Origin of the sequence: Latilactobacillus graminis DSM 20719, assembly GCF_001436415.1 — a bacterium.
Lineage (GTDB): Bacteria > Bacillota > Bacilli > Lactobacillales > Lactobacillaceae > Latilactobacillus > Latilactobacillus graminis.
This window is the reverse complement of sequence record NZ_AYZB01000035.1, coordinates 57,672-115,342: the sequence shown is the minus strand read 5'-3', so window position 1 is coordinate 115,342 and position 57,671 is coordinate 57,672. Positions and strand designations below refer to the sequence as shown.

56 protein-coding genes, 1 tRNA gene, 1 riboswitch and 2 other annotated features (2 of these 60 cut by a window edge) are annotated in these 57,671 nt (G+C 40.8%); of the genes, 46 read left to right on the top strand and 11 right to left on the bottom strand.

From position 1 onward, the window contains the following. On the bottom strand, positions 1-550 hold the 5' portion of the coding sequence (locus FC90_RS05615; RefSeq protein ID WP_057908289.1) for a nucleoside hydrolase. It extends 425 nt beyond the left edge of the window; 550 of the gene's 975 nt are visible here — the first part of the coding sequence; its start codon is at positions 548-550; its stop codon lies off the left edge, out of view. Between the two features lie 18 nt (positions 551-568). Next, a riboswitch (PreQ1 riboswitch) is annotated at positions 569-613 on the bottom strand. A 136-nt stretch (positions 614-749) separates the two neighbouring features. Here FC90_RS05615 and FC90_RS05610 point away from each other — a divergent pair. Beyond that, a tRNA-Ser gene (locus tag FC90_RS05610) sits at positions 750-840 on the top strand. Positions 841-911: 71 nt separating this feature from the next. Here the strand turns inward: FC90_RS05610 and FC90_RS05605 are convergent. Continuing rightward, on the bottom strand, positions 912-1,514 hold the full coding sequence (locus FC90_RS05605; RefSeq protein ID WP_057908288.1) for a nitroreductase family protein: 603 nt from the start codon (positions 1,512-1,514) through the stop codon (positions 912-914). Positions 1,515-1,878: 364 nt separating this feature from the next. Between FC90_RS05605 and FC90_RS05600 the strand changes: the two genes are divergently transcribed. Both FC90_RS05600 and FC90_RS05595 read left to right on the top strand, forming a co-directional pair. Beyond that, positions 1,879-2,853 (top strand): DUF2785 domain-containing protein, encoded by a 975-nt coding sequence (locus tag FC90_RS05600; RefSeq protein WP_057908287.1) that lies wholly within the window; start codon positions 1,879-1,881, stop codon positions 2,851-2,853. A gap of 24 nt (positions 2,854-2,877) precedes the next feature. Continuing rightward, positions 2,878-3,528, top strand: coding sequence for an HAD family hydrolase (locus FC90_RS05595; RefSeq protein ID WP_057908286.1), 651 nt, complete (start codon positions 2,878-2,880; stop codon positions 3,526-3,528). Between the two features lie 89 nt (positions 3,529-3,617). Here FC90_RS05595 and FC90_RS05590 read toward each other — a convergent pair whose 3' ends face one another. From FC90_RS05590 to FC90_RS05580, 3 genes are all read right to left on the bottom strand, one after another. Beyond that, positions 3,618-4,106: a universal stress protein gene (locus FC90_RS05590; RefSeq protein WP_057908285.1), complete on the bottom strand. Its 489-nt coding sequence runs from the start codon at positions 4,104-4,106 to the stop codon at positions 3,618-3,620. A 62-nt stretch (positions 4,107-4,168) separates the two neighbouring features. After that, the gene (locus FC90_RS05585) at positions 4,169-4,444 is read right to left on the bottom strand and encodes a hypothetical protein (RefSeq protein WP_057908284.1); all 276 of its coding nucleotides are present in this window, start codon (positions 4,442-4,444) and stop codon (positions 4,169-4,171) included. A gap of 310 nt (positions 4,445-4,754) precedes the next feature. After that, the gene (locus tag FC90_RS05580) at positions 4,755-6,035 is read right to left on the bottom strand and encodes a replication-associated recombination protein A (RefSeq protein ID WP_057908283.1); all 1,281 of its coding nucleotides are present in this window, start codon (positions 6,033-6,035) and stop codon (positions 4,755-4,757) included. Between the two features lie 131 nt (positions 6,036-6,166). Between FC90_RS05580 and gshAB the strand changes: the two genes are divergently transcribed. Beyond that, entirely contained in the window at positions 6,167-8,467 is a 2,301-nt protein-coding gene (gene gshAB, locus FC90_RS05575) for a bifunctional glutamate--cysteine ligase GshA/glutathione synthetase GshB (protein ID WP_057908282.1), read from the top strand. 43 nt (positions 8,468-8,510) lie between these two features. Here gshAB and FC90_RS05570 read toward each other — a convergent pair whose 3' ends face one another. Further along, complete coding sequence (locus tag FC90_RS05570; protein WP_057908281.1) at positions 8,511-8,954, bottom strand: YueI family protein; 444 nt, start codon at positions 8,952-8,954, stop codon at positions 8,511-8,513. A 70-nt stretch (positions 8,955-9,024) separates the two neighbouring features. Here FC90_RS05570 and FC90_RS05565 point away from each other — a divergent pair, with 70 nt between their 5' ends. Next, positions 9,025-9,630, top strand: a complete 606-nt coding sequence (locus tag FC90_RS05565) for a DUF1054 domain-containing protein (RefSeq protein WP_057908280.1) — start codon at positions 9,025-9,027, stop codon at positions 9,628-9,630. 115 nt (positions 9,631-9,745) lie between these two features. Here FC90_RS05565 and rpsD read toward each other — a convergent pair whose 3' ends face one another. Then, on the bottom strand, positions 9,746-10,351 hold the full coding sequence (gene rpsD, locus FC90_RS05560) for a 30S ribosomal protein S4 (protein WP_057908279.1): 606 nt from the start codon (positions 10,349-10,351) through the stop codon (positions 9,746-9,748). A 370-nt stretch (positions 10,352-10,721) separates the two neighbouring features. Between rpsD and ezrA the strand changes: the two genes are divergently transcribed. The 16 genes from ezrA (at position 10,722) to cls (ending at position 28,948) form a co-directional block, all read left to right on the top strand. Then, on the top strand, positions 10,722-12,434 hold the full coding sequence (gene ezrA / locus FC90_RS05555; RefSeq protein WP_057908278.1) for a septation ring formation regulator EzrA: 1,713 nt from the start codon (positions 10,722-10,724) through the stop codon (positions 12,432-12,434). Positions 12,435-12,572: 138 nt separating this feature from the next. Further along, positions 12,573-13,721: a cysteine desulfurase family protein gene (locus FC90_RS05550; protein WP_057908277.1), complete on the top strand. Its 1,149-nt coding sequence runs from the start codon at positions 12,573-12,575 to the stop codon at positions 13,719-13,721. A gap of 24 nt (positions 13,722-13,745) precedes the next feature. Next, the gene (gene thiI, locus FC90_RS05545; RefSeq protein WP_057908276.1) at positions 13,746-14,963 is read left to right on the top strand and encodes a tRNA uracil 4-sulfurtransferase ThiI; all 1,218 of its coding nucleotides are present in this window, start codon (positions 13,746-13,748) and stop codon (positions 14,961-14,963) included. A gap of 62 nt (positions 14,964-15,025) precedes the next feature. Further along, positions 15,026-15,243 (top strand) — a binding site (T-box leader). Between the two features lie 55 nt (positions 15,244-15,298). Further along, entirely contained in the window at positions 15,299-17,947 is a 2,649-nt protein-coding gene (locus FC90_RS05540) for a valine--tRNA ligase (protein ID WP_057908275.1), read from the top strand. A gap of 123 nt (positions 17,948-18,070) precedes the next feature. Continuing rightward, positions 18,071-19,375: a bifunctional folylpolyglutamate synthase/dihydrofolate synthase gene (locus tag FC90_RS05535; protein ID WP_057908274.1), complete on the top strand. Its 1,305-nt coding sequence runs from the start codon at positions 18,071-18,073 to the stop codon at positions 19,373-19,375. Next, positions 19,376-20,026 carry an HAD family hydrolase gene (locus FC90_RS05530; RefSeq protein WP_057908273.1) on the top strand — a complete coding sequence of 217 codons (651 nt, stop codon included), beginning with the start codon at positions 19,376-19,378 and terminating at the stop codon, positions 20,024-20,026. A gap of 72 nt (positions 20,027-20,098) precedes the next feature. Then, positions 20,099-20,773, top strand: a complete 675-nt coding sequence (gene radC, locus FC90_RS05525; RefSeq protein WP_057908272.1) for a RadC family protein — start codon at positions 20,099-20,101, stop codon at positions 20,771-20,773. Positions 20,774-20,937: 164 nt separating this feature from the next. Then, on the top strand, positions 20,938-21,942 hold the full coding sequence (locus tag FC90_RS05520; protein ID WP_057908271.1) for a rod shape-determining protein: 1,005 nt from the start codon (positions 20,938-20,940) through the stop codon (positions 21,940-21,942). 155 nt (positions 21,943-22,097) lie between these two features. Beyond that, entirely contained in the window at positions 22,098-22,958 is an 861-nt protein-coding gene (gene mreC / locus FC90_RS05515) for a rod shape-determining protein MreC (protein ID WP_057908270.1), read from the top strand. Between the two features lie 2 nt (positions 22,959-22,960). Beyond that, on the top strand, positions 22,961-23,491 hold the full coding sequence (gene mreD / locus FC90_RS05510; RefSeq protein ID WP_057908269.1) for a rod shape-determining protein MreD: 531 nt from the start codon (positions 22,961-22,963) through the stop codon (positions 23,489-23,491). Between the two features lie 16 nt (positions 23,492-23,507). Next, entirely contained in the window at positions 23,508-24,179 is a 672-nt protein-coding gene (locus tag FC90_RS05505) for a septum site-determining protein MinC (RefSeq protein WP_057908268.1), read from the top strand. Between the two features lie 2 nt (positions 24,180-24,181). Beyond that, positions 24,182-24,976 (top strand): septum site-determining protein MinD, encoded by a 795-nt coding sequence (gene minD / locus FC90_RS05500; protein WP_057908267.1) that lies wholly within the window; start codon positions 24,182-24,184, stop codon positions 24,974-24,976. Between the two features lie 50 nt (positions 24,977-25,026). Next, positions 25,027-25,244, top strand: a binding site (T-box leader). Between the two features lie 157 nt (positions 25,245-25,401). Then, entirely contained in the window at positions 25,402-26,046 is a 645-nt protein-coding gene (locus tag FC90_RS05495) for an amino acid ABC transporter permease (RefSeq protein ID WP_083482015.1), read from the top strand. Positions 26,047-26,058: 12 nt separating this feature from the next. After that, a complete protein-coding gene (locus FC90_RS05490; protein ID WP_057908266.1) occupies positions 26,059-26,712 on the top strand; it encodes an amino acid ABC transporter ATP-binding protein in 654 nt (217 codons plus the stop codon). After that, entirely contained in the window at positions 26,702-27,505 is an 804-nt protein-coding gene (locus FC90_RS05485) for an amino acid ABC transporter substrate-binding protein (RefSeq protein WP_057908466.1), read from the top strand. Before FC90_RS05490 ends, FC90_RS05485 begins: the two co-directional genes overlap by 11 nt. A gap of 12 nt (positions 27,506-27,517) precedes the next feature. Next, a complete protein-coding gene (cls, locus tag FC90_RS05480; protein WP_057908265.1) occupies positions 27,518-28,948 on the top strand; it encodes a cardiolipin synthase in 1,431 nt (476 codons plus the stop codon). A 47-nt stretch (positions 28,949-28,995) separates the two neighbouring features. On the opposite strand, the gene FC90_RS05475 is transcribed toward cls, so the two are convergent. Further along, complete coding sequence (locus tag FC90_RS05475; RefSeq protein WP_057908264.1) at positions 28,996-30,318, bottom strand: N-acetylmuramoyl-L-alanine amidase family protein; 1,323 nt, start codon at positions 30,316-30,318, stop codon at positions 28,996-28,998. 377 nt (positions 30,319-30,695) lie between these two features. Here FC90_RS05475 and hisS point away from each other — a divergent pair, with 377 nt between their 5' ends. The 6 genes from hisS (at position 30,696) to FC90_RS05445 (ending at position 36,936) form a co-directional block, all read left to right on the top strand. Beyond that, the gene (hisS, locus tag FC90_RS05470) at positions 30,696-31,988 is read left to right on the top strand and encodes a histidine--tRNA ligase (RefSeq protein ID WP_057908263.1); all 1,293 of its coding nucleotides are present in this window, start codon (positions 30,696-30,698) and stop codon (positions 31,986-31,988) included. Between the two features lie 151 nt (positions 31,989-32,139). Then, on the top strand, positions 32,140-32,577 hold the full coding sequence (gene msrB, locus FC90_RS05465) for a peptide-methionine (R)-S-oxide reductase MsrB (RefSeq protein ID WP_057908262.1): 438 nt from the start codon (positions 32,140-32,142) through the stop codon (positions 32,575-32,577). Then, positions 32,577-33,095, top strand: coding sequence for a peptide-methionine (S)-S-oxide reductase MsrA (gene msrA, locus FC90_RS05460; protein ID WP_057908261.1), 519 nt, complete (start codon positions 32,577-32,579; stop codon positions 33,093-33,095). Before msrB ends, msrA begins: the two co-directional genes overlap by 1 nt. A 107-nt stretch (positions 33,096-33,202) precedes the next feature. Next, positions 33,203-34,051 (top strand): YitT family protein, encoded by an 849-nt coding sequence (locus FC90_RS05455; protein ID WP_192937883.1) that lies wholly within the window; start codon positions 33,203-33,205, stop codon positions 34,049-34,051. Between the two features lie 120 nt (positions 34,052-34,171). Further along, entirely contained in the window at positions 34,172-35,074 is a 903-nt protein-coding gene (locus tag FC90_RS05450; RefSeq protein WP_057908259.1) for a deoxyribonuclease IV, read from the top strand. Further along, on the top strand, positions 35,071-36,936 hold the full coding sequence (locus tag FC90_RS05445; protein ID WP_057908258.1) for a DUF2207 domain-containing protein: 1,866 nt from the start codon (positions 35,071-35,073) through the stop codon (positions 36,934-36,936). Before FC90_RS05450 ends, FC90_RS05445 begins: the two co-directional genes overlap by 4 nt. Positions 36,937-37,099: 163 nt before the next feature. Here FC90_RS05445 and FC90_RS05440 read toward each other — a convergent pair whose 3' ends face one another. Further along, the gene (locus FC90_RS05440; RefSeq protein ID WP_057908257.1) at positions 37,100-37,942 is read right to left on the bottom strand and encodes a pyruvate, water dikinase regulatory protein; all 843 of its coding nucleotides are present in this window, start codon (positions 37,940-37,942) and stop codon (positions 37,100-37,102) included. Positions 37,943-38,151: 209 nt separating this feature from the next. Here FC90_RS05440 and rpsU point away from each other — a divergent pair, with 209 nt between their 5' ends. The 15 genes from rpsU to pepT all read left to right on the top strand — a co-directional run bounded on the left by rpsU (position 38,152) and on the right by pepT (position 52,634). Continuing rightward, complete coding sequence (gene rpsU, locus FC90_RS05435; RefSeq protein ID WP_004270806.1) at positions 38,152-38,328, top strand: 30S ribosomal protein S21; 177 nt, start codon at positions 38,152-38,154, stop codon at positions 38,326-38,328. 25 nt (positions 38,329-38,353) lie between these two features. Further along, positions 38,354-38,797, top strand: a complete 444-nt coding sequence (locus FC90_RS05430; protein ID WP_057908256.1) for a GatB/YqeY domain-containing protein — start codon at positions 38,354-38,356, stop codon at positions 38,795-38,797. A 203-nt stretch (positions 38,798-39,000) separates the two neighbouring features. After that, entirely contained in the window at positions 39,001-39,972 is a 972-nt protein-coding gene (locus FC90_RS05425) for a PhoH family protein (protein ID WP_162258681.1), read from the top strand. A gap of 10 nt (positions 39,973-39,982) precedes the next feature. Continuing rightward, positions 39,983-40,459 (top strand): rRNA maturation RNase YbeY, encoded by a 477-nt coding sequence (gene ybeY / locus FC90_RS05420; protein WP_057908255.1) that lies wholly within the window; start codon positions 39,983-39,985, stop codon positions 40,457-40,459. After that, positions 40,437-40,832, top strand: coding sequence for a diacylglycerol kinase family protein (locus FC90_RS05415; protein WP_057908254.1), 396 nt, complete (start codon positions 40,437-40,439; stop codon positions 40,830-40,832). Before ybeY ends, FC90_RS05415 begins: the two co-directional genes overlap by 23 nt. Before the next feature lie 12 nt (positions 40,833-40,844). Then, positions 40,845-41,747, top strand: coding sequence for a GTPase Era (gene era / locus FC90_RS05410; RefSeq protein WP_057908253.1), 903 nt, complete (start codon positions 40,845-40,847; stop codon positions 41,745-41,747). Between the two features lie 9 nt (positions 41,748-41,756). Next, positions 41,757-42,575: a DNA repair protein RecO gene (gene recO, locus FC90_RS05405; RefSeq protein ID WP_057908252.1), complete on the top strand. Its 819-nt coding sequence runs from the start codon at positions 41,757-41,759 to the stop codon at positions 42,573-42,575. A 241-nt stretch (positions 42,576-42,816) separates the two neighbouring features. Beyond that, positions 42,817-43,734, top strand: coding sequence for a glycine--tRNA ligase subunit alpha (glyQ, locus tag FC90_RS05400; RefSeq protein WP_057908251.1), 918 nt, complete (start codon positions 42,817-42,819; stop codon positions 43,732-43,734). Continuing rightward, positions 43,727-45,808, top strand: a complete 2,082-nt coding sequence (glyS, locus tag FC90_RS05395) for a glycine--tRNA ligase subunit beta (protein ID WP_057908250.1) — start codon at positions 43,727-43,729, stop codon at positions 45,806-45,808. Before glyQ ends, glyS begins: the two co-directional genes overlap by 8 nt. Positions 45,809-45,831: 23 nt before the next feature. Continuing rightward, positions 45,832-46,197, top strand: coding sequence for a DUF488 domain-containing protein (locus FC90_RS05390; RefSeq protein WP_057908249.1), 366 nt, complete (start codon positions 45,832-45,834; stop codon positions 46,195-46,197). Between the two features lie 154 nt (positions 46,198-46,351). Further along, the gene (gene dnaG / locus FC90_RS05385) at positions 46,352-48,220 is read left to right on the top strand and encodes a DNA primase (RefSeq protein WP_057908248.1); all 1,869 of its coding nucleotides are present in this window, start codon (positions 46,352-46,354) and stop codon (positions 48,218-48,220) included. Positions 48,221-48,237: 17 nt separating this feature from the next. Next, complete coding sequence (rpoD, locus tag FC90_RS05380; protein ID WP_057908247.1) at positions 48,238-49,347, top strand: RNA polymerase sigma factor RpoD; 1,110 nt, start codon at positions 48,238-48,240, stop codon at positions 49,345-49,347. A 172-nt stretch (positions 49,348-49,519) separates the two neighbouring features. Further along, a complete protein-coding gene (locus tag FC90_RS05375; protein ID WP_057908246.1) occupies positions 49,520-50,227 on the top strand; it encodes a tRNA (adenine(22)-N(1))-methyltransferase in 708 nt (235 codons plus the stop codon). Beyond that, positions 50,215-51,348, top strand: a complete 1,134-nt coding sequence (locus FC90_RS05370; protein ID WP_057908245.1) for a Nif3-like dinuclear metal center hexameric protein — start codon at positions 50,215-50,217, stop codon at positions 51,346-51,348. Before FC90_RS05375 ends, FC90_RS05370 begins: the two co-directional genes overlap by 13 nt. A 44-nt stretch (positions 51,349-51,392) precedes the next feature. Next, positions 51,393-52,634 carry a peptidase T gene (gene pepT, locus FC90_RS05365; RefSeq protein WP_057908244.1) on the top strand — a complete coding sequence of 414 codons (1,242 nt, stop codon included), beginning with the start codon at positions 51,393-51,395 and terminating at the stop codon, positions 52,632-52,634. A gap of 57 nt (positions 52,635-52,691) precedes the next feature. On the opposite strand, the gene aroD is transcribed toward pepT, so the two are convergent. Further along, positions 52,692-53,411: a type I 3-dehydroquinate dehydratase gene (aroD, locus tag FC90_RS05360; RefSeq protein WP_057908243.1), complete on the bottom strand. Its 720-nt coding sequence runs from the start codon at positions 53,409-53,411 to the stop codon at positions 52,692-52,694. Between the two features lie 196 nt (positions 53,412-53,607). Between aroD and aroE the strand changes: the two genes are divergently transcribed. The 3 genes from aroE to FC90_RS05345 all read left to right on the top strand — a co-directional run bounded on the left by aroE (position 53,608) and on the right by FC90_RS05345 (position 55,889). After that, on the top strand, positions 53,608-54,480 hold the full coding sequence (gene aroE, locus FC90_RS05355; RefSeq protein ID WP_057908242.1) for a shikimate dehydrogenase: 873 nt from the start codon (positions 53,608-53,610) through the stop codon (positions 54,478-54,480). 197 nt (positions 54,481-54,677) lie between these two features. Then, positions 54,678-55,205: a shikimate kinase gene (locus tag FC90_RS05350; RefSeq protein ID WP_057908241.1), complete on the top strand. Its 528-nt coding sequence runs from the start codon at positions 54,678-54,680 to the stop codon at positions 55,203-55,205. A gap of 84 nt (positions 55,206-55,289) precedes the next feature. Continuing rightward, a complete protein-coding gene (locus tag FC90_RS05345; RefSeq protein WP_057908240.1) occupies positions 55,290-55,889 on the top strand; it encodes a superoxide dismutase in 600 nt (199 codons plus the stop codon). Between the two features lie 114 nt (positions 55,890-56,003). Here the strand turns inward: FC90_RS05345 and FC90_RS05340 are convergent, their stop codons facing one another. Next, on the bottom strand, positions 56,004-57,440 hold the full coding sequence (locus FC90_RS05340; protein ID WP_057908239.1) for a C69 family dipeptidase: 1,437 nt from the start codon (positions 57,438-57,440) through the stop codon (positions 56,004-56,006). A 109-nt stretch (positions 57,441-57,549) separates the two neighbouring features. Here FC90_RS05340 and FC90_RS05335 point away from each other — a divergent pair, with 109 nt between their 5' ends. Continuing rightward, a protein-coding gene (locus tag FC90_RS05335) for a 2-hydroxymuconate tautomerase (RefSeq protein ID WP_319016963.1) crosses the window boundary here: on the top strand, positions 57,550-57,671 show its 5' portion. The gene runs 91 nt beyond the window's last position; 122 of the gene's 213 nt are visible here — the first part of the coding sequence; it begins with the start codon at positions 57,550-57,552; its stop codon lies off the right edge, out of view.

Genomic DNA, 57,671 nt, shown 5'->3' with positions numbered 1-57,671 from the left:
CGAGTTGCTCATAGACGGCAAGGGCGGCATCTGGATCACTCCAGTAGTTGAATTCAGCGACTGGTGAGCAATTACCGTGGCTCTTGTAAGTGCCACCCATCGAGACAAAACGGGCACAATGGCGGCCTAAGTCCGGATTTTTCTGCAGTGCGCTAGCGATATTGGTTAGCGGGCCGAGTGCAATGATACTGATATCGCTCGGTTGACTAAAAGTGGCTGCTAAAAAATCAGCGGCAGATTGTTGTGCTGGTTGAGTCGTCGATTGGCGGGGAATATGACTGTCACCTAAACCATCCATGCCATGTGTATCTTGCGCACTAACAAAGGGTTTATAGAGCGGTTGATCCGCACCAACGTAAACGGGAATGTCGAGTCGCCCGAGACGTTCAAGACATTTAAAAGCATTGTCCACGCCGATTTGAACCGGAACGTTACCGCAAACAATGGTCAGTGCAACGACTTCTACAGCTGGTGATTGAATGGCCAAGTTCAATGCGAGCGTATCATCGATGCCTGGATCGCAATCGATAATGATTTTGCGAGTTTGCATTTATTTCTAACCTCCTTGAGATCCTTAGTTTTTTATTCTGGGAAGTTTCCGAACCAGTCCAAGTAATTTACTTGAGTTTAAATGCACCATTTCATAATACCAATTTGGTTAGCGAGTGTAAATAGCAGTTATTTTTAAAAATAAGATTGACAGCCACCAGGCAACTTGATATTATAATAAATGTTATCAAATTTGATATGGAGAATTACCCAAGTCTGGCTGAAGGGAACGGTCTTGAAAACCGTCAGGTGGGTTCTGCCCACGCGAGAGTTCGAATCTCTCATTCTCCTTAAATAAAAAAACGGTTCGCATTTGCGAACCGTTTTTTTATGCTTGCTTTAGTGAACACTCATTTTTTTAATTAATTTGTATAAGTTTGGAAGCGATTTGAATCAGGACTGTATTCTTTTTCATCAGCTAGTTGTTCGATTGAACCAAATGGCATTTGACCGCGAAGTTTCCAGCTAGCTGGAATTGCCCATTTAGCAGCAACTGCTGCATCGATTACGGGATTGTAATGTTGCAAGTTGGCACCAATATTTTTTTCTGTAAGTGCTAACCAGGTCGCGTATTGAGCCATTCCAGAAGCTTGTTCAGACCACGTTGGGAAATTTTCAGCATATAAAGGAATATTTTCTTGTAGGTTCTTAATCACCGTTTGATCTTCATAGAAGAGAATTGTGCCAAACCCAGCAGCAAATGAAGCTAATTTAGCTTGGGTATTGGGAAAACTTTCTGCCGGTGTGAGCGGCTTTAAGGCAGTTGCTGTGATATCGTTCCACAATGTTACATGAGCTTGATCGAAGAGAATGATGGCCCGTGAGCCTTGTGCGTTAAATGCTGTCGGCGTTTCTTTAATTGTTTTGAAAATTAGCTCACTGAGTTGGCTTTCGTGCATGGTGATATTTTTACCGAGCGCATAGATTGAGCGGCGTTGTTGTTGTAAATCAAATAATTCTGACATAGGCGTACTCCTTGTGTAATAAATTTATTACTGCATGTGAATAATGTATCATACTTATTAAATGTAAACAACTGAAAACCTAAACCTAAGAATTGGTGGTACTCAATGAATCAAACTAAGACCGCAAATCGTGGGATCACTGGTTAAGACAATTCTTGCTGAACGTTGCCATTTTGTAAATTGTTGATTTAAACTTATTAAGTACAGGCACTAGTTTAATGGTACCAGATGGAAAAGCGGGTTGATTCAAGGTGTGATTTTACGATTTTAAATCGGCGTTTGGGGATTGATAGTTTATGTCTGCGGGTTAATGCATTATAATAGATAGTTATGAGATATTTCTGTAGAAAGTGGGTAACGATTGATGAAAGAAATTCAAGCCGTAATGCAACAATTAGACGCCGTTCGAAATGCCTTAATTAAAGGTGATATCTATCAATCGATTCCGGAAAAAATATTGGTTATCATGGATAGTGTTCAATATAAGCCGCGGCGAACACATATTGTGGTTCCTGATGATCACGAGGCGGTTTTAAAGCGAATTGCAGCAATTGACGCGCGCATTAAGACCGCCGGGAAAAAAGCGACCATTAGTGATGCTGAACTTGATGACTTGTTAGTGCATATTGCCAGTCCAGATCCATTAGTACGAGACAAAGGTGTTTTTTATCTCTTTAATCGATTATTACGACAAACCGTTTTAACCCCAGCACAATTAATTTGGGTGAAAGATCGCTTATTGCAGGATGATTACTTATTTGCCCATATTTTAGAACCTGAAAATGATGCGGTCTTTTTACGCTCATTTAGTGTCATGTTTTTGGCGGGGATTTTATATGCAAACCGGACTTTTTATCATGTTTTCAGTGAAGCAGAGTTACTGGCGATTGAACGCCGGATAATGACGTATGCAATCGTCGAGCTAGATTTGCGCGGATATGTTGATGGGAAGGGGTGGGCGCATGCCATGACGCATATTATTAATGTGTGGTCAGAACTCAATGAAGCTGAGGAAATTCAACGAGCGGATAAGATTCTGATGTTAGCAGTCGTGTTGCAGGCCTATCGTTTTTCAGATAACGCGTTGGCTTATGGTGAAGATAGTCATCTGACGAATGTTCTAATAAGTTTGATGAATAAACATCAATTGTACGTCGACTATTGTTTAGTTATCTTACAAGAGTGGCAACGTGCTTTATTAACAATGTCGCCACAAGACACGATTGCATTTTGGAACCGCTGGTATAATCGCAATCGATTTTTACAATCGTTGTTGGTTCAGCCTGAGTTACCGGAGAAAATTGCAACTTATTTGCGTAAAATTTCAGATTTATTCTAATTAACTAGATAGGATTGAGAGCAAATGGTAATCAAAGGAGTCATTTTTGACGTCGACGGCGTATTGGTCGATAGTGAACCGTATTATTTCGAACAACGGTTAGCATTTTTGAATTCAATTGGAGCCAGACTGACGGCTGAAAAGAGTCGTCAGCAAATTGGATCGAATATGAATGCGGTATTAAAACAGCTCTTTCCGCAACATACGGACGCGGAAAGAAATGTCATTAAAAATGGATACACCGCTTATAAAGCAGCACATCCATTGAGTTTTAAGCGAATTTTAAATCCGGATGCACAACCATTATTGGCAAAACTCACCCCACAATATCAAATTGGGCTTGCTTCAGCAGGTGAGCGCAGCATTATTCAACAGATGCTGTTGGAAACTGATCTACAAGCGTACTTTACAACCATTATTAGCGGAGCCGAGATTGCGCATAATAAGCCTGCTCCAGACGTATATATCGAAGCGCTCCAAAAAATGCGACTAACATCAGCCGAAGCAGTGGCGATTGAAGATTCTGCACTGGGTATTCAGGCCGCAAAAGCCGCCGGATTAACGGTCATTGCTTTAAAACCGCTGGATAAACAGTTTACAATTGATCAATCAGCGGCGGATTATCAAATTGAATCATTAAAAGAAGTGCCTGCTATATTAACCACATTAGCATAAATAACAAGTGCGTTTGAAAAAAAGCGGTTAAGCAGACTTTAATGTATATAAAAAGGCCACGACAATTCTGTCGTGGCCTTTGGTTTATTCTAATGGCCAATATTACTACGTTGTTTAGTTGAGAGATGTTGATTGGCCAAATCGGTGCGAACCACCAAGACGTCACAGACGGCGGTCCGAGTTACATATTCAGTAACAGAACCAATCAAAAGTCGTTCAACGGCATTTAACCCAGTTGCGCCAATCATGATTAAGTCAATCTTTTTCTTTTCTGGGACTTCACGGGCAATCAAACTCTTTGGTGCACCATATTCAATGCTATAATCAATATCCTTTAAACCAAGTTTGTTGGCCGTCGCAATGTATTCATCCATTGTCTTCTTGGCCGTTTCTGTGACTTGTTCAACCATTGCGGAATCAAAGCTTGAAATATTTTGAAACGCGCGTGTATCGATAACATGAATTAAGTGAAGCTGACCATCATTTCGTAGTGCGACTTCAACTGCCTTACGAAAAGCGAGCTCTGCTTCATAGGAACCATCGATTGCAACCAAAATATGTTTGTATTGCTGTAACATCGTCATCACCTCATTTAGTTTTACATCCTTATTGTACGCTATTTCAAGCCTGAAAGTAAATTCTAAAGGCTATTCGCAAAACTCAAACCGACAAAGCCGGTAATTAAGCTAGCAACAACGAGTGTTAATAAGGTCCAGACTAGTGGTAAAAGCCAATAAATTAAGGCACCACCAACAGCTACAACTAGCAGTGTTGTCCCCGAAAAATACATAATGTGACCCAAACGTCGGTTAGTAGTTAAATCAAATAATAAGAATTTTTTGTTTTGGTAATAGCATAAAATGGCGCCTAAGACGGCGATGATAAATAGAAAAATAATGATCACAATTTGAATCAAAGGACAACCTCCTAAAATAATCAAAAAAAGGGCTAACGTTTACGTTAGCCCATTCAAAGTCGTTGGACTTTGGGGAAATCTAGTGGTGCCGTAGATGCTTCCCGATAGTTGAGCCCGCTAGATATGCAGGTGGGTCAGATTATTATTAGCCTTGGTTCCTTCGCGAAAAAGTCTACACTTGCTAATAACTCATCTATCCCATTAACGAATTGTTTGATCGGTCAACATAAGGTGGGAAGACGCGCACACCTTAGAAATCCTATTATTATAGTAGCATGCTTATCGGTTTAGCACAACTTTTTGTAATTAGTCATTTGTTAGCACGCGCTTGTCGTAGGCGGACCAGTTGTTGTTTAAGCACTTGTTCGTATTTACCAGTTGCTTTTGCCTCATAATAGTGACTACCAAGCAGTTTATCTGGGAGGTAGTCTTGGGCGACCCAATCGTTAGGGTAGTCATGAGGGTATTTGTAATTGACACCATGACCGAGTTTATCTGCCCCGACATAATGTGCGTCTCGTAAGTGGTCAGGGACTTCACCTGCTTTACCCGCCCGAATATCTGCTAATGCGTTATCAATCGCCGTAATGGCTGAATTCGATTTAGGTGATAAACATAAATCAATAACAGCAACCGCTAACGGAATCCGTGCTTCTGGGAAGCCTAGTTGCTTAGCAGCGGTGATGGCTTCGACCGTTCGCGCACAAGCTTGCGGATTAGCGAGGCCAATATCTTCATAGGCCATAGTCATCAGGCGCCGACTAATGGTCATCAAATCACCAGCTTCAATTAAACGGCCCATATAATGTAATGCAGCATCAACATCGCTACCACGAACTGATTTTTGAAAGGCGGAGATGACATCGTAATGGGCGTCGCCGTCTTTATCATGAGTTATGGCTTTTTTTTGGACGCATTCTTCAATGACATTGATATCAATTTCGATCATTCCAGTATCGGGATTGGGTGGTGTGGAACGAGCAGCCAGTTCCAAAGCGTTTAAGGCACTGCGCAAATCACCATTCGTAGCCTGGGTTAAATAACGTTCTGCGGTCTCAGCGAGATTAATCGGTAGCTCCCCAAGTCCTTTTTCTGAATCAGTTAAGGCCCGTTCAAGTGCAATGTGAATGTCAGTTTCAGTTAGTGGCTTAACTTCAAAAATCTGCGCACGACTACGAATAGCTGGGTTGATGCTGATATATGGATTTTCAGTTGTTGCACCAATTAAAATAATGCGACCACTTTCTAAATGTGGGAGTAAGAAATCTTGTTTGGTTTTATCGAGCCGATGAATTTCATCGAGCAATAAAATGACAGTACCACTCATTTTGGCTTCTTCAGCAACAATTTGTAAATCCTTTTTGCTATCAGTGGCAGCATTTAACATCCGAAAAGCATATTGGGTACTGCCAGCAATCGCGCTAGCAATACTGGTCTTACCGGTACCAGGGGGACCATAGAGAATCATTGATGAAAGTAATTTAGCGTCGACCATCCGGCGTATGATTTTCTGCGGGCCGACTAAGTGTGTCTGACCAACCACTTCGTCGATATTGGTCGGGCGCATGCGAAATGCGAGCGGTTGTTGCATAGCATTCATCCTTTAATTTTAAGTTATTTTTAGTATAACATGTTGGCTAAATTTACAGTAATTATCGTTTTAAATGGTTTTGGAGATGTGTATAATGGAGATATAAGACTGAATTAAGAAGAGGTTTCAAAGTGTCTAATCAATTATTTGAAAATATTAAAGCATTACACCTAGTACCCTTATTAAATCAGGGGGTTTTTGGGATTGAAAAAGAAGGTCAGCGCGTCACCGAATCTGGCACACTGAGTCAGCAACCGCATCCTCGTCAGTTAGGTTCGCGGACGTTCCATCCGTATATTACGACAGACTTTGCGGAGATGCAAACTGAACTGGTAACTGACACCTTTGACCAGACAAGCGATGTCCACCAACAACTATTAGCGCTTGAGCAAGTTTTACAAGCTAGTATGGAGACTTCTGAATATATTTGGCCACTTAGTATGCCGCCCATCTTACCGGCTGATGAACAAGCCATCCCGATTTCAGCATATTCGGTCGATGTAAAGGATTATCGTGACTACTTGACTCAACGCTATGGCCGCCGGCTTCAGATGGTTTCTGGTGTTCACTATAATTTTAGCTTGTCACCAACACTCTTGGTCCGTTTGTTTGATGAACACTATCATAATGATTTTGTGAATTTAAAGGATTTTAGTGATGCGCTTTACATGCACATCGCCCAGAATTATATTCGTTATCATTATGTATTAACGTATTTATTTGGGGCTAGTCCTATTGCTGAAACTGGTTTTTTGGCAGATATGCAGCAATTACCAGAGCATCCCGTCCGTAGTTTGCGTGCTAGCGAATGGTTTGGGTATCGTAATAAACAGCTATCAATTCAGTTTGATTCAGTGGCACACTACGTTGATTCAATGCATCAAGCGATTACTAAGGGGAGTTTAATTTCAGAGCGTGAATACTATGGTGCAGTTCGGTTGCGAAGTCATTCATTAGACGAGATGCTAAGTACTGGGGTTGATTATTTAGAGTTCCGCGGATTTGATATTAATCCATACACTGAAACCGGAATTGATCAGCAGCAACTCGATTTTCTACACTTATTCTTTACGTACTTATTATCATTGCCGCAACTAGCAGGTGATTTGCCAGCTCAAATTAACACGGGGAATCAATTGAATAATGCAATCGCACTAGAAGATCCGACACAACCGTCGCAATTCCAGGCGCAATTAAAAACATTCATGGCAGATCTAGCTCAATTTATGACAGATTACCAATTAGATGCGCGGTTTAAACAAGCATGGGCGGCAATGAATACACGCGTCCAAGATTATCAACAAACATTGAGTTATCAATTAGTATCAGAGATCAAGGATGGTTCTTTAACCACATTTGCAATGAAACAAGCACGACAATTTAAGCGGCAATTAACAGAAAAACCGTTTCAATTACAAGGCTATACGGATATGGAATTATCAACACAAATGGTAATGTTTGATGCCTTCCAAAAAGGTTTGCATGTAGCTGTCTTGGATCGGAGTGATCAATTTATTGAATTAACCCATCAACAACATCATGAATTGGTTAAAAACGGCAACATGACAAGCCTCGACCGTTTAATTAGCTGGCCGTTAGTGGATAATAAAGTCGTGACTAAGATCGTGTTGGCCAATCAAGGTATCCGTGTACCAGCTGGGGCTGAATATACGGACCTAGCAGTTGCCAAACGCGATTATCAAGCAGCTTTTGGGCAACGAGCCATAGTGATTAAGCCTAAGACTAGTAACATGGGTGCCGGAATTACAACGTTTTTAACACGGCCATCAGAAATAGACTTTGTTACGGCTTTTAAGTTAGCACAACAATATGATCAACAAGTACTGGTTGAGGAGTATATCGCCGGTTCGGAATACCGTTTCTTAGTGATGGATCATCAAGTTCAAGCAGTCTTGGAAAGGGTACCCGCTAATGTTGTCGGGGATGGACATGCAACAATTACCCAATTAGTTGCCAAGAAAAATCGCAATGAATTGCGTGGTGAAGATCATCGGACTCCGTTGCAAAATATCCGTTTAGGCGCCCGTGAACAATTAATTTTAAAACAGCAGGGTTATCAAATCGATGATGTGCCAATGCGTGGTTCACAGGTTTTCTTATTACAAAATTCAAATATTTCTAATGGCGGCGATTCTGTTGATGTGACGGATGAAATCGATCAGAGCTATTTTGCGATTGCCGAAAAAGTAGCGGCGATTCTTAATTTAAGTGTCGCTGGTATTGATATTATTATTCCTAACTTATATCAATCATATGATGTTAAACATCCTGAAATGGCAGTTGTCCTAGAAGCCAACTATAATCCTGCGATGTTGATGCATCTCTTTCCAATGATGGGAAAGCAGCGGCGGGTAACAATCAAAATGTTAGCAATGTTGTTTCCAGAATTAGAGATTGAAACCAATTCATAAACAAAAAATTCCAGACAAATTATTGTCTGGAATTTTTGGAAGGTCAATCAAAGAGTTGTTTTAAGAACCCCTTCTTTTTGGATATTTCGTTTTTATTAGTAGATTGATCAACGGTATATTTAGTCGTAAGGGTAATCTTTTTACAGTTAATTGCGTCTTTGGCGACTACCAAAAGGCCGAACGCGTCTGGCTCAGTCCTGGCAGTTGCATTATTGACCAGAGTGAACGGAATTGCGTGGGTTGATAATGCCGCTAAATAGTTAGTGGCCGCAGGATTCTTCCCGTTTAATAAAACTGAATAGGGTTTAAAGTCAGCAAGGTGCTTTTCAAAAACTCCTTGGGCAGTTGCGAGTTCTTGATTCGTGATGGCTAAAAAAACCCGTTCCCGTAAAGAACCGAGATAGCGCCGCCGTTCATCAGGATTGGTTTGGGGCGCCCCATGGATTGCACTATCTAGATGTTGTTGTAATTGATCATTCTCTGACAAAATGGTCACCTCATTTCTGAATTATGCTATATTAGAATTAACCCTAAGTATATCACGTTGGAGGAAAAAGATGTTTACACGAGCTGATTTTAAAGTTTTTGCTGACCCGACTTTAAAAGGACGTCTGCATAAAATTTATACAGAACTTGATCCTAAGTTTGAAACGCTAGGCGAACAGTTGCAAACTATGTTAGCACAAGAAACTGACCGAGAATGGTCATTACATATTGCCAAACACTTACGGCGCTCCAAAAATCCGCCGATGAATACTTGGTTGGCGTTAAGTGAAAGTTCACGCGGTTATAAGATGTTGCCGCATTTTGAGATTGGTTTTTGGGATGATCGGATCTTCGTTTGGTTTGCATTGATGGCCGAGATGCCAAATAAATTAGATTATGTACCGGTACTGGCAGCTCAATCAGAAAAAATGCTTAAAAAATTTGCCGACTATGATTTGAGTTACGATCATATGACTAAACAAAAATTTCCGCTGTCAGCTGAAAATTTGCAGTTAGTACAAACTAAATTTGCTAAAACAAAAAAAGGAGAGTGGTTGCTCGGTAAAGTGTATTACCAAAATAATCGGTTATTTGATACGCCAAACGCCTTGATGGCTGATATTCAAACCACCTTGCTACAAATGGTACCATTATATACGATCATTCAAGCTAAATAATATTTGTACGCGTACTCGTTTTTAGCGGGTACGCGTTTTTTGGAACAAAAATTGTAAAATGAAACAATAAAAAAAGCCAGACCGCAGTCTGACTTTTTGTTGAACAGATAACAGCTTATCTGTTGTAGAATTCAACGATTAAGGCTTCGTCAATTTCTGGTTCTAATTCTGAACGTTCAGGTAAGCGAACAAGTGAGCCTTTCATTGTATCAGCATCAAAGCTAACGAATGAAGGACGGCCAACAGTACTTTCGATGGCATCCTTAATGATAACAAGGTTCTTTGATTTTTCACGGATTGAAATTTCTTGACCAGGTTTTACTTCGTATGAAGGAATATCAACACGCTTGCCATCAACAGTAACGTGACCATGGTTGACTAATTGACGAGCTTGGGCACGAGTACTTGCTAAGCCTAAACGATAAACAATGTTGTCTAACCGTTGTTCTAGTAAAATCATCAAGTTAACACCATGTTTACCTTCGCGGATTTTACCAGCGCGAGCAAATAAGTTCCGGAATTGGCGTTCTGTTAAACCATACATTAAACGAAGTTTTTGTTTTTCACTTAATTGTAAACCATATTCTGAAATCTTACCGCGACGATCGTTACCGTGTTGGCCTGGGGCGTAAGGACGACGGGCAAGTTCTTTACCTGTACCTGATAATGAAATTCCTAAACGACGTGAAAGTTTCCACTTGGGACCTGTATAACGTGACATAAAAAATCCTCCAATAAATGTTTTGGAGTAAAATAATCCGATGTAAACTTAGTAATCGTTCAGTCCACTTATTGACAATCTTCACCTTCGCAGCCGCAAGGTTACACAATTGAACCAAATTTCTGGGCAAATGAACTGTTGACGGCTTTACCGTTTACTGCTGCATTATTTTACACAAGGGTTAGTATAGCGTATGGCATACAAAAACGTCAAGCAGATTCAAGTTAAAATGACATTATTTCTAAAGTTTATCACGAATAATTGCTGAACCGTTATCTTATTCATGCTATAATCAAACATAGTTTAATGAATTGAAGTGGATGAACGGACTAACAAATCTGATTTAAATCGTAAAAGGGTGTGTCTTTGAATGTTTTACATTCTCATTGGAATCGTAGTCGTTGCACTAATTGGCTACTTAGGTGTTGTTTTTTATCAACGTTATTTTGTCAGACAAATTAAGCAACTAGAAGCGCATAAAGGTGACTTGATGGCGTTACCGATTCCGGAACGCCTGACAAAACTCCGCTCGTTACATTTAACCGGTGAGAGCTTACAAAATTTTGAACGGTGGCAAAAACAATATGAGCAGTTGACCAACCACAATTTCAGTACGATTGAAAGTTATCTGTTTGAAGCGGAAACAGCCAACCATAAATATAATTTTATTCAAGTCGCGCGAATTTTAAAACAATTGCGAGCTTACTTGACTGAAACTGACCAAGACTTACTTGATGTTCAAGACGCGTTGGAAAACTTACTAGCAAATGAAGCCGATACGCGCCAAAAGATTCAGCAATTAAGAGATCAATATCAACAATTACGCAAACGACTACTGACTAAGAGCTTTTCATTTGGACCTGCACTTGATGCGTTGGAGGCAACTTTAGGTCGCTTAGAAATTGATTTTGATCAGGCTAACGCGTTAACGACAGCCGGTGATCATTTGGGCGCCAAAGTGATTTTACAGAAGTTAATTGCTGAAACAACGCAATTAGAAGATCAGATGAAGCGAATACCTAAACGATATAATGAATTAGCAAATGAATTCCCTGAACAACTAGTTGAAATTAATGATACTTATCAACAGATGTTAAATGACGATTATCAATTTGATGATCGTCAGATTGAAGTTAAACAACAACACTTAATGGATCAACTCGATAAGAGTACGGCCTTGTTGAGTGATTTAGACATTGGTTCAGTTGAAGCGAACAACGATGAAATTGCCAATGGAATTGACCGGTTATATGATCAATTGGAAGCCGAAATGACTGCTAAGCAAAATGTTACGACACAGTTGCCAATCATCGCAAAGTTTGTCCAACATGCTGAGGGGCAAAATCATGAGTTATTATTGGAATTAGATCATCTCAATCAGAGCTATGCCTTAACGCATGATGAATTGGCAACGACTAAGCAACTGCAAAAGCAAATTGGTGCAGAAAAGGTTTTAATTGAAGGCCATCAAGCTAAAATTGCTAAACACGAAGCAGTATACACTGCAATTGCCGAAGATTTAGCTGGAATTGAGACCCGGCTGACAGCTGTTGAAAAACAGCAGCAAGCTATTCATGACCAAGTTGCTAACTTACACCAAGGCGAAGTCGTTGCTAACGAAAATTTACATCAGTTTGAACTTGAGCTAAGAAACTTGAAACGTACGGTTGAAAAAGTTAATTTACCTGGCTTACAAAAGAAATATTTAGATTTCTTTTTCGTAGTATCAGATGAAATTCAAAAATTGAACCATGATTTAAATCAAATTAAGATTAATCTAGACGAGATTGCTAAACAATTAATTTTAGTTCAGGAAGATTTAGATGAATTAAGGGCTGAAACTGAGACATTAATTGACAGTGCGATGCTTACGGAACAGTTATTGCAATATGCTAATCGGTATCGCACTGATTTTCCCGCGATTCAAGCGGCATGTGTTTCTGCCCAGACTATTTTCAATCAAGAATATGACTATGCTAAAGCAGTTGACTTATTGGCAACTGCGCTTGAAAAAGTCGATCCCGGTGCTTATACGCAAGTCGAAAAAACTTACTACGAACAAAAATCAGACAGCACTCGTTAGTCTTTTAGATGCTCATCAGTCCGAGACAAGCCGCATTTGTCTCGGATTTGTTTTGTTAAAGGGTAATCAGTTGTCTTTGAAAAGTAATTTGCTATAATATACAAAGTTAAACACTAATTTTTAGTAAGAGGGTTCGATATGATTTATTTTGATAATAGTGCCACCACTAAGATTGCGCCTGGCGCACTCCAAACATACCAAGCAGTTAGTGAACAATTTTTCGGTAATCCATCTAGTCTGCACGTCATCGGAGAAAAAGCCTTTCACATTCTAGAACAATCACGGCAACAAATTGCGGATTTACTGGGTGTTGATCACGATGAAATTTTCTTCACCAGCGGCGGAACAGAGGGCGATAATTGGGTGCTAAAGGGAACAGCCATTGAAAAAAGGGCCTTTGGTAAGCATTTGATTACGACAACTGTCGAACACCCTGCAATCATTAAATCTATGCAACAACTTGAAAAGTTAGGCTTTGAAGTAACTTATTTGCCGGTTGATCAGTTTGGTCGAATTAATCCTGCTGATTTAAAAGCAGCGCTTAGACCGGATACCATTTTAGTTTCAATCATGGCAATCAATAATGAAATTGGTACGTGCCAACCGCTGGAAGCTGTTGCTGAAATCTTGAAAGACTATCCCAATGTTCATTTCCACGTTGATGCGGTTCAAGGAATTGGCAAAGGGATTCAAACTGCGATTTTTAATGAACGTGTTGATTTTGTAACCTTATCCGGACATAAGTTCCATGGCCCACGGGGGACTGGAATTTTATACAAGAAACGAGGCCGTCACTTAGCACCACTTTTAACCGGTGGGGGTCAAGAACATGATTTACGTTCTGGAACTGAGAACGTGCCGGCTATTGCTGCTATGGCTAAAGCGCTACGTCTATTATTGGCAGATGAGCCTGAAAAGGTGAAACGGCAAGCTGCAATTCGTGAACGACTATTCAATTATATTAGTCAATCTGATAAAACAGTAATGTTCTCACAATTGACTCCGGACTTTGCACCACATATCCTGTGTTTTGCAATTAAGGGTGTGCGCGGTGAGACGACGGTGCACGCGTTTGAAGAGCATCAAATCTACATCTCAACAACTAGCGCTTGTTCCTCTAAAAAGGGAACAGAGTCAAGTACATTAAAAGCAATGCACGTCAATGAAAAGATTGCCACGAGTGCGATTCGGGTGTCACTTGATGAATATAATACACTTGAAGAAGCTGATGTATTTATTAAGGCATTTGATCAAATCAACGAGCGATTTAAAAAAATTAATTCGTAAACTACCATTTAAAAGGAGATAGGTATGCAATACACTGAAATTATGGTTCGCTACGGCGAGCTTTCAACAAAGGGGAAAAACCGCAACGATTTTATTGGTCGGTTAAACGGAAACGTCACTAAGGCGCTCCATGAATATCAACAACTTCGAATTCATCCGAAACGTGATCGGATGCATATCGTGTTAAACGGTGACGATGCCCAAGGGGTGATTGCGCGCTTACGCCAAGTATTTGGTATTCAAAACTTTTCACCAAGTATCCAAGTTGATCGCGACTTAGATGCGGTTAAGAAAACTGCCTTGGCAATGATGCAAGAAATCGGGAAACCAGGGATGTCTTTCAAGGTCAATACTCGGCGTTCAGATCATAAATTCTTCCTTGACACGAATGATATGAACCGTGAATTAGGTGGCTACTTATCTGATCAACTGCCGGACTTAGAAGTTCAAATGAAAAATCCGGATATCACATTGCGGGTTGAGGTCCGGCAAGATGCTATTTATTTGACAAATCAAGTCATTCAGGGAGCTGGTGGGTTACCGGTCGGCTCTGCCGGTAAGGGGATGTTGATGCTTTCTGGCGGGATTGATTCACCAGTTGCCGGTTATTTAACCCTTAAACGCGGGGTCGACATTGAAATGGTCCATTTCTTTAGCCCACCATATACAAGCGACAACGCCTTGAACAAGGCTAAGGAATTAACGGCTAAGTTAGTACCGTACGTCGGTAGCATTAAGTTTATCGAAGTCCCATTTACCGAAATTCAAGAAGAAGTGAAGCATTCTGTACCCGAAGGATACTTGATGACAATTCAACGTCGGATGATGTTGCGTTTAACGGATCAAATTCGGGCCAAACGCCAAGGATTAGCTATTTTTAATGGCGAATCAGTTGGTCAAGTGGCTTCACAAACGCTTGAAAGTATGCTAGCTATCAATGATGTGACTGCTACTCCAATCGTACGCCCAGTAGCGACTATGGATAAAAATGAAATCATTGATGTTGCTAAAGCTATCGATACGTATGAATTATCAATTATGCCATTTGAAGATTGCTGTACAATTTTTGCCCCCCCGGCACCTAAAACGCGACCTAATTTGGAAAAGACGCGCTTTTATGAACAACGGATTGATGTTGATGCTTTAATTGCTCGTTCTTTGGCTGGCATTAAAGTTACTGAAATTAAAGCTGGCGAACAATTCTTGAATCAAGATGAAGAAATTATCGCTGAATTACTATAAATTCTTAACGGCTTCGGCCATCAGTTCCTATTGACGTTTACCACTAACTCAGCTAAACTATTAACAACGCGTTGAACAAGAGCGATTAAGAATGGACTAGTTTAGAGAGAAGATGCATGGCTGAGACGTCTTTCAATGACCAATTAATCGGTAGCTTGTGAGCTGTTAACCTGAAATTAAGTAGGGCTAACCGGACAATTTCGTTCGTTAACAAATCATGAGTTGGGGACTAGTCTAGTCCTAATTTAGGTGGTACCGCGAAAAAGCATTCGTCCTATTGTGAGGAATGCTTTTTTGTTTGCCATTAAACGCAATATATTAAAGGAGTGAAGAAGATGACAGATCACAAAGAAATGTCAACCAAATATGATCCCAACCAAGTTGAAGCCGGTCGTTATCAAGACTGGTTAGACGCTGATTTATTCAAGCCGAACGCTAATCCAGATGCTAAACCATATTCAATCGTTATTCCACCACCAAATGTAACGGGGAAACTCCATTTAGGCCATGCCTGGGATACGACCTTACAAGATATGTTAATCCGTCAAAAGCGGATGCAAGGGTATGATGTGCTCTGGTTGCCAGGGATGGATCATGCCGGCATCGCAACCCAAGCTAAAGTGGAAGCAAAATTAGCTGAACAAGGGATTTCACGTTACGATTTAGGCCGTGAAAAATTCATCGAACAAGTCTGGGATTGGAAAGATGAATATGCTGCAACCATTCACGCACAATGGGCTAAGATGGGCTTGTCACTTGATTATTCACGTGAACGATTCACATTGGACGATGGCTTATCAGACGCTGTTCGGAAAGTCTTTGTTACCTTATACAACAAGGGCTTAATCTATCGTGGCGAATACATCATCAACTGGGATCCAAAAGCACGGACTGCTTTATCTGACATCGAAGTATTGCATCAAGATGACGAAGGGGCCTTCTATCATGTCAGCTATCCATTGACGGATGGTTCTGGCAGCATCGAAATTGCCACAACACGTCCGGAAACATTACCTGGTGATACTGCTATTGCTGTGCATCCAGATGATGAACGTTACGCTGACCTTGTTGGCAAGATGGTCACATTACCATTAATGAATCGTGAAATTCCCATTATCGCTGATCACTATGTCGATAAGGATTTCGGTACTGGTGCTTTGAAGATTACACCAGCCCATGACCCTAACGATTTTGAAGTTGGTAATCGGCATGACTTACCACGGATCAATGTGATGAACGAAGATGCCAGCATGAATGAAAATGCCGGCAAGTATAACGGCATGGATCGTTTTGAAGCGCGCAAAGCGATTGTTGCTGACCTAAAAGAACAAGGTTATTTGATCAAAGTTGACCCGATGACGCATAGTGTTGGTCATTCTGAACGGACTGGTGTGCAAGTTGAAGCCCGGCTTTCAACGCAATGGTTTGTTAAGATGAAGCCACTTGCTGAAATGGCTTTGAAAAACCAAGCAACTGATCAAAAGGTGAACTTTGTACCAGAACGATTCGAAAATACCTTTACACAATGGATGGAAAACGTTCATGACTGGGTCATTTCACGTCAATTATGGTGGGGCCACCAAATCCCAGCTTGGTACCATAAACAAACTGGAGAAATGTATGTCGGTGAAGCAGCACCAAAAGATATCGAAAACTGGACGCAAGATGCTGATGTGCTAGACACATGGTTTAGTAGTGCCTTATGGCCATTTTCAACAATGGGTTGGCCAAACACAGAAGCGCCTGACTTCAAGCGCTACTTCCCAACCAATACGTTGGTGACTGGTTACGATATCATCTTCTTCTGGGTCTCACGGATGATTTTCCAAAGTCTCGAATTTACAGAACAACGCCCATTCGAACACGTCCTCATTCACGGTTTAATCCGCGATGAACAAGGCCGTAAGATGAGTAAATCACTTGGCAACGGGATTGACCCAATGGAAGTCATTGAAAAATACGGTGCCGATGCCTTACGTTGGTTCTTAACGAGTGGCTCAACACCGGGCCAAGATGTTCGCTTCAGTTACACGAAGATGGACGCTGCCTGGAACTTCATCAATAAGATTTGGAACGCAAGTCGTTTCGTCATCATGAACCTTGAAGACACACCAGCCCCAACTAAGATGCCAGATGCCGCTAACCTTGATTTAACGGACAAATGGATCTTAAGCCAATTGAACCAAACGGTGGCGGATGTCACACGGCTTTATGCAAGTTTCGAATTTGGTGAAGCGGGCCGGACATTGTATAACTTTATCTGGAACGATTTCTGTGACTGGTATATTGAAATGGCGAAGGAAGTCCTTTACGGCGACGACCAAGCAGCCATTGCCAATAAACGCTATAACTTGGCTTATGTTTTAGACCAAACATTGCGTCTATTACACCCAGTGATGCCATTTGTAACGGAAGAAATCTGGCAAAGTATGCCACATACTGGCGATTCAATTGTCAATGCAGCTTATCCAGAAGTTCACGCTGAATTAGACGATCCAGAAGCAACCACGCAAATGAATGCGTTAATCGATCTGATCAGAAGTGTCCGGAATATTCGTTCCGAAGCCAATGCACCACTAAGCAAGGCAATTGATGTCTTGGTCAACATTCAAGCTGCGCCATTAATGACGATTTTTAAACAGAACCAAGACTTCATCGAACGCTTCGTGCACCCTAAATCACTTGAAATTGCTGAAGGCTTAACAGCACCAGCATTGGCTAAGACAGCCATTATCAGTGGTGCAGAAGTTTATGTGCCATTGGCTGAATTGCTTGACTTAGACGAAGAAATTGCCCGTTTAGAAGGTGAATTGAAACGTTTAGACGGTGAAATCAAACGTGCTCAGGGCAAGTTGTCAAACAAAGGCTTCACAGACCACGCACCAGAAAAAGTGGTCCAAGAAGAACGCGACAAACAAGCTGATTATGAACAACAATCCCAATCAGTTGAAAAACGAATCGCAGATTTAAAAGCATCACGTTAAATAAATAATCAGGGACAGTACTTCTAAAAGTGCTGTTCTTTTTAGATTGGTTTAGTTTTTATCCATCAGGCGACTAGTAAACTATGCTAAAATAAAGACAGCTTTTTTTAAAGGAGATCGACGATGACAGTTACAGATTATAAAACAGCTTTGGCATATATTCACTCACGGCCTAGACTGCATAAAAAGGTAAATCTGAATCGCATCACACAGTTATTGGCAGCACTTGGGAATCCACAAGCTAATCAACAATTTATCCATGTAACTGGGACTAACGGCAAAGGATCTGTTGTTAAAATCGTTAGTTGCTTAATTGAAGAATTAGGGTTAAAAGTCGGGCGCTACACGTCGCCATTTATTATGCGGTTTAATGAGCGAATTGCGATTAACCAAGTCCCGATTAGTGATACTGATTTAGTGATCATAACCCAAAAAATTGAGGCGACTGTGGCACTGTTACAACAAAGCCAGCCTGAGTTCACAGTGACTGAGTTTGAATGTATCACTGCTATGATGTTTCTCTATTTTAAACAACAGGCCGTTGATGTTGCCGTGATTGAAGTTGGTATCGGCGGATTATATGATTCGACCAATGTTTTGACACCGCTCGTTTCAGTTATTACTTCAATTGGTTTAGATCATCAAGCATTATTAGGTCAGACCTTTGCTGAAATCGCGACACAAAAAGCTGGAATCATTAAAGAAGGTCACCCAGTGGTGGTCGGACAGTTACCCGCAGCAGCATTAGCAGTGGTCGAAGATACCGCTCGACGGTTGACCAGTCCATTGCTGATTAGTGGGCGCGATTTTTCGACGTCATCCGTTAAAGCCTTACCATCTTGGGGGCAACAGCTAACTTTTCAAAATGACACTGTCGCGTTGAAGCAACTACAAATACCGCTAATGGGTGACTATCAAATTGAAAATACTGCAGTCGCATTGCAAGTATTCTGTTGCTATTTACAGTTAACGCAACAAACCTTAACGATTCGCGATATTAAACGGGGCTTAAATCGCGTGAGTTGGCCGGGACGGTTTGAAAAAATTAATGATGAACCCTTAATTGTACTAGATGGTGCCCATAATCCGGAAGGCGTTGCACAATTGGTGCAGACTATTCAGCATCATTTTAAAAATCGGGATATCTATCTACTGTTTGGGGCCCTAGGCGATAAAAATTTAGATCAGATGTTGCCACCCTTGAAAAAAATCGCAACTCGCCTGGTTTTAACGGCTGTTCCGGATAACGCCCGTGCCGCGAATGCTAAGCAGTACGCAGTAGTTGATGCCAGCATTCCATTTGAACCAGAATGGCCGCTTGCCTTAACTGACTTATTGGCTGATGTATCAGCCGATGACATTTTAATTGTGACTGGATCACTGTACTTAATTAGTACGATTCGGCAATATTTTAAAGGAGCACAGTAAATGACAACTAAAGGGATTATTTTTGATATGGATGGCTTATTGGTTGATTCAGAAAAAATTTACTATCAAGCCAATGTTCGTGCTGCTAAAGAAATGGGATTTGCCTTTACACCTGCCGATCATCAGGCTATTTTAGGGACGACGGATGCATATTTACGCAATTACTTTAAACAAAAATTGGGATCAGCAGATGCAGCTGCTGAATTTATTGATCGTTCATACCGGAACGTTGCCGCTGTTATTGCTACTGATGGCGTGGCGATTAAGCCGGGACTAGTGACGTTACTTGATTATAGCGATGCCCATGGCATTAATCGGGTGATTGCATCCAGTAATTTTCGCAGTATGGTCGATGATTTTATGCAAAGTACGGGTTTACAAGCACGCTTTGATCAGGTAGTTGCTGGCGATGAAGTGACTCATGGTAAACCACATCCAGAAATTTTTTTAAAAGCTTTAGACAAGCTCGCATTGCCGGCTGCAAATGCTTTAGTGTTAGAAGATTCTCCCAATGGGGTTATGGCCGCTAATCAGGCCGCTATTCCGGTTATTATGATCCCGGATCTAATTGCACCAACAGAAGTCACTCAGCAACAAACGTTGGCGACTGTCGCAGATTTAGCACAAGTGATTCCCTATTTAGAAAAATAATCGGTTAATTGACGTATAGTTAATTAAATCGATTGAGACGCAAAGCGCGTTTTTTATGGGAGGCAAACCGAGATGATGGTCAACAAAGAGCCCTTACAACCAAGAGAACAATTAATGCGTTACGGCGCTGCAAGCCTGACGAATGAGCAATTAGCAATTGTTATTTTACGATCAGGCAATCATCAGTATTCCGTGGCCGAGATCGCACATAAGTTGTTAACTCACTACCCTGATTTTCGCGATTTAGAGCAGGCAAGTTTAACACAACTAGAAACTTTATCAGGTATTGGACCAGTCAAAGCAGTTGAACTGCAGGCTATTTGTGAAATGAGTCGCCGCTTGCAAGCACAACGCACTTTACGTTTTGGAGTGGTTGCTTCCAGTCAGATGGTTGGCTATCGCATGCTTGAAACGCTGGCTGGTGAAACCCAAGAGCAATTGTTGGCGGTTTTTTTAGATGTTAAGAATCAAATTATTCAAACAAAACAAATTTATATTGGCACTTTGAATAGTTCAGTGGCGCATCCGCGAGAAGTATTCAAATTGGCAGTCCAATATTCAGCAGCAAAATTTATTTTGGTCCATAATCATCCGAGTGGTCAGTTGAGCCCGTCGACGCAGGACATTGCATTTACAAAACGGATTATCGCCTGCGGAGAATTTATGGGGATTGCATGCTTAGATCATCTGATTATTGGGAGTCAACAATATCTGAGTTTACGGGAAGAGGGATATTTGGTGGAATGACAATGGATATTCTTTCTTTAAGAATCCATTAATTTTACGTTTGAAGACTAATATTTTCTGAAAATCCGTTAACATAGTAGTTACATTGCGTTTTTTATTACGTAAAATTATGATATAATGCAAATGACTATAAAAACGTTTGGTAACTGAAGGAGAGAAAAATAGTGTTCGGATTAGGGACTAAAAACATCGGTATTGACTTAGGTACCGCAAACACACTCGTATATATGGACGGGAAAGATATTGTCTTAAGAGAACCCTCGGTTGTCGCTAAAAATACACAGACCGGTGAAGTGATTGCTGTTGGCTCAGAAGCCCGTGATATGATTGGCCGGACACCCGGTAGTATTGTGGCGATTCGTCCCATGAAAGATGGCGTGATTGCTGATTACGATACAACGGCTGCCATGCTTAAATATTTTATTGAAAAATCATTAGGTCGCTCAGCAAGTAAACCATTTGTTATGGTTTGTGTCCCAAGTGGTGTGACTGAAGTTGAAAAGCGCGCCGTAATTGATGCAACTAAAGTGGCAGGTGCGCGTGATGCCTATGTCATCGAAGAACCATTTGCTGCTGCCATTGGTGCAGGGCTACCTGTGATGGATCCGACTGGTAGCATGGTCGTTGATATTGGTGGTGGAACAACCGACGTTGCGACGATTTCATTAGGTGGCATCGTTTCAAGTCGTTCAATCCGAATGGCCGGTGATAAGCTTGATGATGCAATTATTTCGTACATCCGACAAAATAATAATTTATTAATTGGTGAAAGAACTGCTGAACAGATCAAATTTCAAATTGCTTCAGCATCGCCAGAACGGGCTAAGGAAATTGAAGCAATGAGCATTCGCGGTCGTGATTTAGTGACTGGTTTACCGAAGACTGTTGATATTCAGGCCACCAATATTGCTGAAGCAATTAAGGAAGTGGTAACGGCCATTATTGAAGCTATCAAAGAAACACTTGAAGAAACATCACCAGAAATTGCAGCTGATGTGATTGATCACGGAATTGTTTTAACCGGTGGTGGCGCATTATTGAAACACCTACCAGAGGTTATTTCAGATGCTACTAAAGTACCCGTCTTTATTGCCCAAGATCCATTAGATTGTGTTGCTATTGGAACTGGCGAATCACTAAAGAATATCGATGTTATGAAGAAAAATTAATCGTTTAGTAGAAATGGGACAAGAAGCGGTCAGCGTTGACGTAGCACCTAAATTAGTGACAGATTCAGGTTGAGAATCAATTGCTAGCTAGGACTACTGATTACCGGTTTTTGTCCCATCTTTACGATATTAAGGATGGATGGTGGCCAAAAACCATGCAAAAGTTTTTTTCAAATAAGAAGTTAATTATGCTATTAATTATACTAATCGTTTGCCTCGGCTTCATTGCGATGTCTGTTGGTTTACGGAATAATAAGAAGAACCCCAGTTTCATCCGCCAATTTGGCAATGATGTTACAGGAATTACGAATCAGGTCATCAGTATTCCTGCTAATGGAATTGGCCATGGCGTGGATGCCCTAACTGATTTGATTAATACGTATCAAGAAAATAAAGAACTTAAAGCGCAACTTGATGATTTAGCGCAAACTAAAGTACAAACACAAACCCTTAAAGAAGAAAATGCAAGTTTGAAAAAAGAAATCGGGTTAAAAGGGACATTAACCGACTATACAACCGTTAACGCATCGGTTTTATCACGTAATCCCGATAATTGGCAAAATGGGTTAGTGATTAATAAAGGAACTCTAGCTGGCCTTAAAAAAGACATGCCAGTGATGTCGGAATCCGGTATCATTGGACGCATTGTTGAAGTCAATAAGACCAATTCAAAAGTTGAATTGGTTTCAAGTACCGATCAAAGCAGTAACGGTTTTGCAGCAGTAGTCAATACCAAAGACGGCAAACAGGTTAACGGAATTATGTCTGGTTACAATGCTGACCGGAAGCAATTAAAACTTGGTCAGATTAAGACTGATGCTGCAATTGCCAAAGGTGATAAAGTCATTACCTCCGGACTGGGGGGCTTGACCCCCAAAGGCCTGTTTCTTGGTAAAGTAGCAGCAGTCAAGAAAGATGATTATGGCTTAGCTTTAACCGTTTATGTGACACCAGCCGCCGATTTAAATAACCTAACTGTCGTGACAGTCATCAAACGAACGATTGAAGGTGAGTAAGAATGAACGCGCCCCAGTTACAACGTCGTTATTTATTACCAGTCTACCTGCTTGTCGCGTTTTATTTAGATGGGACTATCAGTCACTTAGGTGAACAATGGCTATATACACCAGATCATACGTTAATTAGTCGGTTGTTTATGCTTGTTTTAGTCGTAACAGTTTTTATGTTACCTGAGGAACATCAACTAATTTGGTACGCCACTGGAATCGGATTTTTATATGATTTGTATTATACTGGGATGATTGGCATGTATACATTTGCTGTCCCATTGATTATTTATACAATTCGTTATTTGAAGCAGTATTTGCCGGATTCAGTATTTTTTATCGGCTTAATTGACATTTTATGTTTGACATTATTAGAAAGTGCGATTTACATCATGAATCGATTGATCGGTTACGCTACGATAACACCGATCGAATTTATCAGTAATGTTTTAGCACCGACAATTGCATTAAATTTAGTTTTTTTTATCTTTTTGTATTTGCCTTTAAAATATTTATTGCTAAAATTAAAATCAGAACGATAAGGGGTTTGATTTTTTTATGGATGCAGTCACGTTACGAGGACACAAAGAAGGTTTCGAGTTAAAGATTGATGCGGGTGCAGATTTTGACCAAGCGTTGGGGACCTTAGCAGAATTATTACATAAGATTCGCTTAGAGCAACCTCAGTTGGGTAGCGACCAGATTGAATTGGAACTTACAACTGGGAGACGCTTATTAGATGACGCGCAAAAGCAAGCTCTGGGGGCCGTCTTTGAACAATTCCCAGAATTTAATGTGACCAGTATTCAAGCGGAAGTTATGTCTGTTGAGCAAGCTGAAATTGAGCGTCAGAAAAATAGTCTGCATGTTGAGCCAAGTGTTTTACGGAGCGGGCAAGAAATGAATTATGTCGGTGATGTCCTATTTGTCGGTAATTTGCATCAAGGGGCAACATTAAAAGCAACGGGCAGTATTTTCGTCCTGGGAGAGGTTGCCGGGATTGTTCATGCAGGCTTTCCTGACAATACCGAAGCGGTTGTCGTCGGTGACTTGTCACACGCTTTACAGTTACGGATTGCAGATGCCGTCGAAGTTCTCAATCATAAGAAAACGCTATTTACGGCGCAAAGCGTTAGTTTTATTAATGATTTACACGTTATCGACTACGGTGAGTTAACGGATTTGAAACAAATTAATCCAAAATTATATCGTAAAATGAAGGAGCAATAAAAATGGGAACAGCTTTGGTTATTACATCCGGTAAAGGTGGGGTTGGTAAGACAACGTCAAGTGCTAATATTGGGACGGCGCTTGCCCTTTTAGATAAAAAGGTTTGCTTATTAGATTTAGATATTGGTCTCCGAAATTTGGATGTGGTCTTAGGCCTGAGCAATCGCATTATCTATGACATCGTGGATGTCGCCCAAGGTCGAGCTAAATTACATCAAGCTTTGATTAAAGACAAGCGTTTTGATGACTTGCTTTACTTGTTGCCAGCGGCTCAAAATGCGGATAAAGATGCTTTAACTCCAGATGAAGTTGCTGCGATTGTTGCTGAATTAAAGGAAGAATTTGATTTTGTGATTCTCGATTGCCCAGCCGGGATTGAATCCGGCTTTAAAAATGCAATTGCCGGTGCTGATGGAGCGATTGTAATCGCCACGCCAGAAATTTCGTCAGTCAGTGATGCTGATCGGGTTGTTGGTTTATTGGAAGAACAAGAAATGCGTATCGCTCCACGGTTAGTGATTAACCGAATTCGGCGACATATGATGAATGAAGGCGAAACGATGGATGTCGATGAAATTACGAAGCATCTGTCGATTTCATTACTTGGAATTATTTTTGATGATGATGCGGTCATCAAAACATCCAATGCTGGTCAACCAATCGTGTTGGATCCCAAGAATCCAGCTAGTCAAGGTTACCGTAATATTGCACGTCGCTTGTTGGGTGAAACTGTACCATTGATGACTCTCAAGCAACAAAAAATCGGTTTTTGGTCACGACTTTTTGGTAAGAAATAATGATTGAATGTTGACTTTTAGCTAAATTTTCATTAGAATGAGTTACAATATATTAAACGTTGAACGGCCCAAATTAATTCTTAAGGTTCAGAGAGCTGATGCTTGGTGCAAATCAGTCCTTGAGATTAATGGCACAGCCGTGAGTTAGATTATCGAATAAAGATGATCCGTTAGCCCGTTATCGCTGTAGTTTTAGAAACTACATAAGTTTAGGCTGTGTGAGCAGCTTATTAAACTGAGGTGGCACCGCGATAAATTCGTCCTCTTGGAGTAATCCAGAGGTTTTTTTTGTTGGTCTAAAACTAGCTGAGTTGTTTGCTGCGAAGTGAACAAAATTTGAGGTGGTACCGCGAAACATTCGCCCTCTTTGTGTGATTTTAACATAAAGAGGGCTTTTTATTTTGGCAAAATGAGAGGAGTCTAGCATGATTCATTATAGTTTATCAATTTTACCGGCATTACTCAGTGGTGCTCGGATGACATTGGCTGTTTTTGGCCTGACAATTATTGGAGCGATTCCCCTAGGGTTATTATTAAGCTTAGGATTGTTAGCTAAATTTAAACCGCTACATGATGGCTTAAATTTATACGTTTGGTTAATGCGGGGAACACCACTATTATTACAATTAATCTTCGTCTTCTATGGTTTGCCCGTGGTGGGAGTGGTTTTTAATCGGTTTGATGCAGCATTGATCGCATTTATTTTGAATTATGCAGCCTACTTTGCCGAAATATTTCGGGGCGGTTTTCAAGCTGTTGATAACGGTCAGGTAGAAGCGGCTGAAGTATTGGGACTAACGGCGCCGCAGACGATCACAAAAATTATCGTACCGCAAACAATCAAAATTGTTTTACCGTCAGTCGGTAATGAGGTTATTAATTTAATTAAAGATTCATCGTTGGTCTATGTTATCGGAATTGGCGATTTACTACGTGCTGGCAACGTCGCTAGTGCTAGGGATGTTAACTTATTACCATTGCTATTGGTTGGCATTATCTACCTATTGCTTACAGCTATGTGTACTTGGATATTACGGCGTCTTGAACGCTATTATCGTTATTATCGCTAAGGAGGCGCTAACATGTTTCAGTTAGAAAATATTAATCAATCTTTTAAAGGCCGGCCAATTTTGACTGATTTAAATTTATCAGTTGAATCGGGTAGTATCCTAGCGATTGTCGGTCCCAGTGGTGCAGGGAAGTCGACGCTCTTACGCCTAATGAGTGGCCTCGATCATCCGGATAGTGGTCGCTTTCTCATCAATGGTATCCCTTATGAACCGAGTCACCGAAAGCAAGGAGCACGAATCGGTGTTGTTTTTCAAGATTTTCGTTTGTTTCCCCATCTTTCTGTCCTTAAAAACGTAACCTTAGCGCCTATCATGGTAAAAAAACAAACTGCTAAAGCAGCCAAAATAGCCGGCGTAGCATTGTTGCAGCAATTAGGTTTGAGCGGCCAAACTGCAGCCTATCCGTTCCAATTATCAGGGGGGCAACGTCAACGAGTTGCCATTGCGCGCGCATTGGCAATGCAACCGGAAATCCTCTGCTACGATGAACCGACAAGTGCTTTGGATCCGTCGTTAGTAGCTAATGTGGCACAATTAATTTTGGATTTGAAAAACCAAGGTATGACACAAATTGTGGTTACTCATGACATTCAATTTGCCAATCAAATTGCGGATCAAATCTTTGAATTGCAGCCAAAAGAGGTTCAAAAAAATGATGAAGCTTAAAAAAATAGTATTAATCAGTATTTTATATATGGCAGTAATTAGTTTAACCGGTTGTACTCAACATAAGCAACATGCCGATCAATGGGCCACCATCCAAAAACGACATCAAATCGTCGTCGGCATCGATGATAGTTTTGTCCCAATGACGTACCGCAAGAAATCCGGTCAATTAACTGGATTTGATGTCGACTTAGCGCGTGCTATATTTAAAGGACGTGATATTACAGTCGATTTTCAGTCGATTGATTGGGATATGAAAGAAACTGAATTAAACAACCAAACCATTGATCTAATTTGGAGTGGCTACTCTAAGACGATGCAAAGAGCCAAGCGGGTAGCTTTTAGCGTGCCATATTTAAGTAATCGACAAATGCTAGTTTCACTTAAAAAACGGCCAATTAATCAAATAGCTGATTTAAATCAACAAGCCCTTGGGGTACAAACCGGTTCTTCTGGTATGGAGCAGCTTGAAAAGCATCCAAAACGCTTGCAGCAAAGAATTGCTAATCGAGCACCAATCTTATATGATAACTATAATAATGCTTTTATTGATTTACAAGCACACCGTATTAAGGGCTTGTTAATCGATGAAGTTTATGCACAATTTGAGATTAAGACGCGGCCTAACGGAACGAACTTTCAAACCATCGAAAGTCCCTTTGCAGCGGAACAATTTGCAGTTGGAATGCGTCCACAAGATCAACAACTACGTCAATTTATTAATCGTCGCTTCCGTAAACTCAAAAAAAATGGGACAATCGCAAGACTTCAAGCAAAATGGTTTAAAGAATAGGATGAGTTAATAATGACAGTGATCATTGTATGGAGCATGGTATTCATTTGGATTATAAATACAATTGGAGCTGTAATCACAGTGTTTCGACAACAGCGTGATATTGCAGCAACTTGGGCCTGGTTATTAGTATTGATTTTTTTACCAATCATCGGGTTTATTTTGTATGTTTTTTTCGGCAAAAAGCTTCCCGAAGATCATATGACTGATTTAAAAACGCAATCACGGCTTGGCATTGATGCGCTAGTGACAACCCAAAAAGCCGCTTTACGTCAGGCTAAATATCAACGCGCATTATCGCCAGAAATTCAAAATTTAATTAATCTTTTTTTGGTCTCCAATACTGCAGTTTTGACTCAAGAGAATAATGTTACCGTACTGACGGATTTAAAAGCGGCCTACCAACAACTCTTAGCCGATATTAATCAGGCTCAGAATCATATTCACCTTGAGTATTATGCTTTTTATGATAATCAACATGGTCGCCAACTAATCAATTTATTGGCTTCCAAGGCTTTACGGGGAGTGAAAATCCGGGTTATGTATGATGCATTTGGTTCACAACATTTGCCCCATCGTTTTTTTAAACCATTAGAGGTGGCAGGCGGGCAAGTCGTCCCGTTTTTTAGTTCTCGATTTCGTTTTTTCAATTTACGGTTCAATTTTCGTAATCATCGTCAATTTGCGATTATTGATGGTAATATCGCTTATCTTGGAGATTTTAATCAGAATAATCATAATGTTAATCTGCCAGCACGAGATACGCGAATTCGAGTCACAGGCGATGGTGTGTTATCGTTTCAAGCGCGTTTTTTCATGGACTGGAATGCAGCTACGCGGCAAGACAAGATTTATTATAGTTCGCAATATTTTCCTGATTTAGATGAACATGGTAAGACCAGTATGCAACTTGTATCCAGTGGTCCTGACCGCGAACTTGATGAAATTAAGCTTGGCTTTTTGAAGATGATTGCCGCTGCTAAAAAGCGCCTTTGGATTCAAACACCATATTTCATTCCTGATGATTCCGTTTTAGCGGCCTTGATGTTGGCAATAAATTCCGGTGTCACAGTTAAAATCATGATGCCACAACGGGCAAAACATAAATTAATTCACCATGCGAGCCTGTATTATGCCCGACAAATAGTGAAGGTGGGTGGCCAGATTTATTTTTCTGAATCAACTGGTTTTAAATCCCGGGTGATGTTAGTTGATGACCAGTTAGCTGCAGTAGGAACTGCTAATTTAGATATCCGTAGTTTTAAATTGAACTTTGAAACAACCGCTTTTTTGTATGATGCACAATTAGTCCATGAACTTGAAGCATCGTTTAAAGCTGATTTAAAAAATTGTTTACCCTATACAAAACAGCGGATTCAAGAACAAAGTACCCAAGAACGGCTTTCACAGGATTTAGCGCGATTATTTGCACCAATTATGTAACTCAAAAGGCCACCCAAATCATCTGATTTGGGTGGCCTTTTGGTTAGTTATTTAAAGTAGTTGGTTAAACCATTATAGACTGCGTTAGCTACTTTAGTTTGATAGCTAGGGCTGCTAATAAATTTAAAATCTTGATCAGAATTAATATAGCCCAATTCTAGTAAGATCGAAGGACGTTGGTTGTCACGAAGCACTTGATAATTACCATATTCAATACCACGATTGTTGAGTGGTAGTGCCTGTGTTTGGTTATTGATCGCTTTGGCCAAAGCAATATCCTTATTCTTGGAATAGTAATAAGTGGTCGTTCCAGAAGCTTCATTAGCTTCGTTACTTGAGTCAAAATGGATACTAATGAAGGCATCGGCTTTCAGCTGATTGGCAACGGCAGGTCGAGGTGCTAACCCCACGAATGTATCATTTGAACGGGTTAAGACAACATTGGCCCCTGCAGCTTTCAATTTCTTAGCGACTGCCTCAACGGTGGCCAGTGTGTAATTTTTTTCATACTTAGATTGAGTAGAAAGCGCACCGACGTCGCGGCCCCCGTGGCCAGCATCTAATACGATAGTGGCTTCGGAAAGTGATGTGGCATTGGTTTTAACGACTTCATTTTTTTCAGATGGTGTGACGACCCAACTGGCAACATAGCCAGAATTACCATCGGTATCCTTAACCTGGTACCATGACCCACGCTTACTGATGTAGCTCAGTTTTGTGTTAGCTGGATATGTCTGTGTATATTGATAAGCGGTGTTGGGACCAACGCGTAATTTTGTATTATCAAGTTGCGTTGTGACCGACTTGATGGCGACATTTTGCGTGTCGGAATTAGCTTGATTATCCGACGTCTTTTGAACTGTAGTGGGTGCTTGATTAGAAAGATTAATTAAGTCACTTCGGACCCAACCGACAGCTGAGTTATACTTAATTTGACTCCAGCCGTTTTGTTGATACAAGACGGTAATTGCATCACCTTGATTGAGTCGGCCAAGTAATTGACTATCAACAGTGCTACTTTGGCGGACATTTGCAAAACTGTTGGTGACTTTGGCGACCCGGTTGGAAGTAGCACTAACTTCAGTATTATTAACCAACCAACTGGCAACCCAGCCGATTTTATCACCACTTAAGCGAACTTGATACCAATTATTTTTCTGTGCAATGACGTTCATTGTTTCGCCTTTATTAGCCTGACTCATGACATCGTAAGATAAACCAGGACCTTGACGAACGTTGACGACGTTTGCTTTAATTGTAATTTGTTGATAAGCGGCGAGTGCGTGCGTCGCAAATAACCCTACAATAACAAGTAGTCCTAATAAGATAACAACTGGATAATGTTTAAACCAGTGCAAAGGTTTTTGCATTTTTATCAACACCTTTGTTATGTTTTAGTAATTCATAATGTTAATTATAGCAAAAAACTTAAATTTCTAAAATGCTTCAGTGAAAAAGTTACAAAAAAATCAAGATTAATTGACTTTTGATGGGAATAACGGTAATCTTGTTTACAACAAGAATAGCTGTTGATCAATAATAAAGTAAAGGCTAACCCCTTAGACAGAGATGATTTCATAGCTGCAAGAAATCAACGGTACGGCGAAGCTACTTTTGAGATCAGTGTGGGCGCACGCCGTTGGTAACAACGTTATAATTAAGCAAAATTAAGGTGGTACCGTGCGTTTAAGCACCCTTGTTCAACGACAGGGTGTTTTTTATTTGGTATCGATTAGGAGGAACAAACATGGGCTATCAAAAGCCAAAAGGCACTGCGGATATTTTACCTGGTGATTCAAGCCAGTGGCAATTAGTGGAAAAAACGGCGCGTGACGTTTTTGCCCGTTATCAATTCAATGAAATCAGAACCCCATTATTTGAAAGCTACGCTGTTTTTGCACGGAGTTCCGGCGATACATCTGATATTGTCAGCAAAGAAATGTACGATTTCATGGATAAAGGTGATCGGCATATCGCACTGCGTCCTGAAGGAACAGCAGGTGTGGTTCGGGCGTTCGTAGAAAATAAACTCTATGGGCCCGAATATCAAAAGCCTTACAAGGTGTACTACATGGGGCCCATGTTTCGTTATGAACGGCCACAATCAGGGCGTCAGCGACAATTCCACCAAATCGGCGTTGAAGCATTTGGTTCTGAGAGCCCTGCGGCTGATGTTGAAGTTATCAGTATGGCGATGCGTTTATTACGCGAATGTCATATTACGGATTTAAAACTTGCTATCAATACCTTAGGGGATGCAGCAAGTCGCGCAGCTTATCATGAAGCACTTGTGAGCTATCTTGAACCACATTTTGAAGAACTGAGTGATGATTCAAAAGTCCGTTTGCATAAGAATCCCTTACGTGTCTTGGATAGTAAAGATGCTAAGGACCAAGAAATTGTGAAGGATGCACCTGTTATTTTGGATTATTTAACACCAGAAGCAACCGCGCATTTTGAAACAGTTAAGCACTTACTGGAAACGTTACATATCCCATATGAAGTGGATACTGAAATGGTGCGTGGACTTGATTACTATAATCATACTATCTTTGAAATCATGACAAACAATAAGGTGTTGGGCCACGGCTATACAACTGTCTTGGCCGGTGGCCGTTATAATGGCTTAGTTGAACAACTTGGTGGTCCTGACATGCCGGGTGTTGGTTTTGGCTTAGGGGTTGAACGGTTATTGTTATTGATGAATGCCCAAAACGAAGCTTTGGTGCCAGAACCAAAACTCGACGTTTATGTGGTGGGCATCGGGGCTCAAACGAGTGCGACGACACTACAAATTATCGAAAGTATTCGTGATGCCGGGTTAAGTGCAGAGCGTGATTATCTCGATCGTAAACCCAAAGCACAATTTAAGACCGCTAATAAAATGAATGCCCAAATCGTGGTTACGATTGGCGAATCAGAATTGGCTGATCAAACTGCCCACGTTAAGGATATGATGAGTGGTATCGAAATTACGGTGCCGCTTGCACAAGTTTATACGGACTTCAAGGCAGTGCAACAACAATTAAATATGAATTAACAAGTATGAGATGCCACCAAAGTTAATTTGGTGGCATTTTTTATGTTAAGGGACTCGTCAGGGGGGCGGCCTGCATCACCCCACCCCCTTTTTTGAGCATATTGATCGCTATTTGATTGGATCTGCTTATAATGATAAGCACGAAGGAGTGATGGATATGACAGATGATTTAGAACAACGGTTAACGACAGAAGAATATGCAATAACCCAACAAAATGCAACGGAAGCGCCATTTACCGGTAAGTATGATGCTTTTGATGAGCAGGGAATCTACGTGGATGTTGTGAGTCATGAACCGTTGTTTAGTTCGTTAGATAAATATGATGCCGGCTGTGGCTGGCCATCTTTTACTAAGCCAATTGCGCCTTTGACGGAACGTCGGGATCAATCTTATGGAATGGAACGTACTGAAGTCCGTAGTCAAGAAGCTAACTCGCACTTAGGCCATGTCTTTAATGATGGCCCACAAGAAGCTGGTGGATTACGCTATTGTATTAATTCGGCTGCTTTAAAGTTCATTCCAGTTGAACAACTTGAAAACGAAGGTTACGGTCAATATCTAAGCCTATTTGAAGAGGGGACACAATAATGGCAAATGACACAGCAATTTTTGCTGGCGGATGTTTTTGGTGCATGGTGCACCCGTTCGATCAACAACCAGGGATTATCAAGGTTGTTTCTGGTTACACAGGTGGGCATGTCCCTAATCCAACTTATGCGGCAGTTTGTACGCATATGACGGGGCACACTGAAGCGGTTGCGATTACATTTGACCCTGCGATTATTTCTTACGCGGATTTAGTTGAAATTTATTGGCGACAAACGGATCCAACCGATGCGATGGGCCAGTTTCAAGACCGCGGCGATAGTTATCGCCCAGTGATTTTTGTGAATTCACCTGAGCAACGCGCAATTGCGGAAACTTCGAAACAAGCATTAATCAATAGTGGCCGCTTCAATGAACCGATTGTCACACGAATTGAGACCGCCCAACCATTTTATCCAGCCGAAGAATACCATCAAGATTTTTATAAAAAAGAACCGTTCAGAGCTGAATTGGTCGAGCGGACACGCCGCGCTTTTATTCGTGAAAAATGGGCCCATTAATTCCAAGAAAACCTTTAGTATTCACAAATGGTATGCTAGAATGAAAGACATCAAAAGTGAACAGGTGTGATATTCAATTGGATGATTTAGCTCGGAAACATCAAAATATGGCGAAGATTTCGGCAGCCATTTTATACGGAATTTGTGTGTCAATTGCGTTGAACTTTTTCTGGGAAGAAGGTGGCGTTTACGCCTCTGGAATTACTGGATTTGCGCAATTTATTCATACGGTAACGTCTAAATTTATGCCATTTTTACCGTTTCCTTTGTCAACGTCGTTGATGTTATTCGTGTTAAACGTACCGTTATTTATTCTTGCCTGGTTTAAAATTGGTCATCATTTTACCATTTACACCTTTATTGCGGTTGTTTTTTCAAGTATTATGGTGCAAATTATGCCGATTACTCAATTGACGACTAACCCAATCATCTGTGCCATTTTTGGGGCCGTTATTAACGGGTTTGGAACTGGAACAGCTTTGAAAAATGATATCTCGACTGGTGGTTTAGATATTATTGGAATTGTCTTGCGTAAAAAAACCGGCCGTTCGGTTGGTTCGATTAATATCATGTTCAACGTAGCACTGGTTTTTGCAGCTGGCTTTCTGTTTGGATGGGAACATGCACTCTACAGTATCTTGAGCATCTTTATCAATGGGAAAGTCATTGACATGGTTTATACACGGCAACAAAAATTACAAGTTATGATTATTACCGACCAGCCGAAAGTCGTGATTCAGATGATTCAAGATGAAATGCGTCGTGGGATTACAATCGTCCATGACGTTGAAGGGGCCTATAACCGCGAAGAAAAAACAATGTTATTTACCGTTATTTCACGATTTGAAATGCACGATTTGGAAATGGTTATGAAGGCAGCTGACGATCATGCGTTTGTTAGCATGACCGAATCACTTAAAATTCTAGGCCACTTCTATGAGCCAAAGATTAAATAATATCTTATTTTAAAGCTGCTGTTCAGTTGGACAGTGGCTTTTTTGTCGGCTAGATTGCTCCTTGCTTTTTGGCACAGTTTCTGTGACAATCGAGTTAACAAAGTGTTTGGAGGTAACGGGATGATATTAGGAAGTCATGTTAGTATGAAGGGGCAGGGGATGCTTTTAGGATCAGCAGAAAGTGCTGTTAATTTTGGAGCAAATACCTTTATGATTTACACTGGTGCACCACAAAATACCCGGCGAAAACCGATTGCTGAATTGAATATTGAAGCAGCTCGGCCCTATATTGCTGCACACAAATTAGGTCCAATTGTTGTTCATGCGCCATACATTGTTAACTTAGGAAATACGGTGAAGCCAGAAAACTTCAAGTTTGCTATTTCCTTTTTACAAGAAGAGGTCCTCCGAGCAGAAGCACTAGGAGCCACTCAGATTGTCTTGCATCCAGGCGCGCATGTTGGCGCGGGAGCAGATGCTGGCATTCTACAAATTATTAAAGGACTAAACGAAATTTTGCGCTCAGATCAAACAGTCCAAATTGCACTAGAAACAATGGCTGGAAAAGGAACCGAAATAGGGCGTTCATTCGAAGAAATTGCGCGGATAATCGCTGGTGTTACGCATAATGAAAAACTGTCGGTGACCTTTGACACATGTCATACAAGCGATGCAGGTTATAATATCCGTGAAGATTTTGATGGTGTTTTGAACGAATTTGATCATATCATCGGGTTAGACCGTTTGAAGGTCATTCATTTAAATGATTCTAAGAATCTGCAAGGGACACACAAAGATCGCCATGCCAATATTGGCTTTGGCGAGATTGGGTTTGATGCGTTAAATTACGTTTTGCGTCATGAGCAATTGATTAGGATTCCCAAAATTCTTGAAACCCCTTATGTTGGTGAAGATAAGAAACATAATTTTGCACCATATGCGTATGAAATCACAATGCTTAGAGCAGGCCAATTCGACCCCAATCTATTAACCAAGATTGAAGAGAATGAAGGTCAGTTATGAACTTGAAACCAGTAAAGTTTGGCGCTGTTATTTTAATAACCGCCCTTTGCGCAATTATTTTCAGTCGACCTGTCTATGCTACCGATACCTATGACATCAGTCGTTATCTGGTAAACGTTGATATACAAGCTAATGGGAGTGCTCAGGTTGAACAAAAAACGGTGTTTGACATCCAAGATGATATTCATGGGGTTTATCTCAACCAGAATCTCCAGACGAATGTCGGGCTGCCAAAAAAATTGGTCAATCCGCAAGTTGTAGTTAATGACCATCCGCTAAGTCGAAGTAAATCAGGTGTAGAAGATACCTATAGCTTGACTAATGCGCGGCAAAATTACCGATTTAAGCTGTATCAATCTGCCCAAGATGGCGATCAATTAGCAGTAACGTTGAAATATCAGTTACAGAACCTAATTATTAATTATCGTGATACAGCAGAATTAAACTGGAAAGTGATTGGTGATGCATGGAATAGCGATTTGCAAAACGTCCAAGTAGTCATTCAGCTACCCACTAAATTAAAAAAATCAGAACTCAAATCATGGACGCATGGCAATTTAGATGGACAACAAGTCGTTGAGCCTGCTAAAGGACGGGTGACAATTAAACTGGTTAATAGTCCAGCAAACCAATTTGTCGAAAGTCATATTATTTTTCCAACGGCAGTAACTGCTGAAAATCAAAATAAAATTGATAAACCACGTCGGGCAGCCGTCATCAAACAAGAAGCCCGTTTGGCACAACAAGCCAATCAAAAACGTAAAGCACAGCAACAACGTTATTGGTTTTTATCAGCAACAGCAGTGATTTTAGCCCCCATACTTTTCTTATTTATTTTACGTAAAGTCCGCAAAGCATTACCGATAGTTGCTTATACCGGACAAGCACCTGAACATGTCTATGATTTACCGGATGAAAATGGACCTGCAATTGTGCGTCAGTTATTGGCCTTACCGATGATGGAGACCGCTGGAGTGGAGAGCTTATCTGCAACAATTCTAGATCTTGTTGCTCGGAAGAATCTGACTATTGCTGTTCAAGAATCGCGGAAAGAATTGTTCCATAAAAAAACACCACAATTCTCATTAACGCTCATCAATCGAAATCAATTGACTTATTCAGAGCAAAAGCTTGTCAGTTGGCTATTTGATGTGATTGGTGATGAACAGCATGTGAGCCTGCTTGAAATTGAAAAATATCCTAAGCAGCACAGTGCCAAGCTATTTAACCAACATTATCATGCCTGGCAAGTAGCGGTCGAAACCGAATCTAAACGTAGTGGTTGGTTGTGCGAAAACATTAGTGAATTAATGACCAGTTTGAATTATTGGTTAATCGGTCTTGGGACACTTATCTTAATATTTATTTTTGGCGCTTTGATTAAACTAGTTGCTTGGTGGACATTGCTGCCAATGTTGATTGTCTTCATTTTAACCGTCTGGCGCAGATTTAATTTACAACTATGGACGCAATTGGGCTATGAAAAACGGGGCGAATGGCAGGGCTTTAAGCAAATGTTAAAAGATATTTCAACTTTAGACATGGCTGATGTCCCTGATGTTTTATTATGGGATCGTTATTTGAGCTATGCGACCGCCTTTGGGATTGCTGATAAAGTAGTCAAGGCTTTAAAAGTGCATCTGACGCCAGAACAATTGCAAACGATGCCCCTTGGCTATTACTATTTTTATGGGTATTCAGGGGGGCTTAATATTGGCCAATCCTTTACCACTACACTCAATGATAGTGTTACTAGTGCAGTGAATACTGCCAATCCTACGAGCGTCAGCGGAGGTTCCGGTGGCTTTTCTGGGGGTTCATCGGGTGGCTTTGGTGGTGGCTCCGGTGGTGGGACCTTCTAGTGACTATCGCTGATTTAAATTAGCGTTATATTTTTGTTCAAAGCCCGCAAGCATTGAATTGTTCGGCAAAATGGTTCAGATTTATTTTTTAAGTGACAGATTAAAAGCCCATAGATTGGATATTGGTCCAATCTATGGGCTTTCAGTTTATTCATTTGCATTTTTAATTGACGTGATCATTAGCACTGTCTGCAAAATCGAGTCCCATCTGTTCGAGAATGATGGTCGCTGTTTCCTCAATCGAACGATTGGCCACATTAATGACTTGGCAACCAATCTTATCATAAAGGTCTTGCGCAAAAGCCAATTCGGCTTTGATTTCGTCCATATCGGAATAAGTAGTGTCTGGATTCAGGCCATACGCAATCATACGTTCTCGCCGGATATTATTTAAGACCTCTGGCGTATTCATTAAACCAATAATTTTCTTAGGGTCTACGCGCCATATTTCGTCTGGAATGTGTGCTTGCGGCACAATCGGCAGATTGGCAACCTTAATATTCCGATTCGCTAAAAAAAGCGATAGCGGTGTTTTAGACGTTCTTGAAACGCCGAGTAACACAATGTCGGCTTCTAAAAAACCTTGGGGGTCTTTACCGTCATCATACATCACTGCGAATTCCATAGCGGAAATCCGATCAAAATAACGTTCATTTAAGTGATGCAGCGCACCAGCTTCACCAGTGGGGGTACGCCCGGTTTTTTCGCTAATTAGTTTAGTTACCGGTGACATCATATCGAAACAGGCAATTTTTCTAGTCCGACAATAGGTTTCCGCAATTTCAGCGAGATCTATTGTCGCTAAAGTATGGACAACGACAGTTTCGGCTGGAGTGGCCTGAGCTAAAACGTTCATTAATTTTTCCGGCGTATGCACAAAAGGAAACCGGACGAGGTCGGGTTTGACATCTGGAAATTGTGCGAGGGCGGCTTGTGCCAATTGTAAAGCAGTTTGACCAACTGAATCAGAGAGGACGAAAACGGTTAATGGTTTAGATTCTGACATAAGAGTGCTCCTTTATTGAGTTTTTATAGCGCTATCATATCATATTTAAGAAAAAAATCATGTGATTTAAAAAAATATTCAATTAATTAGCTGTGGGTTATTGACCGTATTTTCAACATTCGCTATAGTAGTAAAGAACAGTTCACGTCACGTTAATTATTTAACAGACGTCAACGGTTATACTTAGCACGCGAGGGGAGGGATATCATATGGGCAAGACAGTCGTTCGCAGTAACGAATCTCTAGATGATGCTCTTCGTCGCTTCAAGCGTTCCGTATCAAAAGCTGGTACAATACAAGAATATCGTAAACGTGAATTTTACGAGAAACCAAGTGTAAAACGTAAGTTAAAATCAGAAGCTGCAAGAAAACGTAAGAAGTTCTAATTTCTTAGAAAAAGGGAATGATTGAATGAGTTTACTTGAACAACTAAGTTCTGATTTAAAAACGGCGATGAAGGCCAAAGATAAGTTGCGATTAGCTGTTATTCGGAGTTTAAAGACCGCTTTAACTAACGCCAAAATTAGTGCGGGGCAAGACTTATCTTCTGACGAAGAACTAAGTGTACTATCATCACAACTTAAGCAACGTAAGGATTCATTAGTTGAGTTTGAAAAGGGCGATCGTGCAGATCTCGCTGAACAAACAAAGGCCGAAATTGAAATCGTACAAGCTTATTTACCAGAGCAGCTAGATGAAGCAGCAGTGGTCGCCATTGTTGATGAAGCAATCCAAGCTACTGGTGCAACAAGTAAAGCTGACTTTGGCAAAGTGATGCAATATGTAATGCCTAAGGTCAAAGGACGAGCTGATGGCGCTATGGTCAATCAAGTCGTTAAATCAAAATTGAGCTAATTTTAGATAGGATTTCCAATTGGAAGTCCTATTTTTTTATGATTTTTACAAATTAATTTGAATTACAACAAAATTTAGCCATCGCGTGGTTGACTACTTTTAAAACCCTTGTTGGTTGTGATAGAATGAGAATAGTTTTCATTTTGATTGAGACATATTGGGGTTTAAAGCATTACTTTTAACCTCGCTAGAGGGGGTTATCTTTGTTGGCTACAACAGATGAGCAATTATTTAAATTAACAACACCAAACTTAGCGGCTGCCTTAATGGGCGCACAGGATACTTTTTTAAAGATTATTGAGGAAAGCTTATCTGTCGAATTAATTGCGTTTGACGAGCAGATTACGGTTCGTGGTGAACAAGTAGCTGTTAATCAAGCCATGTTAGTTTTAGAGAATTTAACGGCATTATTGCAACACGGGATTAAGATCAATCATAGTGATGTCACTAGTGCAACTAAGATGGCTCAAAAAGGCACAATTGCTGGCTTTCAGGCACTCTACACGGAACCGTTAATCAAGGACCGTAAGGGACAGAATATTCGCGTGAAGACGTTTGGTCAACGTCAATATACAAATGCAATTCGTCAAAATGACGTGACGTTTGGCATTGGACCGGCCGGAACTGGCAAAACGTTCTTGGCAGTTGTAATGGCAGTAGCCGCTTTGAAACACGGCTTAGTGGAGCGGATTATCTTAACGCGTCCAGCCGTCGAAGCCGGTGAGAGCTTAGGCTTTTTACCGGGTGATTTAAAAGAGAAGGTTGATCCATACTTACGGCCAATTTATGATGCATTGTACGCGGTTTTAGGTAAAGAACATACCGAACGCTTATTAGAACGCGGGGTAATTGAAATTGCCCCCCTTGCTTATATGCGTGGGCGGACACTGGAAGAAGCTTTTGTTATTTTAGATGAAGCCCAGAATACAACGCCAGCCCAAATGAAAATGTTTTTAACACGGTTAGGTTTTAATTCGAAGATGATTGTCAACGGAGATATTAGCCAGATTGATTTGCCGCAGAAAACGATGAGTGGTTTGGTGCAAGCAGAACAAATTTTACACGATATTCCCAAAATCGCATTCGTGAAATTTAGTGCAGAAGATGTGGTGCGCCATCCAGTAGTTGCCAAAATTATTAACGCCTATGCGGCGATTGAAACAATGAGAAAGTAGGAACACGCGAATGGATATCCAAATTATTGATGAAACCAAAGCGGTAGCAGTAGCCAACATCAAGCTCGTGACCGATATTTTAGAATATGCTGGGCAGCAATTAGATTTACCGGAGGATACAGAGATGTCAGTCACCTTTATGACTAATGCGCGTATTCGACAGATTAACAAGGAATATCGTGATACAGATCGTGCAACAGATGTTATTAGTTTTGCGATTGAAGAAGATCCTGAAGAAGAAGGGTTACCAGCTAATTTTGAGGAACTTTTTGATATTCCTAAAAATATCGGTGATTTATTCGTTTCATTAGAAAAAGCGGCTGAACAGGCTAAAACTTACGGGCATTCATTTGAACGTGAACTAGGCTACACAATGGTCCATGGTTTCTTACATCTGAATGGCTATGATCATATTCAAAGTGAAGACGAAGCCCAAATGATTCCATTACAGGAGAAGATCCTCGATGAATTTGGATTACAACGGTAAAAAACCGCAAACAAGTAAGAATAAATACTTTTGGCAGTCGTTACGCCATGCAATAGCGGGCTTATTTGCGGCTTTCAAAACCGAAGCCAACTTGCGCCGGGATATTTGGTTAGCATTAATCGTGGTCGGTTTAGGTATTTATTATCAGCTAACTTATTTAGAGTGGTTGGCAATTATTTTAGCCATTTTCATTGTTCTAATGGCTGAGTTTTGGAATACAGTGATTGAATATTTGGTTGATTTATTGGTCGATCATCAGTTTCATCCACTTGCCAAGCAAATTAAAGACATCAGCGCGGCTAGTGTATTAATCAGTGCTATTTTGGCACTATTAATTGGGATTATTGTCTTTGGACATGCTATATTTAATTAAAAGGGGACTATTATGTCAGAAACGTATCGTTCAGGTTTTGTCGCGATTGTTGGTCGACCTAACGTCGGTAAATCAACTTTTATGAATCGCATGATTGGCGAAAAAATCGCCATTATGTCATCAAAAGCACAAACCACACGTAATAAAATTCAAGGAATCTATACTGACGACAATGCACAAATTGTATTCGTTGATACGCCAGGAATTCACAAGCCACATAATGAATTAGATGAATATATGGATCAAGCAGCCCTTTCAACTTTTAATGAAGTTGATGCCATTTTATTTATGATTAGTGGGATTGATAAAAAAGGGCCTGGAGATCAGTACATCATGGATCAACTTAAAAATGTTAAAAAGCCTGTTTATTTAGTTGTTAACAAAATTGATGCAATTCATCCTGATAATTTATTGTCAGTTATTGAACAATATCGCCATGAATTAGATTTTAAAGCAGTTTATCCGATTTCGGCATTGGAGGGCAATAACGTCCCTGAAATGTTGCAAGAGCTAGAACAAACATTACCTGAAGGTCCGCAATATTATCCTGAAGATCAGTTAACCGATCATCCTGAATATTTTGTCGTGGGCGAATTAATTCGGGAAAAGATTCTCGAATTAACCCATGAAGAGGTGCCACACTCAGTGGCCGTTGTTGTGGAACGGATGAAAGACCGGGTTAATGATAAATTACAAATTGAAGCAAACATCATTGTGGAACGTGATGGCCAAAAACGCATTATTATTGGTCAAAAAGGTTCGGTTATCAAAGAGATTGGCATTCGCGCGCGGCGTGAAATTGAAGCATTATTAGGTGAAAAAATTAACTTAAAACTTTGGGTTAAAATTCAAAAAAATTGGCGCGATAGTAACCAATATCTGCGCGAGTTTGGATACAACAAGAAGAGATTGTAGGGATTTTAGATGGTGGAACATCGATTTGCAGATTTTAGTGGCCTAGTGATGTACCGAAAGAATTACAAAGAAAAAGACATGTTGGTCAAAATTTTAACTGACCGTTTTGGCAAGAAGATGTTCTATTTACGGGGGGCGAACAGGCCCAAATTTCGTTTAAGCGCAGCGATTTTACCATTTACCCGAGCTGAATACGGGGGCGATGTCCGCAGTGATGGGTTATCTTTTTTAAATAATGTTAAATCAGCGAGTCAGTTTCAAACGATTAGCAACGATTTATTTCTAAACGCCTATGCAACCTATATTTTTAGCCTAGTTGATGTTGGCTTTCCTGATAGTGAACCACTTGGTAGTTGGTATCAAAAAATTGAGCAAGCTATGGTGTTGATTGATGAGGGCTTTGATGCTGCGATGATTACACATATCATTGAAGTTCAGATGTTGCAGATCTTCGGAGTGCAGCCGCAATTGCAAGTTTGTACTGTTTGTGGCCGTTCAGATTTACCGTTTGACTTTTCAGAAAGCTATGGCGGTCTATTGTGTCAGCAACACTGGCATCTGGATCACAATCGATTTCATGCCAGTCAACGAGCGCTCTATTATTTACGGCTCTTTTCGGTTATCGATTTGTTTAAGATTCAGTCGGTTAACGTTAAGTCAGCGACGCAGATGGAACTTAAAACGATGATTGATCGGATTTATCAAGATACGGTGGGATTATCACTTAAGAGTAAACAATTTATCGATAAAATGTATCAGTTTGATAGTCAACTGCCACCTTTAAAAAAGATGTCGTCAGAAATTGACAACACACCAAAAGATGACTAGAATAGTAATTAACTTAATAGACGTTGAAGAAAAGGGTCCCTTAACACAGTCAAAACAGTGATTCTAGGTGGGTGAGAACTAGAACAAAGGTTAAGCGGATTGGCATTTCGGAGTCATACCAATGAAGCAGCAGCTCACTCTTTGAGCTGAAGTAGGGTGGAACCGCGAGTAATCGTCCCTATGTGACTTAACTGTCACATAGGCTTTTTTTATGCGTAAAATACGGAAAAGAGGAATAAAAATGGTTAAAAAATTGAATATTCAAGAAATGATTTTAACCTTACAGCGTTTTTGGTCTGATAAGGGCTGTATGTTAATGGAATCTTACGATACAGAAAAGGGCGCCGGCACAATGAGCCCTTATACGTTCTTACGCGCAATCGGACCAGAGCCTTGGAATGCGGCCTACGTAGAACCTTCCCGCCGGCCTGCTGATGGACGCTATGGTGAAAACCCCAACCGCCTATTTCAACATCATCAATTTCAAGTGGTCATGAAACCGGCCCCGTTAAATATTCAGGAGTTCTACCTAGATAGTTTACGTGCTTTGGGGATTGATCCTTTGGAACATGATATTCGGTTTGTAGAAGATAACTGGGAGAATCCGTCAATGGGGTGCGCCGGTGTTGGTTGGGAGGTTTGGTTAGATGGTATGGAAGTCACACAATTTACTTACTTCCAACAAGTTGGTGGACTACCATGTAAACCGGTCACTAGTGAAATCACATACGGTGTAGAACGCTTAGCTTCATATATTCAAGATGTTGATAACGTTTTTGATCTTGAATGGGGGAATGGTGTTTTATATGGTGATATTTTCAAAGAACCGGAATATGAGCATTCCAAATATGCTTTTGAAGACAGTAATCAAACCATGCTCCTACAATTCTTTGATGAATACGAAACAGAGGCGAAACGCTTAATTGATTTAGGTTTAGTGCATCCTGCATATGATTACGTTTTAAAATGTAGCCACACATTCAATCTCTTGGATGCCCATGGGGCCGTTTCGGTAACCGAACGGGCTGGCTACTTGTCACGGATTCGCCGGCTCGCACATTCGATTGCACAAGCCTTTGTCGCTGAACGAGAAAAACGGGGCTTCCCATTATTGAAACATGCTCAAGAAACAAAATCGGAGGTTGTTAACCATGACTAAACCATTTTTATTAGAAATTGGCTTGGAAGAAATACCTGCCCATGTTGTCATGCCAAGTATCCAACAATTGGAAAAACGGGTACGTGAATTTTTGGAAGCACAGCACCTGACATTCGGCCCAATCAAAACATATGCCACACCGCGGCGGTTAGCTTTATTAATTGAAGATTTGGCTGACAAACAGGCTGATATTCATACAGAAGCAAAAGGTCCTGCTAAAAAAATTGCACTCGACGCTGACGGTAATTGGAGCAAAGCTGCACAAGGCTTTGTTCGCGGTCAGGGCTTAACAACTGACGATATCACGTTTAAGGAATTAAAAGGCGTTGAATATGTCTATGTCAAAAAATCAATTATTGGCCAACCTGTTGAAACGATTTTACCTGAACTGAAACAGGTCATAATGGCTATGACATTCCCGACTCGAATGCACTGGGCAGATTATGATTTTGAATACATTCGACCGATTCACTGGATAGTTGCTTTATTAGATGACACAGTGATTGATTTTAGTATTCTGAATGTGACAACTGGTCGGATATCAGCAGGCCATCGATTCTTAGGACAAGCAGTCACTCTTGCTAAGGCAACTGACTATGAAGCGGCACTTAAAGATCAATTTGTGATTGCCGATGAAGCCAAACGACAGGCCTTAATACAAAACCAAATTGAGACAATGGCAACTAAAAATAATTGGCAAGTTGATTTAGATCCGAATTTATTGGAGGAAGTAACGAATTTAGTTGAATGGCCAACTGCTTTTTACGGTCAATTTGATGCTAAATACCTTGAAATTCCCGAAGAAGTCCTCATTACGTCAATGAAGGATAACCAACGTTATTTTTATGCCAGAAGTCAAACAGGTGATTTATTGCCGATCTTTATCGGTGTTCGTAACGGGAGTACGGACTTTATGGCCAATGTTATCGCCGGCAATGAAAAAGTCCTGACTGCTCGTTTAGAAGATGCTGATTTCTTCTACCATGAAGATCAAAAAGTATCGATTGAACAAAACGTCGCTAAATTAAAAGATGTTTCATTCCATGACAAAATTGGTAGCCTTGCTGAAAAAATGAACCGTGTCGGTTTAATTGCACAATTTCTGGGGCAAAAATTTGGCTTGTCGACAACAGAATTAGCTCAACTGCAACGTGCAAGTGATATCTATAAATTTGACCTAGTAACCGGAATGGTCGGCGAATTTGCTGAGTTGCAGGGTGTTATGGGCGAAAAATATGCTTTATTACAAGGAGAAAATCCGGCTGTTGCAACTGCTATTCGTGAACACTACCTCCCAATTAGTGCTGAAGGTGCCTTACCAACAACTAAAATCGGCGCCGTCTTAGCAATTGCCGATAAATTCGATAGCATAGCTGATTTCTTCGCTGTTGACATGATCCCAAGTGGATCAAATGATCCTTATGCATTACGGCGTCAAGCGTACGGAATTATCCGGATTCTTGAGGACCAAGCTTGGCATTTCCCAATTGACAACTATCTTGCTGCAATGAGTGAAATTGTTAAGCAGCAACCTAATTTCAAGCTAGATTGGACCGTTAATGCAACTGCCATTAGTGACTTCTTAATCGATCGGGTTCGTCAACGCTTCAATGGGATACGGCCTAAAATTCGTCGGGATATCGTGGAGACTGTTTTGAAAAACCAAAGTCAAGATCCAATAATTATGTTCGCAGCCGCAAAAGTTCTGTCAGCACATCAAGCTGATACAGACTTTAAAGCAACAATCGAAGCTGTGACACGAGTCTTACGATTAGCAGTAAAAGTCGACTTGACAGTATCTGAGTTAACCGTTGATCCGACATTATTCGAAAATGATGCTGAAAAAGCCCTGTACTCAGTCGTTGAAGACTTACGTCAGGCAACAACCACAAACACATTGGCTGATAATTATGCGGCATTGCAAACCCTCCGGCCGCTAATTGAAACTTATTTTGATGCGACAATGGTGATGGCTGAAAATCCAGTGATTCGCCAAAATCATTTGAATCAGCTCTTGATGATTGCACAAATCGCTAATAGTCTAGGCGATTTAAACGAATTAATTGTTAAATAAATCATTCAAAAGGAGTTCGTATCATGTTACAAATGAAACGGGCCTATGAAGCCGTTACTGCGTCAGACGGCTATCGAATTTTAGTCGATCGTATTTGGCCACGTGGTATTACTAAAGAACGGGGCGCAATTGAAAATTGGGCTAAAATGATTGCTCCAACTACTGCATTACGTAAGTGGTTTGACCATGATCCAGCGAAGTTTTCGACTTTTAAAGAAAAATATCTAGCTGAAATTGCTGACAATCCTGCTTGGCCAGAATTTGAATACTTAGTTGATCAACAGCTTGCAGTCACAAATGTTACCCTGGTATATGCCGCAAAAGACCCTCATTACAATCACGTCGCAGTGTTAATGGCCCTTTTAAAAAAGAACCTTGACAATCAATAAGCTAGTTTGCTATATTTATTTGCAACTATACTTAAATGGTGCTATGATATATAGTGTATTTTTGTGCTGATAATCCTTGAAAGTCGCATTTCTTTGTGAGGTGCGGCTTTTACAGTCTTTATTACAATTTGAAATGAAGCGTGAGGTGAGACCAATGGCGGGAAAGATTCCGAACGATGTGATTGATGATATTCGGGGCCAGACTAACATTGTTGATGTTGTTGGTCAGTATGTTCAGCTCAAAAAAAGTGGTAATAATTTGTTTGGTATTTGCCCATTTCACGATGAGAAGACCCCTTCATTTTCCGTTAGCGAAGAAAAACAGATTTTCCATTGTTTTTCTTGCGGACGGGGGGGAAATGTCTTTAAATTTTTAATGGAACTAGAACAGATTAATTTCCCAGAAGCAATTATTAAAGTCGCTGATTTTGTCGGGTACAACCTAGCAGAAACCTATCGACCGGCGCAAAACATGCAAGAATCCAGTGAAGTAACACAGTTTAAACAACTTTACCGCGAGGCTACTGAACTTTTTACGCATATTTTAATGAGTACCGAAGCAGGGCAACTGGCACTCGATTACTTGCATGAACGGGGATTAACAGATCAACTGATTGAAACGTTTAGGATTGGCTATTTACCCGATCAAGCTGATTTAATGTTAGCTTTTTTTCAAAGTAAGGAAGTGCCATATCAAACCCTACGTCAATCCGGGTTATTTATCGAGACTCAGACTGGAAAGTTACACGATCGATTTTCCGGGCGCATTATGTTTCCAATTCGCAACCCACAAGGGGAAGTAATTGCATTTTCTGGGCGGATTTTAACGAAACAACCAAATCAACCGAAATATTTGAACAGCCCTGAAACTATCATTTTTAATAAACGAAAAGTATTGTTCAACTACGATTTGGCAAAAGCCACGATCCATCAAGCACGTAAGGTTTACCTGTTTGAAGGATTTATGGATGTCATCGCGGCTTATTCTGCTGGTATCCAAAATGGCGTGGCCTCCATGGGAACAAGTTTGACAACCGAACAATTAGGCCTTTTGAGCCAACAAGCACAGGAACTAATTATCTGCTATGATGGTGATCGGCCTGGAATTGAAGCCATGAAGCGCGCGATCAGTCTATTACGTCAAAATACAGCACTCGAATTAAGTGTTGTGGTTTTACCGAGCGAAGCCGATCCGGATGAATATATCCGGCAATATGGGCCAGAACAATTAAAAACGACTCTTGAAAATGGGGCTGAGACCCCGGTGGCATTTGAACTGCGATATCTCAAACAAAGATTAAATTTAGATAATGAAAAAGATCAACTTGATTACGTACAACAGGCATTAGCTGTAGTTGCATCGCTTGAATCTCCTTTAGAAATCGAAATTTATCTTAAACAAATCGCAGCAGATAGTGGCATTACCTTGGATACTTTGAAGCGACAGTTACTAACAGTTCGCGTTAAGCACGCGACACAACAACCGTTAACTACAAGTCACCATACTTATGATCGACCACCGATTCCTGACGAGCCGAATGGACCACCGCGCATTCGTGGTAATTTCCAAATAACTGCGACTCGGCAACAACAACGTTTAACACGTGTAGAACATGCTGAACAAGAGGTACTACACATGCTAATGAATGATGACGATATGCGTTTACAGCTTGAAAATAATGCTGAATTTAGTTTTGTGCATACCCCTTACCAACTGATTTATGAGTTATGGCGGGCGTTTCTAGCTGAAGGGAAAACAACGCTAGCTGATTTCATGGGTTATATTCCCGATGACCTACAAGCGCTAGTTGTTCAGATCGATGCCCTCGATTTACCTGCAGAAGCAAGCCAAGCGGCACTGAATGATTGCTTGGTTGTGATTGCCCAAAATAACCTTGAAGAACAATTAAGAGAAGCGAAAATTGCCTTAAAAGAGGCGACCAAACTGGGGAATACAAGCGAAGAAACGCGCTTAACCCTGGAGGTCATCCGACTTGTTTCGCAAAAGAAATTAGGAAATTGATATTAGGAGGTTTCTGAATGGCTGATAATAAAAAAGCTGATACAAAGAAATTTGATACTGCGGTGAAGGCCTTGATTAAGGCGTATAAACCAAAAAAAGAAATCACCAATGATGAACTGGTTGCAAAAATCGTAAAACCATTTGCACTAAAAGCTGATGAAATTAACGACTTAATGCAAAAAGTGGAAGATCAAGGGATTGGGATTGTTGATAAAGATGGTAATCCTAGTGTTGCCACCCTTAAGAAGGAAAAAGTTTCTGCTAAAGAATTAAAAGATATGACGGCACCGACTGGGATTAAGATTAACGATCCAGTCCGGATGTACTTAAAGGAAATCGGGCGAGTTGCGCTTTTGAATGCCCAACAAGAAGTTGATTTAGCTTTAAAAATTGAACAAGGTGATCAAGAAGCTAAACAACGTCTTGCCGAGGCTAACTTACGATTGGTGGTTTCAATTGCTAAACGTTACGTTGGTCGTGGGATGCAATTTTTGGATTTAATCCAAGAGGGTAATATGGGCTTAATGAAAGCTGTTGAAAAATTTGATCACCGTAAAGGGTTTAAATTTTCAACATATGCCACTTGGTGGATTCGCCAAGCAATTACGCGTGCAATTGCTGATCAAGCCCGGACGATTCGGATTCCGGTTCATATGGTAGAAACAATCAACAAGTTAATCCGGATTCAACGTCAATTACTCCAAGATCTAGGTCGCGAACCAACGCCTGAAGAAATTGGGGCAGAGATGGACATGAACACTGACAAAGTACGCGAGATTTTGAAAATTGCTCAAGAACCTGTTTCGCTTGAAACGCCAATTGGTGAAGAGGACGACTCACACTTAGGCGACTTTATCGAAGACCAAGATGCAACTAGTCCTGAAGAACATGCTTCTTATGAATTGTTAAAAGAACAATTAGAAAGTGTTCTAGACACCTTAACCGACCGGGAAGAAAACGTCTTACGGTTACGTTTCGGCCTTGATGATGGTCGGACACGGACGTTAGAAGAAGTCGGCAAGGTCTTTGGTGTTACGCGTGAACGGATTCGTCAAATCGAAGCGAAAGCATTGCGGAAACTCCGCCACCCATCACGTTCAAAACAATTAAAAGACTTTTTAGAATAGTCAGCAAAAAGCAGCCCATTGGCTGTTTTTTTTAATTCAACTTCAAATAATTTATCTTATGTAAACTAAAATATTATCTGATTAACGGCCAGTTGTTTTAATGCTACGAAGAACACTTAGAATTTGGTATACTAACAGTAATAATCAAAGTATCTAGAATGGAGTTTTATGTTTGTCACCAATTCATTTATCGAAGCGTTTAGCTGCGGTTGCGCAGTTTGTCCCACAAGATAGTATCATTGCCGATATCGGTTCAGATCATGCTTATTTGCCTATCTGGTTGACCGAACAGAACCGATTAAAAGGCGCCATTGCTGGTGAAGTGGTTGCCGGTCCGTTTGAGTCAACACAGACTCACGTTAATCAATGGCACTTGGACCAACAGATTCAAGTCCGCTTAGGCGATGGGGTCGAGGTGTTAGATCCTACAAAAGACCACGTCGATTGCATTGTGATTGCAGGGATGGGTGGTTTATTGATCACTGAAATTCTAACTCGCGGTCTTGATCATCTAAACGGCCATGAACGACTCGTGTTACAACCAAATATCATGGAAAGTACTGTCCGTGTGTGGTTGAATGAACATGACTATGCAATCGTTGATGAAGCAATTGTCGCTGAAGACGGACATATCTATGAAGTGATTGTCGGTGAACCAGGAGCGTCGGTGGCACCATTAAGTGAAAGTGATCATGTGTTTGGACCCGTTCTACGCCAAACGCAACCTAATGACTTTCAATTGAAATGGGGGACAATGTTGAAAAAACGCCGTCATTTATTGCAACAATTACAAAATGCACAAGTCGTACCCATCGATAAAGTCAAAGCAGTTGAACATGAAATTGCATTAATCGAGGAGATGAAGACATGGGAAAATTAGTCGCGAGTGACCTAATTGCTGCGATTGAAGACTATGCACCATTGGCATTAAAAGAAGGCAATGACCCCACCGGTTTTCAGATCGGCCGTCGAGATAAAAGCGTTGAACGCGTGTTGGTGACCCTTGATGTCCGACCAGAAACCGTTCAAGAAGCGATTGAACAGAATGTCGACTTCATTTTTGCACATCATCCAGTGATGTTTCGCCCAGCGCAAAATCTCGATCTTAGTGATCCGCAAAACCAGATGTACGCTGATTTATTGACGCATGACATCACGGTGTATGCCGCCCATACGAATTTGGATAAGACTAACGGCGGTATGAATGATTGGTTAGCCGAAGCTTTACAGCTAAACGATGTGCAACCGTTTAACATCACGGACTACCAACCATTGATAAAATTAGTGGTCTTTGTCCCTGAGTCACATGCTGAACAAATGCGGATAGCATTGAACCAAGCAGGCGCTGGGCATATTGGCGATTATCAAGCCTGCAGTTTTAGTACGACCGGAACTGGCCGTTTTCAACCGACTGAAGCGGCAAATCCTTATAGTGGCCAAGCAGGTAAATTAGAAGCCGTCACCGAAGTCAAAATTGAAGTTATGTTGCCAGCGGTTATGCAAGCCCAAGTTATCCAAGCGATGCTTGCGGCCCATCCTTATGAAGAACCTGTTTATGCTGTGATTCCATTAGCTAATCAACAACAACCGATTGGTATCGGACGCATCGGTCAAGTCGCTCAATCAATGACAGTCCGGGACTATGCACAATTTGTCTGCGAAACATTTGATTTAACAGGTCTGCGCTTAATTTCAAATGACCCAGATAAAATGGTCCAGACAGTCGCCGTTGTCGGTGGCGATGGGGGTAAATTCTTCCCAGCCGCCGTACAAGCTGGTGCAGATGTCTATATTACTGGTGATGTTTATTATCATACCGGTCATGATATGCTAGCAGCTGGCTTGTCGGTAATTGATCCTGGTCATCATGTCGAAAGCATCGTGAAGGATAAGATGACACAAGTTTTTGAAAAGTGGGCTAAACAGCGTGGCTGGTCGGCTACATTTATTAAATCGCAGCAAAAAACTGATCCGTTTACATTTATTTTTAATGCGAAGTAAGTTAGAATAGAATTAAGGTTAAATAATATCTAGGAGGCTACACCATGGCTAAATATGAAAAATTGATTCCTCGTTTTCTAGAATATGTCACAACGGAAACCCGTTCTGACGAAAACGCAACAACGAGCCCATCAACCCAAACGCAAGTTGTATTTTTACACAAATTGATGGACGACTTGAAGGAAATCGGATTAAGTGACGTGAAATACAACGAAAGTAATGGCTATGTAACAGCGCTATTACCAAGTAATATTGATAAAAAAGTGCCAACTATGGGCTTTTTATCACACGTTGATACTGCCGACTTCAATGCCAAAGGTGTCAAGCCACAAATCGTCGAAAACTACGATGGCAAATCAATTATTAAATTAGATGAAGCGGGTAAATTCGTATTAGATCCTCAAGAATTCCCAAATATGAAAAATTATAAAGGCCAAACTTTGATTACCACTGATGGTTCAACATTATTAGGGTCAGATGATAAGTCTGGGGTGGCAGAAATTATGACGGCCATGGATTTCTTAGTTCAACATCCTGAAATCAAACATGGCGATATCAAGATTGGATTTGGTCCTGATGAAGAAATCGGGACTGGTGCTGATCACTTTGATGCCAAGGATTTCGCAACTGATTTTGCTTACACAATGGATGGCGGTCCAATCGGTCAACTTGAATATGAAACATTCAACGCTGCTGCAATGAAAGTCGATATTCAAGGTAAGAATGTGCATCCTAGTGAAGCTAAAGATATCATGATTAATGCACTCCAGGTGGCTGTTGACTTCCAAAACGCTTTACCAAGCGACGAAGTACCTGAAAAGACAGACGGTCGTCAAGGGTTCTATCACTTATTAAGTCTTGAAGGGACAGTTGATGAAGCACACATGGCTTACATCATCCGGGACTTCGAACGTGATGGTTTAGAAGAACGAAAGGCATTTGCTGCTAAAGTCGCTGATCAAATGAATGCTAAATATGGTAAAGGCCGCGTTGTCGCAACCATCAAAGATCAATACTACAACATGGCAGAAATCTTAAAAGACCACATGGACGTTGTTGATCTTGCCAAAGACGCAATGGAAGCCGTTGATATTAAACCATTAATCGAACCAGTCCGTGGTGGGACAGATGGTTCGAAGATCTCATTCATGGGGATTCCAACCCCTAACATCTTTGCTGGTGCTGAAAACATGCACGGACGCTACGAATTTGTTTCAATCGAAACAATGGAAAAGGCCGTTGATACAATGCTCAAGATGAATGATTTAAACGTTGAACGAAACTAATATAAATTGAAAAGCCCCGTACAAATACAATTTGTACGGGGCTTTTTTTACGTGTGTTTAATTTTGATGCATTGTCAACAAGCCTTTGAGTTGTTCAATTGGTAATTGGCCGGATGCACTGGGGTGTTCAAGGTAACCAAAACTCACGGCTGAACCGAATTGACCACCAAAAATGCGAGAGGCTAAGCCAAATTCAGACATCGCCATCGTGATCAGTGGGGTTGTATGATTGTGTGTAAAAGACTGGGTAAGCGCCATTAACCGAGTAGTGTCATCATTACTTTGAGCGGTAGTTGCCAGTTTTAATATATCTGGGTGCGTCGCATGCATTGCTGCAAGTTGTTTTTGAAGTGTTAGATTATCAGGTGTTTTCTTTAAATCATGATGGCTTAGTAACACCTGATAGCCATTCGCACGTGCAAGCGCACTGACGGCTTTTCTAACTGCCTCAGGTAAAGACCACTCGATATCAACTACGTCGCCGATTTGTGCCGATAATAATGGCGTATAGCGGTCTAAATAAACGGCTGGATCAGCAAGGCCGCCATCATGCGTGGTTCTAAGCGTTAAAATAACCGGTTGCGGGGCGGCGACAATTTGGTGAGCAGCGGTTAATAAAGTCGCTGGTGTTTGCCAATAATCTAAACGCCATTCCAAAATATCAATCGCAGCTTGTTTTTGCTCAACGAGTGCCATTTCACGCACACAATCGTCTAGGTTATGCGGCATTAAGGAAACGGCCGTTTGGGTCTGGCCAGTGCCAAATTGGAAAGACATAAAAAAACTCGCTTTCTAATCAAAATTGATTAATATTTTTAAACTAATATTATTTATTTTAAGAGAAAAAATAGACAAACGCAACCTACTATTATTGTGAGAAACGTATAAAGATGCTAAATTAAATTAGTAATTTTTACACCAATCATTTTAAACTAGTCGTTATTCGGGTATGATAGCTTTAGAGGAAAATATCATGATATCAGGTCATACCGCTCTTTACGGCTTAGTTGCGCATCCAGTACACCATAGCTTATCACCAACAATTCATAATTTGGGCTTTAAACAACATCAGATTGATGCACGCTACCTAGCTTTTGATAGTCAAGCACCAGCTCAAGAAGTTGCACAAGCACTGCGGGCGTTAAATGTTGCCGGCGTTAATCTTTCGACGCCTTACAAACAAGCACTCTTACCATTCATGGACCAATTAACACCAACTGCTCACTTATCTGGGGCCATTAATACGGTCATTTTACATTCCGGTCAACTGATCGGGACTAATACCGATGGGGATGGTTTTTGGCGTGCTCTGCAAAAAGCTCATCCAAAACAGATATGGCAAGAAATCGTCGTTTTAGGTGCTGGTGGGGCTGCGTTAGCAGTAATTGAGGCTGCTGCACGCTATGGTGTCCAACAAGTACATGTCTTTAAACGTCAAAATCCAACTTATCCAACTGTTGCCCACCGTTTAAGGCAACTAGCAACCCAACATCAGATCACAATCACGTTGCAGCCTTACGTAGATTTAGAGTTGCTTTCAAAAAAACTGGCACGCGCTGACTGCTTAATTAATGCGACGAGCCTTGGTATGGCAGCGTCGCCTGGGTTACCAATCGCAAAGCGATTTATTCAGCAAACACCAACGACTTGTTTAGTTGTCGATTTAATTTATGCGCCTGACCAAACGGCATTTTTACAACTAGCTAACCAAAGTGGGCACATAACGCAAAATGGCTTAGGGATGTTAATTGAACAAGCTGCCTTAAGTTTTGAATTCTGGACAGGGCAGGTACTTCAGACTGAGCCTATCTATCAGACTTTAACCAGTATTGAGTGTCCAGATTGAAACGTTGTTTTTAACAATACCAACTACCATTAATTAAGTAAGTATCGCTAGCTAATTTTAAAAATAACTGGAAACCAACCCGTAGATACTTTACAATATAACTAACTTTAAAAAAACTATTTAACTGAAGTATAATGCAGAATAGTTGTAAAACGGCAGATATATTTGAAATAGAACCATAGGGGTTGATTAACTAGATGCAACTGATTTTAATCGGGTTTATGGGGTCTGGTAAAACGACCATTGCCCGCAAAATTGCACATCATTTTCATTGCGACTGGGTTGATTTAGACCGTTATATCATGCAGGAACAACAAATGACCATTAATGAGATCTTTGCTGAAAAAGGGCAGGCTGCATTTCGACAAATGGAATTTGAAGCTTTACAAGTATTAATTCAAAACGACGGGGTGATTGCAACCGGCGGTGGTGTGGTGGACGATGCTCAGACACGTTATTTAATTAAACAGAGTCATATCCCGATTTTTTTCCTAAATGGGAGTTATGAAGCCCACTGGCGCCGCGTTTCTCGTAATGATCGACGCCCACTGGTGAATCAACTCGGACACGATGGCTTGCGCGAGCTATATTATGAACGACGCCCCAAATATTATCGACTTGCGAATTACACTATTTTTTTTCAACATAAGACACCGAACATGATGTTAGCGGAAATTGATGTGCAATTACCACGAATTCAAAAAAAACTGGCCAATAAAAATTAGCCAGTTTTTTTATTTTCAAAGCAGATTATTCGCTTTTTAAATTCACTACCCCTTATGATATAGATAAGATAAGGAGGGTGAATAATGACTTTTAAATTACCAGTATTACCCTATGATTATGTAGCACTTGAGCCGTATATTGATTCTGAAACGCTGCACCTGCATCATGATAAACATCATAAGGCTTACGTTACTAAATTAAATGCAGCCCTAACGGATCATCCTGATTTAGCCGGTAAGTCACTTCACGACTTATTAATTCATCTCGATGATTTACCAGAAAACCTGCAAACGCCAATTCGAAATAACGGCGGTGGTCACGCAAATCATAGCTTTTTCTGGCGAATCTTAACGTCAAAGGCTCCTGAAGCACCAACGGGTGAGTTACTCGCGCGCATTGAATTGCGGTTTGGACAATTCAACACATTCCAAACAGAATTTACTGAAGCCGCTCTAAGCATATTTGGTTCAGGATGGGCTTGGTTAGTCATCAATCAAAACGATGAACTACAAATTATGACTACCTCAAATCAAGACTCGCCATTGATGAGTCGCAATCGTCCATTGATTGGTCTGGACGTTTGGGAACACGCTTATTATTTGAAATACCAAAATAATCGTATTGATTATATTGAAAATTTTTGGAAAATTATTAATTGGCCAGTTGTGGCAGAGTTACTTTAAAGCGTAATGGTTCTTGGTGTTCCCACTTGGTGGTTATTATTTTTAAATTGAATAAAACAGGTCCCCGACAAAAGTAATTTTTTGTCGGGGACCTGTTTTATAAGCACGGTGACTTTATAAATTATGATCCGTGGTAAAGTTAAGTGGTGAAAGGTTTGCACTATCCGTAATGAGTTTTGCGCTGAGGCGTTCCATTTCGTGTTGAGCAAGTTGGGCGGCTTTAGCAGACCCCTTGGTCATCAACATTGTCCGTTGGTGCGTATCAGTCTCAGCTGCAATTGCTTGATCAGTTGTAACAATGTTTTGGACCATTAAGCTGTTGATGTGCTTTTGGGTTTGCTCTAAGTCTTTGGCAAATTTAGCATAATGGGCATCCACTAAGATCCCAGCCAATTTATACGTCCAGTAGATGGAATCTTTTGAGTAATCCTTTGTCCCTTTTTGGTAATTAACTGGGACATCGTCGGCCCCCGCATAAAATGGGACGTAGACACTTTGCGCCGTGACCCCCATTGATAACCAATGAATGCCACTAACATCAACTGGTAAGTTGGGTCGCATTTGTAGAATATGCGATTCTTGCGTTTTTGCTAAACTAATTGGTCGGAAAGCATGTTTTTCTTCTGGTGTCCCATGACCAATTGGATCATAGACGGTTCCTTCATAGTGTGAGCCTAGAATCTGTGCGATATCTTCAACTTGAATGGGCGCATCCGCTTGGCGTAAGAAGGGCAGGTTAAAGTCTTGGGGTTGTTGTTTAACCGAAGGCGTCAATATTTTTTGTCCGTACCAAACGCGCGGTGTGTTGTAGACGAGATCGCTTTGATCTTGTGTCCCAAAGATGTTGCGGAAGTTAAACGGGGTGTCAGCTTGCCATAAGTGATTATCACGGGCAAAGTCTTGAATCCCGGCGGAAGTCATGAACCAATCAGGTTGATCAAATTGAACTTCTTGAATGGCCAGTTGGTTGGCCACGACAGCATAACTGTCATCAGGAATTCGTTGCGCGACCCAGTGATGACCACTCCCAATTTCTAAGTACCAAACTTCATCAGTGTCCGAAAAGAGAATCCCATTACTTTCAGTTGTTCCATATTTGCTAACGATGGCACCAAGTCGTGCAACACCTTCACGTGCAGTTTTCACGTAAGGTAACACAACTGTCACCATCGCTTCTTCAGCAATCCCATTTTCGATATAAGGATCAAAACCTAGAACGCGGCTATTGCTGTATGCACTTTCGGTGGCACTCATGGCGACACCGTATTCGTTAATGCCATCTTCTTCGAATATGCCATATTCATCAGTCCATTCAGGCGTGGCTGTGTATTTAGCGGCTTCAAGTGGTAAATCGATCGTAAAACCCGTGTCTTTTGAGACAAAGTGGGGCGCAGTCGATAATTTTTGATGGGGATGGATGGTTAAATGTTTAGGCCAAGCTGCTTGGCTATCTTCGTTGCGTGCAATTAAAGTTGAACCGTCCGCTGTGGCTTTTTTACCAACTAAAACGCTGGTACAGGCCGTCAATTGACGGTAAAGGGGATCGCTCATTATAATGCCTCCATATATAAATTAATATTAGCTATTATTATACCTTTTTTTAATTAAAAACACAGTAATTACCGTTGCTCAATTGCTTTAAAACAGGCATAATATAAGTATTCAATTAAAGGAGGCCCACCACATGCCATTAGTACACATCGATTTAATTGCTGGCCGTAGCCAAGCACAATTAAAACAACTCTGTGCAGACGTTACAGAAGCAATCACCAAAAATACAGG

Excerpts from the sequence above, each read along its gene's own strand:
- FC90_RS05605 (WP_057908288.1), bottom strand. The coding sequence starts at position 1,514 with ATGTCAGAATTATTTGATTTACAACAACAACGCCGCTCAATCTATGCG.
- FC90_RS05600 (WP_057908287.1), top strand. The coding sequence starts at position 1,879 with ATGAAAGAAATTCAAGCCGTAATGCAACAATTAGACGCCGTTCGAAAT.
- FC90_RS05595 (WP_057908286.1), top strand. The coding sequence starts at position 2,878 with ATGGTAATCAAAGGAGTCATTTTTGACGTCGACGGCGTATTGGTCGAT.
- FC90_RS05590 (WP_057908285.1), bottom strand. The coding sequence starts at position 4,106 with ATGTTACAGCAATACAAACATATTTTGGTTGCAATCGATGGTTCCTAT.
- FC90_RS05580 (WP_057908283.1), bottom strand. The coding sequence starts at position 6,035 with ATGCAACAACCGCTCGCATTTCGCATGCGCCCGACCAATATCGACGAA.
- FC90_RS05565 (WP_057908280.1), top strand. The coding sequence starts at position 9,025 with ATGTTTACACGAGCTGATTTTAAAGTTTTTGCTGACCCGACTTTAAAA.
- rpsD (WP_057908279.1), bottom strand. The coding sequence starts at position 10,351 with ATGTCACGTTATACAGGTCCCAAGTGGAAACTTTCACGTCGTTTAGGA.
- ezrA (WP_057908278.1), top strand. The coding sequence starts at position 10,722 with ATGTTTTACATTCTCATTGGAATCGTAGTCGTTGCACTAATTGGCTAC.
- FC90_RS05550 (WP_057908277.1), top strand. The coding sequence starts at position 12,573 with ATGATTTATTTTGATAATAGTGCCACCACTAAGATTGCGCCTGGCGCA.
- thiI (WP_057908276.1), top strand. The coding sequence starts at position 13,746 with ATGCAATACACTGAAATTATGGTTCGCTACGGCGAGCTTTCAACAAAG.
- FC90_RS05540 (WP_057908275.1), top strand. The coding sequence starts at position 15,299 with ATGACAGATCACAAAGAAATGTCAACCAAATATGATCCCAACCAAGTT.
- FC90_RS05535 (WP_057908274.1), top strand. The coding sequence starts at position 18,071 with ATGACAGTTACAGATTATAAAACAGCTTTGGCATATATTCACTCACGG.
- FC90_RS05530 (WP_057908273.1), top strand. The coding sequence starts at position 19,376 with ATGACAACTAAAGGGATTATTTTTGATATGGATGGCTTATTGGTTGAT.
- radC (WP_057908272.1), top strand. The coding sequence starts at position 20,099 with ATGATGGTCAACAAAGAGCCCTTACAACCAAGAGAACAATTAATGCGT.
- mreC (WP_057908270.1), top strand. The coding sequence starts at position 22,098 with ATGCAAAAGTTTTTTTCAAATAAGAAGTTAATTATGCTATTAATTATA.
- mreD (WP_057908269.1), top strand. The coding sequence starts at position 22,961 with ATGAACGCGCCCCAGTTACAACGTCGTTATTTATTACCAGTCTACCTG.
- FC90_RS05505 (WP_057908268.1), top strand. The coding sequence starts at position 23,508 with ATGGATGCAGTCACGTTACGAGGACACAAAGAAGGTTTCGAGTTAAAG.
- minD (WP_057908267.1), top strand. The coding sequence starts at position 24,182 with ATGGGAACAGCTTTGGTTATTACATCCGGTAAAGGTGGGGTTGGTAAG.
- FC90_RS05495 (WP_083482015.1), top strand. The coding sequence starts at position 25,402 with ATGATTCATTATAGTTTATCAATTTTACCGGCATTACTCAGTGGTGCT.
- FC90_RS05490 (WP_057908266.1), top strand. The coding sequence starts at position 26,059 with ATGTTTCAGTTAGAAAATATTAATCAATCTTTTAAAGGCCGGCCAATT.
- FC90_RS05485 (WP_057908466.1), top strand. The coding sequence starts at position 26,702 with ATGAAGCTTAAAAAAATAGTATTAATCAGTATTTTATATATGGCAGTA.
- cls (WP_057908265.1), top strand. The coding sequence starts at position 27,518 with ATGACAGTGATCATTGTATGGAGCATGGTATTCATTTGGATTATAAAT.
- FC90_RS05475 (WP_057908264.1), bottom strand. The coding sequence starts at position 30,318 with ATGCAAAAACCTTTGCACTGGTTTAAACATTATCCAGTTGTTATCTTA.
- hisS (WP_057908263.1), top strand. The coding sequence starts at position 30,696 with ATGGGCTATCAAAAGCCAAAAGGCACTGCGGATATTTTACCTGGTGAT.
- msrB (WP_057908262.1), top strand. The coding sequence starts at position 32,140 with ATGGATATGACAGATGATTTAGAACAACGGTTAACGACAGAAGAATAT.
- msrA (WP_057908261.1), top strand. The coding sequence starts at position 32,577 with ATGGCAAATGACACAGCAATTTTTGCTGGCGGATGTTTTTGGTGCATG.
- FC90_RS05455 (WP_192937883.1), top strand. The coding sequence starts at position 33,203 with ATGGCGAAGATTTCGGCAGCCATTTTATACGGAATTTGTGTGTCAATT.
- FC90_RS05450 (WP_057908259.1), top strand. The coding sequence starts at position 34,172 with ATGATATTAGGAAGTCATGTTAGTATGAAGGGGCAGGGGATGCTTTTA.
- FC90_RS05445 (WP_057908258.1), top strand. The coding sequence starts at position 35,071 with ATGAACTTGAAACCAGTAAAGTTTGGCGCTGTTATTTTAATAACCGCC.
- FC90_RS05440 (WP_057908257.1), bottom strand. The coding sequence starts at position 37,942 with ATGTCAGAATCTAAACCATTAACCGTTTTCGTCCTCTCTGATTCAGTT.
- rpsU (WP_004270806.1), top strand. The coding sequence starts at position 38,152 with ATGGGCAAGACAGTCGTTCGCAGTAACGAATCTCTAGATGATGCTCTT.
- FC90_RS05430 (WP_057908256.1), top strand. The coding sequence starts at position 38,354 with ATGAGTTTACTTGAACAACTAAGTTCTGATTTAAAAACGGCGATGAAG.
- ybeY (WP_057908255.1), top strand. The coding sequence starts at position 39,983 with ATGGATATCCAAATTATTGATGAAACCAAAGCGGTAGCAGTAGCCAAC.
- FC90_RS05415 (WP_057908254.1), top strand. The coding sequence starts at position 40,437 with ATGAATTTGGATTACAACGGTAAAAAACCGCAAACAAGTAAGAATAAA.
- era (WP_057908253.1), top strand. The coding sequence starts at position 40,845 with ATGTCAGAAACGTATCGTTCAGGTTTTGTCGCGATTGTTGGTCGACCT.
- recO (WP_057908252.1), top strand. The coding sequence starts at position 41,757 with ATGGTGGAACATCGATTTGCAGATTTTAGTGGCCTAGTGATGTACCGA.
- glyQ (WP_057908251.1), top strand. The coding sequence starts at position 42,817 with ATGGTTAAAAAATTGAATATTCAAGAAATGATTTTAACCTTACAGCGT.
- glyS (WP_057908250.1), top strand. The coding sequence starts at position 43,727 with ATGACTAAACCATTTTTATTAGAAATTGGCTTGGAAGAAATACCTGCC.
- FC90_RS05390 (WP_057908249.1), top strand. The coding sequence starts at position 45,832 with ATGTTACAAATGAAACGGGCCTATGAAGCCGTTACTGCGTCAGACGGC.
- dnaG (WP_057908248.1), top strand. The coding sequence starts at position 46,352 with ATGGCGGGAAAGATTCCGAACGATGTGATTGATGATATTCGGGGCCAG.
- rpoD (WP_057908247.1), top strand. The coding sequence starts at position 48,238 with ATGGCTGATAATAAAAAAGCTGATACAAAGAAATTTGATACTGCGGTG.
- FC90_RS05370 (WP_057908245.1), top strand. The coding sequence starts at position 50,215 with ATGGGAAAATTAGTCGCGAGTGACCTAATTGCTGCGATTGAAGACTAT.
- pepT (WP_057908244.1), top strand. The coding sequence starts at position 51,393 with ATGGCTAAATATGAAAAATTGATTCCTCGTTTTCTAGAATATGTCACA.
- aroD (WP_057908243.1), bottom strand. The coding sequence starts at position 53,411 with ATGTCTTTCCAATTTGGCACTGGCCAGACCCAAACGGCCGTTTCCTTA.
- aroE (WP_057908242.1), top strand. The coding sequence starts at position 53,608 with ATGATATCAGGTCATACCGCTCTTTACGGCTTAGTTGCGCATCCAGTA.
- FC90_RS05350 (WP_057908241.1), top strand. The coding sequence starts at position 54,678 with ATGCAACTGATTTTAATCGGGTTTATGGGGTCTGGTAAAACGACCATT.
- FC90_RS05345 (WP_057908240.1), top strand. The coding sequence starts at position 55,290 with ATGACTTTTAAATTACCAGTATTACCCTATGATTATGTAGCACTTGAG.
- FC90_RS05340 (WP_057908239.1), bottom strand. The coding sequence starts at position 57,440 with ATGAGCGATCCCCTTTACCGTCAATTGACGGCCTGTACCAGCGTTTTA.